The organism is Paenibacillus pectinilyticus (assembly GCF_001700435.1).
GTDB classification, from domain to species: Bacteria; Bacillota; Bacilli; order Paenibacillales; family NBRC-103111; genus Paenibacillus_E; species Paenibacillus_E pectinilyticus.
Genome location: NZ_LYPC01000020.1, coordinates 298,692 through 356,362 on the forward strand (window position 1 = coordinate 298,692; position 57,671 = coordinate 356,362).

Annotated in this window: 64 protein-coding genes and 5 pseudogenes (1 of these 69 only partly in view); 46 read left to right on the top strand and 23 right to left on the bottom strand. The window is 39.3% G+C overall.

Annotated elements, in window-relative coordinates:
- The 5 genes from A8709_RS15220 to A8709_RS15235 all read right to left on the bottom strand — a co-directional run.
- Nucleotides 1–182, bottom strand: the start of a protein-coding gene (locus A8709_RS15220; RefSeq protein WP_065853209.1) for a manganese catalase family protein. Its footprint begins 676 nt before the window's first position; 182 of the gene's 858 nt are visible here — the first part of the coding sequence; the start codon lies at nt 180–182; its stop codon lies off the left edge, out of view.
- A 616-nt stretch (nt 183–798) separates the two neighbouring features.
- Nucleotides 799–2,139, bottom strand: a complete 1,341-nt coding sequence (locus tag A8709_RS15225; RefSeq protein WP_065853210.1) for a sugar phosphate nucleotidyltransferase — start codon at nt 2,137–2,139, stop codon at nt 799–801.
- Between the two features lie 297 nt (nt 2,140–2,436).
- On the bottom strand, nt 2,437–2,748 hold the full coding sequence (locus tag A8709_RS35145) for a glycosyltransferase (RefSeq protein WP_244163197.1): 312 nt from the start codon (nt 2,746–2,748) through the stop codon (nt 2,437–2,439).
- 33 nt (nt 2,749–2,781) lie between these two features.
- Complete coding sequence (locus tag A8709_RS35150; RefSeq protein ID WP_244163198.1) at nt 2,782–3,105, bottom strand: glycosyltransferase family protein; 324 nt, start codon at nt 3,103–3,105, stop codon at nt 2,782–2,784.
- A 179-nt stretch (nt 3,106–3,284) separates the two neighbouring features.
- Nucleotides 3,285–4,079 (bottom strand): DUF6492 family protein, encoded by a 795-nt coding sequence (locus A8709_RS15235; RefSeq protein WP_065853211.1) that lies wholly within the window; start codon nt 4,077–4,079, stop codon nt 3,285–3,287.
- 1,016 nt (nt 4,080–5,095) lie between these two features.
- Here A8709_RS15235 and A8709_RS15240 point away from each other — a divergent pair.
- From A8709_RS15240 to A8709_RS35440, 3 genes are all read left to right on the top strand, one after another.
- The gene (locus tag A8709_RS15240) at nt 5,096–5,917 is read left to right on the top strand and encodes a hypothetical protein (protein ID WP_244163199.1); all 822 of its coding nucleotides are present in this window, start codon (nt 5,096–5,098) and stop codon (nt 5,915–5,917) included.
- 286 nt (nt 5,918–6,203) lie between these two features.
- A complete protein-coding gene (locus A8709_RS15245) occupies nt 6,204–6,464 on the top strand; it encodes a hypothetical protein (protein WP_065853212.1) in 261 nt (86 codons plus the stop codon).
- A 358-nt stretch (nt 6,465–6,822) separates the two neighbouring features.
- Nucleotides 6,823–6,945 carry a hypothetical protein gene (locus A8709_RS35440; protein WP_279615868.1) on the top strand — a complete coding sequence of 41 codons (123 nt, stop codon included), beginning with the start codon at nt 6,823–6,825 and terminating at the stop codon, nt 6,943–6,945.
- Nucleotides 6,946–7,831: 886 nt separating this feature from the next.
- Here A8709_RS35440 and A8709_RS15255 read toward each other — a convergent pair.
- Complete coding sequence (locus A8709_RS15255; RefSeq protein WP_065853214.1) at nt 7,832–9,403, bottom strand: COG4705 family protein; 1,572 nt, start codon at nt 9,401–9,403, stop codon at nt 7,832–7,834.
- Nucleotides 9,404–9,809: 406 nt separating this feature from the next.
- On the opposite strand from A8709_RS15255, the gene A8709_RS15260 reads away from it, so the two are divergent.
- The 5 genes from A8709_RS15260 to A8709_RS15275 all read left to right on the top strand — a co-directional run bounded on the left by A8709_RS15260 (nt 9,810) and on the right by A8709_RS15275 (nt 14,501).
- The gene (locus A8709_RS15260; protein ID WP_065853215.1) at nt 9,810–10,358 is read left to right on the top strand and encodes a DUF1003 domain-containing protein; all 549 of its coding nucleotides are present in this window, start codon (nt 9,810–9,812) and stop codon (nt 10,356–10,358) included.
- Between the two features lie 549 nt (nt 10,359–10,907).
- Nucleotides 10,908–11,084, top strand: a complete 177-nt coding sequence (locus A8709_RS34550) for a hypothetical protein (RefSeq protein WP_167357079.1) — start codon at nt 10,908–10,910, stop codon at nt 11,082–11,084.
- Complete coding sequence (locus A8709_RS15265) at nt 11,081–12,040, top strand: MGDG synthase family glycosyltransferase (protein ID WP_279615874.1); 960 nt, start codon at nt 11,081–11,083, stop codon at nt 12,038–12,040. Before A8709_RS34550 ends, A8709_RS15265 begins: the two co-directional genes overlap by 4 nt.
- A gap of 670 nt (nt 12,041–12,710) precedes the next feature.
- Nucleotides 12,711–13,370 (top strand): TVP38/TMEM64 family protein, encoded by a 660-nt coding sequence (locus A8709_RS15270; RefSeq protein WP_065853217.1) that lies wholly within the window; start codon nt 12,711–12,713, stop codon nt 13,368–13,370.
- Between the two features lie 699 nt (nt 13,371–14,069).
- Nucleotides 14,070–14,501, top strand: a complete 432-nt coding sequence (locus tag A8709_RS15275) for a hypothetical protein (protein ID WP_065853218.1) — start codon at nt 14,070–14,072, stop codon at nt 14,499–14,501.
- A gap of 203 nt (nt 14,502–14,704) precedes the next feature.
- Here the strand turns inward: A8709_RS15275 and A8709_RS15280 are convergent, their stop codons facing one another.
- Nucleotides 14,705–15,646, bottom strand: coding sequence for an FTR1 family iron permease (locus A8709_RS15280; protein WP_244163200.1), 942 nt, complete (start codon nt 15,644–15,646; stop codon nt 14,705–14,707).
- A 420-nt stretch (nt 15,647–16,066) separates the two neighbouring features.
- Here A8709_RS15280 and A8709_RS35670 point away from each other — a divergent pair.
- From A8709_RS35670 to A8709_RS15305, 5 genes and pseudogenes are all read left to right on the top strand, one after another.
- Nucleotides 16,067–16,411: pseudogene (locus A8709_RS35670) on the top strand (YheC/YheD family protein); the annotation flags it as partial.
- A 62-nt stretch (nt 16,412–16,473) separates the two neighbouring features.
- A complete protein-coding gene (locus A8709_RS35675) occupies nt 16,474–16,629 on the top strand; it encodes a YheC/YheD family protein (RefSeq protein WP_425262328.1) in 156 nt (51 codons plus the stop codon).
- A 381-nt stretch (nt 16,630–17,010) separates the two neighbouring features.
- On the top strand, nt 17,011–17,733 hold the full coding sequence (locus tag A8709_RS15295; protein ID WP_141692544.1) for a COG4280 domain-containing protein: 723 nt from the start codon (nt 17,011–17,013) through the stop codon (nt 17,731–17,733).
- Nucleotides 17,730–17,939, top strand: a complete 210-nt coding sequence (locus A8709_RS15300) for a hypothetical protein (protein WP_065853223.1) — start codon at nt 17,730–17,732, stop codon at nt 17,937–17,939. Before A8709_RS15295 ends, A8709_RS15300 begins: the two co-directional genes overlap by 4 nt.
- 334 nt (nt 17,940–18,273) lie before the next feature.
- Complete coding sequence (locus tag A8709_RS15305; protein WP_065853224.1) at nt 18,274–18,858, top strand: undecaprenyl-diphosphatase; 585 nt, start codon at nt 18,274–18,276, stop codon at nt 18,856–18,858.
- A 182-nt stretch (nt 18,859–19,040) separates the two neighbouring features.
- Here the strand turns inward: A8709_RS15305 and A8709_RS15310 are convergent, their stop codons facing one another.
- Nucleotides 19,041–19,283, bottom strand: coding sequence for a hypothetical protein (locus A8709_RS15310; RefSeq protein ID WP_065853225.1), 243 nt, complete (start codon nt 19,281–19,283; stop codon nt 19,041–19,043).
- A 40-nt stretch (nt 19,284–19,323) separates the two neighbouring features.
- Nucleotides 19,324–20,436, bottom strand: coding sequence for a glycosyltransferase (locus tag A8709_RS15315; RefSeq protein WP_065853226.1), 1,113 nt, complete (start codon nt 20,434–20,436; stop codon nt 19,324–19,326).
- Nucleotides 20,437–21,039: 603 nt separating this feature from the next.
- On the opposite strand from A8709_RS15315, the gene A8709_RS15320 reads away from it, so the two are divergent.
- The 9 genes from A8709_RS15320 (at nt 21,040) to A8709_RS15355 (ending at nt 26,713) form a co-directional block, all read left to right on the top strand.
- Complete coding sequence (locus A8709_RS15320) at nt 21,040–21,732, top strand: response regulator transcription factor (protein WP_065853227.1); 693 nt, start codon at nt 21,040–21,042, stop codon at nt 21,730–21,732.
- Nucleotides 21,710–23,017: a sensor histidine kinase gene (locus tag A8709_RS15325; protein WP_244163201.1), complete on the top strand. Its 1,308-nt coding sequence runs from the start codon at nt 21,710–21,712 to the stop codon at nt 23,015–23,017. The genes A8709_RS15320 and A8709_RS15325 overlap by 23 nt, the downstream gene beginning before the upstream one ends.
- A 136-nt stretch (nt 23,018–23,153) precedes the next feature.
- Nucleotides 23,154–23,576, top strand: a complete 423-nt coding sequence (locus tag A8709_RS15330) for an LPXTG cell wall anchor domain-containing protein (protein WP_065853228.1) — start codon at nt 23,154–23,156, stop codon at nt 23,574–23,576.
- 1 nt (nt 23,577) lies between these two features.
- A complete protein-coding gene (locus A8709_RS15335; protein WP_065853229.1) occupies nt 23,578–24,243 on the top strand; it encodes a PspA/IM30 family protein in 666 nt (221 codons plus the stop codon).
- Nucleotides 24,244–24,311: 68 nt separating this feature from the next.
- Nucleotides 24,312–24,449: an MGDG synthase family glycosyltransferase gene (locus A8709_RS35680; protein WP_141692545.1), complete on the top strand. Its 138-nt coding sequence runs from the start codon at nt 24,312–24,314 to the stop codon at nt 24,447–24,449.
- A 182-nt stretch (nt 24,450–24,631) separates the two neighbouring features.
- Nucleotides 24,632–24,895, top strand: a complete 264-nt coding sequence (locus A8709_RS15340; RefSeq protein ID WP_244163202.1) for a polysaccharide deacetylase family protein — start codon at nt 24,632–24,634, stop codon at nt 24,893–24,895.
- A gap of 40 nt (nt 24,896–24,935) precedes the next feature.
- A complete protein-coding gene (locus tag A8709_RS15345) occupies nt 24,936–25,268 on the top strand; it encodes a phosphatase PAP2 family protein (RefSeq protein ID WP_065853230.1) in 333 nt (110 codons plus the stop codon).
- A gap of 208 nt (nt 25,269–25,476) precedes the next feature.
- Nucleotides 25,477–26,463 carry an alkaline phosphatase family protein gene (locus A8709_RS15350; RefSeq protein ID WP_065853231.1) on the top strand — a complete coding sequence of 329 codons (987 nt, stop codon included), beginning with the start codon at nt 25,477–25,479 and terminating at the stop codon, nt 26,461–26,463.
- Nucleotides 26,464–26,533: 70 nt separating this feature from the next.
- A complete protein-coding gene (locus A8709_RS15355) occupies nt 26,534–26,713 on the top strand; it encodes a hypothetical protein (protein ID WP_065853232.1) in 180 nt (59 codons plus the stop codon).
- A 52-nt stretch (nt 26,714–26,765) separates the two neighbouring features.
- Here A8709_RS15355 and A8709_RS15360 read toward each other — a convergent pair whose 3' ends face one another.
- Nucleotides 26,766–27,275 carry a C40 family peptidase gene (locus A8709_RS15360; protein ID WP_065853380.1) on the bottom strand — a complete coding sequence of 170 codons (510 nt, stop codon included), beginning with the start codon at nt 27,273–27,275 and terminating at the stop codon, nt 26,766–26,768.
- A gap of 456 nt (nt 27,276–27,731) precedes the next feature.
- Here A8709_RS15360 and A8709_RS34920 point away from each other — a divergent pair, with 456 nt between their 5' ends.
- Nucleotides 27,732–27,923, top strand: coding sequence for a hypothetical protein (locus tag A8709_RS34920; RefSeq protein ID WP_208607689.1), 192 nt, complete (start codon nt 27,732–27,734; stop codon nt 27,921–27,923).
- The gene (locus A8709_RS15365; RefSeq protein WP_065853233.1) at nt 27,862–28,677 is read left to right on the top strand and encodes a YheC/YheD family protein; all 816 of its coding nucleotides are present in this window, start codon (nt 27,862–27,864) and stop codon (nt 28,675–28,677) included. The genes A8709_RS34920 and A8709_RS15365 overlap by 62 nt, the downstream gene beginning before the upstream one ends.
- On the opposite strand, the gene A8709_RS15370 is transcribed toward A8709_RS15365, so the two are convergent.
- Nucleotides 28,667–28,996 (bottom strand): ATP-binding protein, encoded by a 330-nt coding sequence (locus A8709_RS15370; protein WP_084224961.1) that lies wholly within the window; start codon nt 28,994–28,996, stop codon nt 28,667–28,669. The two genes, A8709_RS15365 and A8709_RS15370, sit on opposite strands and share 11 nt — an antisense overlap.
- A 283-nt stretch (nt 28,997–29,279) precedes the next feature.
- Here A8709_RS15370 and A8709_RS34555 point away from each other — a divergent pair, with 283 nt between their 5' ends.
- Nucleotides 29,280–29,423 (top strand): hypothetical protein, encoded by a 144-nt coding sequence (locus A8709_RS34555; RefSeq protein ID WP_167357081.1) that lies wholly within the window; start codon nt 29,280–29,282, stop codon nt 29,421–29,423.
- 30 nt (nt 29,424–29,453) lie between these two features.
- Nucleotides 29,454–29,885 carry a hypothetical protein gene (locus tag A8709_RS15375; RefSeq protein ID WP_065853235.1) on the top strand — a complete coding sequence of 144 codons (432 nt, stop codon included), beginning with the start codon at nt 29,454–29,456 and terminating at the stop codon, nt 29,883–29,885.
- A gap of 134 nt (nt 29,886–30,019) precedes the next feature.
- On the opposite strand, the gene A8709_RS15380 is transcribed toward A8709_RS15375, so the two are convergent.
- Entirely contained in the window at nt 30,020–30,682 is a 663-nt protein-coding gene (locus A8709_RS15380; RefSeq protein WP_065853236.1) for a phosphatase PAP2 family protein, read from the bottom strand.
- Between the two features lie 115 nt (nt 30,683–30,797).
- Between A8709_RS15380 and A8709_RS15385 the strand changes: the two genes are divergently transcribed.
- From A8709_RS15385 to A8709_RS35595, 3 genes are read left to right on the top strand one after another with little or no spacing between them, the layout of a single operon-like run.
- The gene (locus A8709_RS15385) at nt 30,798–31,397 is read left to right on the top strand and encodes a COG4705 family protein (RefSeq protein ID WP_244163203.1); all 600 of its coding nucleotides are present in this window, start codon (nt 30,798–30,800) and stop codon (nt 31,395–31,397) included.
- 12 nt (nt 31,398–31,409) lie between these two features.
- Nucleotides 31,410–31,595, top strand: a complete 186-nt coding sequence (locus tag A8709_RS35155) for a hypothetical protein (RefSeq protein ID WP_244163204.1) — start codon at nt 31,410–31,412, stop codon at nt 31,593–31,595.
- 53 nt (nt 31,596–31,648) lie between these two features.
- The gene (locus A8709_RS35595; RefSeq protein ID WP_341833427.1) at nt 31,649–31,717 is read left to right on the top strand and encodes a hypothetical protein; all 69 of its coding nucleotides are present in this window, start codon (nt 31,649–31,651) and stop codon (nt 31,715–31,717) included.
- Nucleotides 31,718–31,940: 223 nt separating this feature from the next.
- On the opposite strand, the pseudogene A8709_RS35685 reads toward A8709_RS35595, so the two are convergent.
- Nucleotides 31,941–31,994: pseudogene (locus A8709_RS35685) on the bottom strand (hypothetical protein); the annotation flags it as partial.
- 178 nt (nt 31,995–32,172) lie between these two features.
- A complete protein-coding gene (locus tag A8709_RS15395) occupies nt 32,173–32,403 on the bottom strand; it encodes a spore germination protein (protein ID WP_065853238.1) in 231 nt (76 codons plus the stop codon).
- A gap of 751 nt (nt 32,404–33,154) precedes the next feature.
- On the opposite strand from A8709_RS15395, the pseudogene A8709_RS33700 reads away from it, so the two are divergent.
- Nucleotides 33,155–33,579: pseudogene (locus tag A8709_RS33700) on the top strand (transposase); the annotation flags it as partial.
- A gap of 89 nt (nt 33,580–33,668) precedes the next feature.
- On the opposite strand, the gene A8709_RS15405 reads toward A8709_RS33700, so the two are convergent.
- Nucleotides 33,669–34,427: a M14 family metallopeptidase gene (locus A8709_RS15405; RefSeq protein ID WP_065853240.1), complete on the bottom strand. Its 759-nt coding sequence runs from the start codon at nt 34,425–34,427 to the stop codon at nt 33,669–33,671.
- A gap of 318 nt (nt 34,428–34,745) precedes the next feature.
- On the bottom strand, nt 34,746–35,471 hold the full coding sequence (locus A8709_RS15410; RefSeq protein WP_244163215.1) for a YheC/YheD family protein: 726 nt from the start codon (nt 35,469–35,471) through the stop codon (nt 34,746–34,748).
- A gap of 291 nt (nt 35,472–35,762) precedes the next feature.
- Between A8709_RS15410 and A8709_RS15415 the strand changes: the two genes are divergently transcribed.
- The 5 genes and pseudogenes from A8709_RS15415 to A8709_RS35160 all read left to right on the top strand — a co-directional run.
- Nucleotides 35,763–36,563, top strand: a complete 801-nt coding sequence (locus A8709_RS15415) for a C40 family peptidase (protein WP_244163205.1) — start codon at nt 35,763–35,765, stop codon at nt 36,561–36,563.
- A gap of 146 nt (nt 36,564–36,709) precedes the next feature.
- Entirely contained in the window at nt 36,710–37,477 is a 768-nt protein-coding gene (locus A8709_RS15420) for a YheC/YheD family protein (RefSeq protein WP_065853241.1), read from the top strand.
- A 764-nt stretch (nt 37,478–38,241) separates the two neighbouring features.
- A pseudogene (locus A8709_RS15425) lies at nt 38,242–39,078 on the top strand (reverse transcriptase domain-containing protein); the annotation flags it as partial.
- A 541-nt stretch (nt 39,079–39,619) separates the two neighbouring features.
- Nucleotides 39,620–40,867: a group II intron reverse transcriptase/maturase gene (ltrA, locus tag A8709_RS15430; protein ID WP_065853242.1), complete on the top strand. Its 1,248-nt coding sequence runs from the start codon at nt 39,620–39,622 to the stop codon at nt 40,865–40,867.
- A 64-nt stretch (nt 40,868–40,931) separates the two neighbouring features.
- A pseudogene (locus A8709_RS35160) lies at nt 40,932–41,183 on the top strand (group II intron reverse transcriptase/maturase); the annotation flags it as partial.
- A 231-nt stretch (nt 41,184–41,414) separates the two neighbouring features.
- Here A8709_RS35160 and A8709_RS35445 read toward each other — a convergent pair.
- Nucleotides 41,415–41,543, bottom strand: a complete 129-nt coding sequence (locus A8709_RS35445) for a hypothetical protein (protein ID WP_279615869.1) — start codon at nt 41,541–41,543, stop codon at nt 41,415–41,417.
- Between the two features lie 2 nt (nt 41,544–41,545).
- Complete coding sequence (locus A8709_RS15435; RefSeq protein ID WP_065853243.1) at nt 41,546–41,902, bottom strand: response regulator; 357 nt, start codon at nt 41,900–41,902, stop codon at nt 41,546–41,548.
- A gap of 171 nt (nt 41,903–42,073) precedes the next feature.
- On the opposite strand from A8709_RS15435, the gene A8709_RS15440 reads away from it, so the two are divergent.
- A complete protein-coding gene (locus tag A8709_RS15440) occupies nt 42,074–42,811 on the top strand; it encodes a hypothetical protein (protein ID WP_065853244.1) in 738 nt (245 codons plus the stop codon).
- A 280-nt stretch (nt 42,812–43,091) separates the two neighbouring features.
- Here the strand turns inward: A8709_RS15440 and A8709_RS15445 are convergent, their stop codons facing one another.
- Nucleotides 43,092–43,955, bottom strand: a complete 864-nt coding sequence (locus A8709_RS15445; protein WP_065853245.1) for an SDR family oxidoreductase — start codon at nt 43,953–43,955, stop codon at nt 43,092–43,094.
- A 1,271-nt stretch (nt 43,956–45,226) separates the two neighbouring features.
- On the opposite strand from A8709_RS15445, the gene A8709_RS15450 reads away from it, so the two are divergent.
- Nucleotides 45,227–45,553, top strand: coding sequence for a hypothetical protein (locus A8709_RS15450; RefSeq protein WP_244163207.1), 327 nt, complete (start codon nt 45,227–45,229; stop codon nt 45,551–45,553).
- A 772-nt stretch (nt 45,554–46,325) separates the two neighbouring features.
- Here A8709_RS15450 and A8709_RS15455 read toward each other — a convergent pair.
- Nucleotides 46,326–46,583, bottom strand: a complete 258-nt coding sequence (locus tag A8709_RS15455) for a helix-turn-helix domain-containing protein (protein ID WP_065853246.1) — start codon at nt 46,581–46,583, stop codon at nt 46,326–46,328.
- 164 nt (nt 46,584–46,747) lie between these two features.
- Here A8709_RS15455 and A8709_RS33710 point away from each other — a divergent pair, with 164 nt between their 5' ends.
- From A8709_RS33710 to A8709_RS15465, 3 genes are read left to right on the top strand one after another with little or no spacing between them, the layout of a single operon-like run.
- Nucleotides 46,748–47,290 (top strand): AAA family ATPase, encoded by a 543-nt coding sequence (locus tag A8709_RS33710; protein WP_084224963.1) that lies wholly within the window; start codon nt 46,748–46,750, stop codon nt 47,288–47,290.
- A gap of 32 nt (nt 47,291–47,322) precedes the next feature.
- Nucleotides 47,323–47,715, top strand: a complete 393-nt coding sequence (locus A8709_RS33715; protein ID WP_084224965.1) for a hypothetical protein — start codon at nt 47,323–47,325, stop codon at nt 47,713–47,715.
- Between the two features lie 20 nt (nt 47,716–47,735).
- Nucleotides 47,736–48,884 (top strand): hypothetical protein, encoded by a 1,149-nt coding sequence (locus A8709_RS15465; RefSeq protein ID WP_065853247.1) that lies wholly within the window; start codon nt 47,736–47,738, stop codon nt 48,882–48,884.
- A gap of 846 nt (nt 48,885–49,730) precedes the next feature.
- Here the strand turns inward: A8709_RS15465 and A8709_RS35690 are convergent.
- The 3 genes from A8709_RS35690 to A8709_RS15475 form a co-directional block, all read right to left on the bottom strand.
- The gene (locus A8709_RS35690; protein WP_141692548.1) at nt 49,731–49,913 is read right to left on the bottom strand and encodes a YheC/YheD family protein; all 183 of its coding nucleotides are present in this window, start codon (nt 49,911–49,913) and stop codon (nt 49,731–49,733) included.
- 52 nt (nt 49,914–49,965) lie between these two features.
- The gene (locus tag A8709_RS15470) at nt 49,966–50,307 is read right to left on the bottom strand and encodes a YheC/YheD family protein (protein ID WP_065853248.1); all 342 of its coding nucleotides are present in this window, start codon (nt 50,305–50,307) and stop codon (nt 49,966–49,968) included.
- A 315-nt stretch (nt 50,308–50,622) separates the two neighbouring features.
- The gene (locus tag A8709_RS15475; RefSeq protein WP_065853249.1) at nt 50,623–51,534 is read right to left on the bottom strand and encodes a CapA family protein; all 912 of its coding nucleotides are present in this window, start codon (nt 51,532–51,534) and stop codon (nt 50,623–50,625) included.
- Nucleotides 51,535–51,789: 255 nt separating this feature from the next.
- Here A8709_RS15475 and A8709_RS15480 point away from each other — a divergent pair, with 255 nt between their 5' ends.
- The 6 genes from A8709_RS15480 to A8709_RS15505 all read left to right on the top strand — a co-directional run bounded on the left by A8709_RS15480 (nt 51,790) and on the right by A8709_RS15505 (nt 56,533).
- Nucleotides 51,790–52,338, top strand: a complete 549-nt coding sequence (locus A8709_RS15480; protein ID WP_065853250.1) for a hypothetical protein — start codon at nt 51,790–51,792, stop codon at nt 52,336–52,338.
- Between the two features lie 31 nt (nt 52,339–52,369).
- Complete coding sequence (locus A8709_RS15485; RefSeq protein ID WP_065853251.1) at nt 52,370–53,056, top strand: response regulator transcription factor; 687 nt, start codon at nt 52,370–52,372, stop codon at nt 53,054–53,056.
- The gene (locus tag A8709_RS15490) at nt 53,056–54,354 is read left to right on the top strand and encodes a sensor histidine kinase (RefSeq protein ID WP_065853252.1); all 1,299 of its coding nucleotides are present in this window, start codon (nt 53,056–53,058) and stop codon (nt 54,352–54,354) included. The genes A8709_RS15485 and A8709_RS15490 overlap by 1 nt, the downstream gene beginning before the upstream one ends.
- Before the next feature lie 89 nt (nt 54,355–54,443).
- Nucleotides 54,444–54,869, top strand: a complete 426-nt coding sequence (locus tag A8709_RS15495; protein ID WP_065853253.1) for an FMN-binding protein — start codon at nt 54,444–54,446, stop codon at nt 54,867–54,869.
- 32 nt (nt 54,870–54,901) lie between these two features.
- Entirely contained in the window at nt 54,902–55,762 is an 861-nt protein-coding gene (locus A8709_RS15500) for an FAD:protein FMN transferase (RefSeq protein WP_244163208.1), read from the top strand.
- Nucleotides 55,763–56,533 carry an RnfABCDGE type electron transport complex subunit D gene (locus A8709_RS15505; protein ID WP_065853255.1) on the top strand — a complete coding sequence of 257 codons (771 nt, stop codon included), beginning with the start codon at nt 55,763–55,765 and terminating at the stop codon, nt 56,531–56,533.
- Nucleotides 56,534–57,671: the final 1,138 nt, after the last annotated feature.

Here is a 57,671-nt window from a genome sequence, read left to right on the forward strand (position 1 = left end):
CGGATTAAATCGCGATATTGTGTAGCATTACCTCGGAAATTAGAGCTTTGAAAAGAATATTGCATCATGGTTCTCATCTCACCAAATTGCCCGCCTAGGGCTTCTTGTAAGACTTTAGCTGCTGCTGGATCAGGTTTGTCCGGAACAATTTGATTAATTAGTTCTTCTTTATAGTAATACATACAATCACTCATTTCTTTTGATGTTTAAATGGGGTATGGGGTTTATTTAGTCATCTAATGTTTTCTCCTATATGTAAATCATTTATACGAATAATAGAGAACCCACTAAGCCCACTAAATGGATGGTGTAGAGTAATTCGAAAAACACATAATAGTGATGTTCCAAATTAATTAAGATGGGTGGGCTATAGTCATGACGAACCAGAAAAAGAGCATAAAATCAGCAAAGCAAAAAAACCAAAAGCCAAGTAACAATAACAAAAGCAGCAGCAATAACGGTATTGATGATGCAAATATTAATTCTGGTGGTTAATAATTAAACAAATTAGTAGCCTCAACAAAGACCCTTACTTCAAATTGAAGTGAGGGTCTTCTGTATAGTTGTTTCAAAGGTGGTAATATCGTTTGAAATAAAGTATATGTCATCATAGTTTATGTTGAGTGAGTAATGAATGTAGAGGGTAAAAACCTACCCTATTGGAAAATGAGATAGACTTAAACTTTTGCAATACATAATAGGACTGTAATGTATCTGAATAGTGGGCCGAGATAGCTTGTAATTCAATACTATTTAAAGCTTGGTTTTTCACCGTAGAAGTCTAATCAATTGAGCGAATTACCAGTGAATTGCATAACGAGTGATATCTTCTTGCGCAAGTTCTTTCCCCAATACGACTTCCATTAACTCAAGATGAGTAACTGCCTTAATTCCATGCTTGATGCCTGCTGGAATTTGTAAAGCATCACCCGCCTGAAGCATGTACAGTTTATCCTCCATAAGGATTTCTGCACAACCTGACAAAATCGTTACGATTTCTTGACAATTGTGATGCTGATGATAACTTGTATTGTTTCCTTGAGTGAGATTCACTTTCTTAATCATGGTTTCATTCCCATCATCTTTCTTCCAATAATCAATTATTCGATAGGAACCCCATCGTTTCTCTGCATACATCGGAATAGGGGAAATATCAGCGAGTATTTCCTTAATTTGATTAGCTTTATCCTTATTTGCGATTATAATCCCGTTAGAATTAGCCGCAACAATGATATCTGGAACGCCAATAATTTTAATTGGATAAGGCAGTTCATTGACAATGTGGGAATTGACTGCATCATCTGAGATTCTACCTAAACCGATAACTCGATCCTCGAAATGACTGCAGAGCGTTGTCCAGCTCCCCAGATCGCTCCAGAAACCTTCATATCCCAAGACGACAACAGACTGTGTGTGCTCGACTACTTCTCGATCAAAGCTTAGATTTGCAAGGTTCTCGTAATTTGCTAACCATGTATCAAATTGATCAGGAAATCCACTATTATGCAAATAAGTAAGCATGAATTTTAAGGGGAAAGCAAATACGCCACAGTTCCACATAGCGTGATGCTCTATTAAACTGATGGCTATTTTTTCATTTGGCTTCTCAATGAACTGACTGACGAAGGCATACTCGTCACACTCCTTAGGCAGTACGGGAACAATATAGCCTAATTGATCTGAGGGGTTAATTGGTTTCGTTCCCAAGAGTGCAAGATCTGCGTTTGAACGTGAAAGAACTTCAGGAAAGCAGTGAAGTAACTGAAAAAAAGCAGTATCTACATATGTGTCAACGGGAAGAATACAAATCGTTTCATTTGGATCCACTTGAATTTTCTCATGAAGATAACTTATGGCTAAAGCGGCAGCTGTAAAGGTTCCTCTTTTATAAGGTTCTGCTATGATCGGAATGTGTTCACCAACATAGGTGCGCGTAATCTCCATTTGACTTTGATGAGTAACAATATAGGTGGATTGAAGCAGTCCGACCTCATCTAATTGTCTGCATATTCGCCCAATCATTGATTCGCTGACACCATCTTGGCTTTTTAATAGTTTAAGAAACACTTTAGAGCGAATCTCGTTGGATAAAGGCCATAGTCTTTTTCCCGACCCCCCGCACAATAGTACAATACGCAAGTTATATACGCCTCCTTGGGGTATAGCATCCTTACTTGTATTTTTTGAATTTCATAACTTTTTCAAGCGAAAGCTTCATTAACTTCCCTGCACGATCATGATAATCGATACATATCCTTTCTACCTTGTCGTCCTTTTGCTTTGCAAAGCTCGGGATTCTCATAAGCTTTCCTCAAGGTCATCTTCAAGCTTTGCAGATCAGGTTCCGCCCATAGTTGTCCTTCTTGTGCAAATAGATTGCTGAACTTTCTCGATATGGTATGGGAACTATTCATACTTAATGTGCGGTTCTTCAACTTATAAGGAAGTAGGAAAGAGTTTTTTTTTCGTAAGGAAATCCATCTGCCCACCCCAACCAGTCGCGATGACTGGCACTCCGCTAGCCAATGATTCTAGAAAAGGGAGTCCGACACCTTCGCCACGTGTGGGAAGGTCGAAGGCATCTCCAAGCGTGTATAAACCTTTTAGCTGTTTTTCACTTATCCGGTTGCCAATAATGAGAATAGGAGCTTTTTTTTTCGGATACCGAGTCTTTTTTTTGTATAACCATATTTGATGTTTAATCCATTTCTCATTCTCAAAAGGTGCATATCCGTTCGTTTTTATCACAAGAATAACATTGTCACGAGAGGAAAATTCTTCTCAGTATGCCCGTAGCAGGCCTTCTGGATTTTTTCGATGCTGAAAGCCGAAGACAGAAACAAAGGTGAATTTCCCTGCTGCTTGAGGCAAAAATATCTTTTTATTGTTCGGATGAAATTCCTTGGTATTTACACCATGAGGAACAATATAAATCGGGACCTTGATACCGCTATTCTTTAGCGCCATCTTGTTATGCTGTGATGGAACACAAATCGCATCAAATTTGTTCATACTGGAAAGCCAACTTTTTTGGGTCCTGTTTGTTTCCCATACGGTGTTCAATATGATAGGATCATAAGATATTCGCACTTTCTTCCATTGCATGTGAATTGGAATATGATGATAAATAAGTGCTTTCTTGACTTTTGGGAGTATACGATTGCTTGTAGTACCTACTATAACAGTGACACCTTGCCTCTTTAGTGATCGTACATACGCTCTACTTGCTCGTCCAAGGCCGCTAACCTTGTGTACAGGTCCTTTTCAGACAACATAATAGGGCTTCATTTCACTAACTTCTTAATGCTTTTAACGTAACCTTTACGTTTGTGAAAAGATATCGACCTATAAAGTTTTGACAGGGAAGATATTTTAGAAGGAGACATATGTGGACCTCTCATATTCAAGCTCTTATTCATTGCAGGCTTTAAGATCATTTTGTCAGGCTTAATGGAATAAAGGAAATTACCGTAGGTCTCAAATTCAGAGAAAGCGAATTGCTTGGATGTATTCATGCTTTTCATAATGGCTGAATACCAACTTTTTTTATGTTTAGACTCAATCACTTGTTTCAATTGCTTTATTTTTGATTTTTCGAACAACATGTAATGAGTTACGAAAGACAATCGAGCAGAACGGCTTTTTCCCATCAATTTTTTATACGTATTGAAATATTCGCCTTGACTCCAGTTTCTACAGTAGTACACAGTCTTGTTGCCTATCTTAAAGACGTGCGGACGAATGAACATGGTGTCTGCATCTATGACCAAATAGTACTTTGATGTACATATCGTATCGCCGTTCATTTTGAGAAGCTGCTGATATAGCCATCCAGAACGATTCCAGGTTTTTCCTTGATAATGGATGTCTCTCTTCGTTATAGGTAGAACGGTATCTTCATGTACGAATCTACACCCCTTTTGTGAGCAAAGATTAAGCATTCGTTGAGTACGTGGAGCCACAATAATGATTTCTCGAATAGGGTGCTTCACAAACTTTCTCACAGCATCAATTACATGGGGAAGTGTCCCTAGATCCTTATCAATCGCTGGGATTAATACATCAATTGGTTTTGTCATTCACTCATCTCCATATTCAAAGTTATTTACTATGATATGTAGGGAGAAAGAAAAGGGGTGGGTAGATTGAGGTTGGACCTGTCTAAATAACAATTTTAATGATTTTCTCATATAACTGAAAGAAAAATGGCCATCCAAAGTGACGCATGCGAGGGCGCCCTCGTTACTAAGTGTCATTTGTCCCTTCCATTTACCCGAGCTTGCTTCGTTTAAATTAAGGCCTGCATGGCGGAGTTAGCGTTCACGTGCGCGTAATCTCTAAGATCTCCAGACTCTATTAAAACACCAGCTAAATCAATTGCACTCATACGTGTAATGCCTAGAATCTTGCCAGAATAAGGGATACATTCAACAACGTCTTTAGCTACTTTTTCGATCCTCTGCAGCTGTTTATTTTGCTAGTCATGCTCTTCAAGAAGCTGTTCAAGATGGAGCATGTAAGCGTGTGAAGCCTGTTTGGAACCAACGGTTTGCTTGGCAAGATCGATGAGTAGATGAGAGCTCTACGCACACCAGAATGACGTTTCATGGATTTCTGCCATCCTCTAATAACATCGTCAGGACTTAGTTTACATAGGTTAGCTGGGAGCGGAAAGAGCCGAAGGGTTAACAAAGTGTGAGGCCATAAAATTCGCGATTACCTGTCTACTGACCTACGTGTTGTACAAGGACATGTCCATAATTGGTTGGATCGTTACTTCCCAGAATTCCTCACAGTGTTTAAGGATTGGGAATGTAAATCAGCCATTCAAATGCTAAGTCTAAGCATGCTGCGGCAAGAGCTCGTATCGTTATCAGATGATTTCTTGCTTGGGCGTCTTAGACAAGTGTCGAGTGACAAGAAAATAGTCCGATAAGCATCCGCAGAAAATGCGGTTTTTTTATTTTATCGGAACAAATTCTTGTCATTGATCAAAGACAAGAATTTGTTCCGATTGCCGATTCTTTGAAAGAAATTGGTCGAATAACATGCAACGTGTTGTTTTATAAAAGACGGGAGTAAAGTTGTTCATTTCATGAAATTATCAATAAAAGGAAATTTTACGAAGTTCACGAATACATACATAGCACAATATTTTGTGAATTTCGCAAAAAAGACGTTAACTGAAATCCCGAAGAAAAGGAAGATAAGAATGCACGATAAAATAAAGGAATCATTAATTGGAATACTGAAAGCAAGTCTTTCAAATGTCCCTTATGCAGGAGGACTGTTAAACGAGCTGATATTTGATATTAGAGGGAGAATTGTTCAGAAGAGAATTAATAATTTTGTAGAAAGTTTTCTAAATTATATACTTGATCATGGAATTAATTTGGAAGAAAGTGCCTTTACATCAGAAACTTTCAATGATTTATACATATCAATATTGAAGCGAGTAATCGATATTACAAGTGAAGAGAAGCTTAGAATTTTTCGTCAAATATTGGTTTCAAACACAATTATGTCATATGAATCAACTTTCAGGGAAACCTTTTTGGACTTGGTTAGTAGACTTGATTACATACAGATAGAAATATTGAAGATGTATAAGGAAACAGGACGAAGAGGGAGTATGGATTTAGAAGATGGTTATATTGGCAGTGTTAGTCAGTTAACCAGTAGGTCATTCAAGATAGAAACTATTGAGACAATAAAAACTCACTTTCCAAATATTAATACGATCGAAACAGAAGGAAAATATGAATTTTATATGTGTGACTTAATTTCGAAGTCTCTTCTTGTTGATAAAAAAACGATGGGCAATACATGGAATGTTGTAGAAAAAGAAGGATTAACTTTGCTTTATATAACTGATTTTGGGAAGGAATTTATTAATTTTATTACTTCGACCCCATAAAGTAAACATGTTGATATGCCGAATCGAAGAAGTCGGGATTTCAGTTAACAACGTATTCACGCGACGGGCCTGACGGCCCTTGGTCTGCAGATGGATTTCGGGGAAGCAGAATCAGCAGACAACCTTGCACTGGCAAAGTCCGTCGGACCCGGCGCTAATGCGCCTTAAGCCAATGAGGGTTAGTGAAAACAACAACGTTATACGTAACCCTGTAACCAAATAGACGATATTGATGGAGTGAATCCACTCCAAAATGAAAATTATGTATAGTGGAGGAACGTGACCCGTGATTGATAAAACGCTTGAAATGGAGCTATATAAATATAATGTTTATGATGCATGGCAATTTGTATTAAACACCTCAAAAGCTATTGATACAGCAGAGTTTTGTATGAGTGTTTTATTTGATCTAATTAATAAAATCTCTAGTGAACATGATGAATGGAAGGATAATTTGTTTAATAATTTAATGAATCAAGAGAATGATTTTAAAAAGGTTTCAATTACTACAAAAAATCTTCCGAATTATAAAATACAAGTTTTCTGATATAGAAGTACCGGTTGTGTTTCTATTGAATAAGTAACAAAAGACTTTTTTCAATATATTAGAAATTCATTTGACTCAATGTCCCAAATTTCAAATGCAGCTTTATTAGCCAACAGGGCAAAAAAAATTGACAGTGTTGATTTCCCAAAGATGAAGGGTGTTTTTGATCAACAAACATATGCACAAGATTTTCCTGTCCAATGACACGAATATGCCTACATAATTTCAAATCCAAATGCCTTAGGAATCAGGCTTTTTTATTTTTATATAGGAAGATTTGTGTCATCTAAAAATGCACAAATGTCCCAACATTGTAGTCTGACGATACAAATTCACCTACATTACAGGAGATCGATTTATGGATCGGATCGAATCATTCAAGAGATTCTCCATTTGCCAACAAAATAACCCTAATTGGTCAGTTGATACGTTAGACTGGGATGGGAAAAGTGTTTTACAAATTCTGAGCAGCGTAAGATAAGAGGTTAGCCCTGGCGCAATAATCCTGCAACACTTTGCAGGCGGGAAGCAAGGGAGTCTCAACAACACGGTAGAGGCACTTCCTCAGATTATCGCCTACTTGAGGCAAAAAGGTTATACCTTAGTGACGGGGTTCCAGAGCTGCTCTCTGCCAAGTAACAAAAGTTGAATGCAAATACAACCCAGTTCCACATAGCGTGAAACTCGATTAAGTGACTGGATGCAAGTACATTAGGCTTTTCAATGAACTGGCGGTAGAAAGTATATTCATCATACTCCTGGGCAAAACTGAACAATTTATCCGAACTGATCACTTTCCCGTACGAACCCATGATAATTGAAAAATATATCTTCTGCCTTGGTGTCCTTTTACTTACTTTGCAAAGTCCTGGATTCTCATATACTTTCCTGGTTCCGCCCATAGTTGTCCCTTTTGCGCAAAAGATGGCTGAACTTTCTTGAGATGGCATGCTGACTGTTCATACGGACTGATGGGTTCCTCAATTTATAGGGAATTAGGAACGAGTTATTAGGCGTAAAGAACTCCATTTGCCCGCCCCAACCTGTTGCGATGACCGGCACTCTGCCCGACAACGCTTCTAAAAAAGGTAGTCGACACCCTCTCCACAAGTGGGGAGGACGAACGCATTACCGATCGTATACATGCCCTTCAGTTGGCTTTCACTGAGTCGCTTGCCGATAATGACGAATAGTACTTTGACGTGCATACCGTATCGCCAATCAGCTTAAGCAACTGTTGATAAAGCCATTCAGCCCAGTCCTATCTTATGCTTTTATTATTGAAGTGATTTGCCTCCATTAACAAGTCAGATATTGACATAAACGAGAAAAAGGGTCGTCTGAAAACAGACGACCCTTTTTCTCGTTTATTTATTTGCTTCGTTAAAGATGCTAAGCGAATTATTAAGTGCAGATTTGCACTTGACGGCATCAGGTTTAGACGAACGAACTGACGCTAATACCACATCAATCGTTCCATCAATTTTGGTCCATGTTGTGCCATCTATTTTCCTAAGCTTAGGCTCAGAAGTGTCCCATTGATGTTCCAAACTGTCTGCGCTTTTTTTCGCCGAAGCAAAGTCATTTGAGTTTACAGCGTTTAACATATCCGTTTCAATTTTAACAAAATCGGATAATTGCCCAGCTAATTTATTTTTTGGAGAATCCGGTTGCGATTTTCCAACTGTTGTAATTTGCTGTGAATCGGTTTGCGAAGAATCGGTTTGCGATGCTGATTGATTTGCTCCATTGATGATAGTAAGTGAATTGTTAATTGCAGTTTTGCTTTGGCTGACATCAGGTTTTCCTGAACGAACGGATGCCAATACCACGTCAATAGTTCCATCAATTTTGGTCCATGTTGTGCCATCTATTTTTCTAAGCTTAGGCTCCGATGTATCCCATTGATGTTCCAAATTGTCTGCGCCCTTTTTCGCCGAAGCAAAGTCATTGGAGTTTACATTGTTTAGCATATCCGTTTCAATTTTTACGAAATCGGATAATTGTCCAGCTAATGCAGCTTGTGCAGAATCGGTTTGCGATGATATACGATTGCTTAACCCAACATAACCGCCTATTCCAACTACTAAGGAAATACATAGAACCACAGCGGTTTGTGTCAAAACATGTTTCTTGCTTCTATCTACTTGGTTCGTTTCTGTTGGCTCACTTTTTACCGTAGTATCTAATTTTGTAATTGCAAGAAAAACGATGATGGCTAAAATAGCTATAAGAAAAATGACACTAGTAACTGTTGTCCCCAAAGCCAACGCACCATTCTCTTTCGGTTGAGATAGGTAATCACCTAATGATGCTCCGAGTGGGCGAGTAAGAATATACGCGATCCAGAACGCCAATACCCCATCAAGCTTAAAAAATTTCCATGCCAAGAATACGCAAGCTATGATGATAACGACTGCGGTTCCTGTGAGAAGATAACCAAGACCAAGTTGTTCAGAAAATAAATCGCCGACTGCGGTTCCAAGTGCAAATGTGAAAAGGATGGTAAGCCAATAGAAAACTTCTCTTTTTCTCGTATAAATCGAGTGTATCGAGAGTGTTTTCTCACTAAGATACCAAAAAAGAAATGTAAATCCTAGTAACACGGTAAAAACGAGTGTACTAGTTTCGAGAGGTATTCCGACATTGTCTGTCAAATTATCTGTTACCAACGTCCCAAATACGCTAATAAGCACAACAGTTAGCCAATAAAGGCCTGGAACATATTTCTTTGCTCTGAATTGAAGAATTAATGCGATGAAAAACGATACTCCCATAATTATGGTAGTGACAGTTAAACCAAATCCGAGATTGAAATTGATGAAATCTGCAAATGTTTCACCGACTGTTGTGCATAAAATCTTGATTATCCAGAAGAAAATAGTAATTTCTGGCACCTTGTTAAGTAACATTTTCATTTTATTTTGGTTTGCTTCCATACATAATTTCCTTCCTTTGCAGTTTTTATTTTTCCCTCAATCCACAAAAGATATCTGTTTAATTTAAAAACGAATCCTTTTACTCAACTTATAGTACATGCTTCAAATGAGATTCTAATGAGAAATAATTAATTCAGAGCAAAAAGTAGCTATAGGTAAATGTGTTTGCAATGTTCGAATGACGGGAGTATTATGAATAAGACTTTTGCAATCCAATTTGAAGGAGTTGAAATTTTTTATGGGTAGTCGAAGTTCTAGCGAACCTGAGCCAGATTTACGAAACTGGGGAGTCATGAATACTAATTATCATTTGGAGGTTTGGTTACTTCATAAGAAAGTCATCAATCCTAAAAGAATAGGTATGCTGGGTTCCTGACTTCCTCAGTTAACAAGAGGAGGGTTTCCAATGACAAAAAAGAATTACTTTAATAAAAAAAATGACATCCAAGACGCTTCTAAAATTCAGGGTTTCGATATTGAAATCAATCATACGGATGCCAAACGAATTGATAGATTGGTGGATAATTACGAAAAAAGCATTCTCACTCATTTAGACGAAGAATATGTGCGAAAAACGAGTTGGTCGGATCGAATTGCAGACCGTATTGCATCATTTGGCGGTAGCTGGAGATTTATTATTTTCTTTGCTGTATTTTTAATTTTGTGGATTATATGGAACACATTACCCTTTACGTATCACTTTGACTCACAGCCATTTATCCTATTAAATTTATGTTTGTCTTTTATCGCAGCCTTTCAAGCTCCAGTCATTATGATGAGTCAGAACCGTCAAGCCGCAAGGGATAAACACGAATCCATTATTGACTTTGCTATTAATTATAAATCAGAGCAAGAAATTGATGACATGCAGAGTCATCTCCACAGAATAGAAGGAGAGCTTATTGAAATAAAGCAGCTATTGTTAGCGAATCAATTGAAAAAGCAAGAAGTGTAATGTAATTAAGGAGCTGCATCTGCAGCTTCTTTTTTCATATGTGCGCGTTAGTAGAGAACTAATGAACCCAACCGTATTTTCTATAAATAGGTTACATAAATAAACAAATAGATCGTGTTCTAGAGTTATTGAAAAAAACAAAAAAGTTTTTATCCTTTTGAGGATAAAGGCAACTAAAACAGCTAGACTAAACCTGCTTGTAAGATGTGAAATAATTAAGTAAATTGCTATTTCGAGTAGGTATTTAAGATGATAGATGCTCTTAAACAAAATGCTCTTAAATATCAATTGCTTTTTTCTTTTTTGTATTATTTTTAAATTCCCATATATTCATTTTCGTTATTCCAGCCGGTCCGTCAAAGACAAGATAACTTATATAAGGCGGTTTTTTTTATTTTATTTTTGTAGCACTATATCAATATAAAGTGTTTGATCTCCAACATGTGTCAGCGCTATTATTTAGAAAAGAAACTAACATCAAAGATTAAGTGAAACACATATTTGGAGAAGCGCTAATTTGAAGAAGGAACATACTTGGAGGTATATCATGTGAAAAATCGTAATCCAAGGATCATAATTCTGACTGCTAGATTTGGGGACGGACACATCCAGGCTTCCCGGGCGCTGATGCAAAGCTTTAAAGATCAAGGGGTAGAAGACGTAAAAGTGATTGATTTGCTTCTCGAAGCTCATTCGTTCCTAAATATTCCAAAAAGATTTATATAACCAGCACACTAACTACCAAATATGGGCTTGACTACTACGGTTGGAGTTATTACATTACCCGCAATAATAGCTTGGATAGACCTTGGAGCAAGTATTTCAATTATTTAGGGGAAAAGAAATTAAGGGAAATAATTCATCAAGAACAGCCAGATGGGATTATAAATGTCTTCCCATTCGGCGCAACACCTGAAATTGCTCAGGGTTTTGACATTCCAACGTTTACGGTATTAACGGACTATGCCTTGCATGCCCGTTGGTTTCATCCCAAAACCGACAAATATTACGTTGCCACGAATGAGCTCAAGTCGGAATTATTGACCAAGGGCTTTGAAAACGAGCAAATCGAAGTGACTGAGATTCCAATCAGATCAGCATTTTACAACGTTTCAACAATTCATAACAGCTTTATTAAACAATTAGATCCATTCAAAAAAACAGTAATGATTGCTGCGGGAGCATATGGAGTACTAGGTGAAATCGAAGTCATGGTAAAGTCATTGCTATCCAATTCCGACTGCCAAATTGCTATCGTTTGCGGACGAAATCATAAAATGGAAAAAAGTTTAAGAGAAACTTTTGAAGGAATCAATCAGGTTCACATTTTCGGGTTTGTTGAAAACATTCAAGAACTAATGGCGATTTCTTCGTGCTTGGTAACAAAGGCTGGGGGACTCACACTTTCTGAGGCATTAACTTTGTCGCTTCCCGTATTTATTTATAAGCCATTTGGCGGACAGGAAAACGCATTGTATTTTGTCAATAAAAGAATAGCCATGATCGCATTTAACAAAAGTGAACTGGAAGAGCAACTTATTAGTTTCCTTTCAGATGAAAAGTACACAAAAGAAATAAAAAAGCGTATGATTGCTCTTCGCAAAAAGAGAGCAGCTGACAATATTTCAAAAAATATCCTACAAACAATTACGACAAAAATATTGGAACCAATCTTAGTTTAATCTCGACTACAAGACAAAATCGTCGGTTTGGATGCCGGAGTGGACGATCATTCTTGTGATCTTTTTTTATAGCAGCGGTATGGTTAAACTTGTCCATGTCCAATATACATTGAATAGGTGGTGCCTTTCTCTTTATATCAAAGAGGAGGGCATTTTATTGTACTTTTACTTTTCAAAATTATAGTTAAGTCCATTGAACGAACGCTTTCAAGACCCCTAAAAAAGTTCGAAAACATTTCGATGAATCCGTAGAGGCGATTGAAAAACATTGGGGTAAAACCGATCTATTATCGTCCCCCTTTGGGTATTATTAATGTTTTTGACCTGATTAGTGATTTCGATTGGTCATCTGGTCGTTAATGGTAAGTTATTGTAGAAGTAAAGGAGGCACTGAGAGAATAAAAAAAAAATTACTAACCATACTACTTACTGCATCCATTGATTACGGAATCTGACTCCATGAAACGCGCTATACAGAGCTTTCTTTCCACGGTTTTTAGAGGTTTGTTTTGCCAGCTTACACTTTGCTATGTTCTTATTATTCGTTCTTCAACCTAACGAGAGGGATCAATTAAAATTGAAGACTTAACTATTAACACCAAGAACAGCGCTATTTCAATGCAGGAACTTAATAAACAATTGCGATTTCACTTAGTAAGGATTGATTCACATGAAGCAAACTCAAACCAATACGAAGCTTCTAAGCAGTATAAGTATACTTGTCATTGTAGGCATCATAAGCTATTATCTCTATCTTGTTCAGACTGGAGAAGCGGAAAGACTAATTAATCGTATTCGGGATTTTGGGAAAATAGGAATTATTATTGGTATCCTTGTCCAGTCTATTGTGAATATTATCCCTGTGCCTGGAGAATTTATTTCAATTGCTCTTATGGAATTATATGGTCCAATTTGGGGAGGTGTTTATTCATGGATTGGAGGTATAATGGGTGCGGTTGGAGCGCTCTATTTAACAAAATGGATAGCAAAGCCTTTCTTCGGTAAATTAGCGCAGCCATTCCTTCAAAAAGTGGAAGAATTCACAAAAAAGCATGAAACATTTGGTCTGTTAGTCATCCGATTCGTCCCGCTGGTCCCGTACCATTTTGTGAACTATACAATGGGGTTTCTGAAAATAAACATTTGGTCTTTTATCTGGACCACTGGATTGGGCATACTTCCCTATACGATAGCAATGAGTGGTATTTATGCGGGAGTTCGAAATGGTTCACTTCTATGGGGAGCCATCGGTATCTTCGTTTTTATAGTATTGCTAGGTTTAAGCTGGATGATAAAAGCCAGGCGGAGACGTATCTCAAATCGCATATAATTAATTTGAATTTAGATCCTCAACAGAAATGAAAAGCACCGCACTTTGAATAGACATTTGAAAAAGCTCAGTTTAATCCGAAGGAGGCGCTTTTTCGTTTTCGCTGCGTAGTTGACCCAATTAAAGGAAACTAGACAGCAACTCTAAAAAATCCCCGATATTTATCAACATTTTCTCAATAAATCTTCATCTTCCTCCTGTATTCTTATGCATAAGAGGTGGTAATCTCTTGTCTAAACAATATTGGGTATTTCATACTTCAGCGGTTTTTTTAGGAATTAGTCTGTATTATTTTACAATCATCGGAAAAATGAGTACATCCATATAACTTTTATTAACGGAAATTGCTTCCCTTGCCATATGCAGTGGAGGTTTTGCTATTTTACATTTTACGTCCATAACTACTCCAAACCTCAGTCCCGAACTGTAGGTCTTTTTTTGTTGTTCAAGGTTTACATCTAAAAATTCTGAGCAAAATTATAAAATGAATTAACGTGTCCTTTCGTATCGATAGCCATATCAAAGCATCAAAGCCCCGTGTATTTACACTTCGATAAGAAGGCCGTAGTTTAGCCGCTCCTAGTAAGGCAACGTGATCTAGTTGCTATACTTCGCAACACTATTAGATTTTCGCGGGCGTAACCCGAATACCTTATCGCACATATTGCTTGGTAAACATACATTGGAGCTTTCATTTGGGTGACGGTTTTTATCTCTCTAGGGAAGTTAGGTCCACAATGGAAGCAATATCATCATACGATTAATCGTTATCTGATTTACGCAGGGATTATGGCGGCCTCCATATTGCTGTTGGTATACGCCTACCAGAGAAATAAGATTCGATATACCGCACTGCTTACAAGTAGCATCCAAAAGGATCGGATGCTCAAATTAATGTGTTTTGCGTTTGTAATTTTGGGGGGAGAAGCGCAGGATGAGGGATTACGAATGCTATTTAATCGCGTTGGACCTGCCGCTATCAATCATGGATTTCCCTATACATTTCCAAGTGAGCAATCTTTGATTTCATTGACAGTATGTGACTTTGCGGCTTATTTGCTAGTTAGAAATATAGGGAATTTGAAAGTTCGTATCTCAGTGACCTTTTATGTTATTTTACTATGTCTCTAGTTGGGATCTGTCGCGTCTTCATTTATGTAAAATTCCCAAGTGATGTGCTTGCTGGTTACATATAAGGGGGGAATTGGTTCAGTCTGAAAGTGATCCTATTAGAGATTTATCGAATGCTGCGAAGAAATGAAATTCATATTTTTTTGAAAAATAGAGAAAAAGCCGGTGCTTATGCACCGACTTTTAATGAACCTCATATGATCTTAATTCGTTAATTTTTCTGCCAATTTTGGCTTCCATACTCTTATGAATTGTAAGAAGACATAAGAACCAACGACAAAGACGAAAGCAAAGGCCTGTGCGCTTATGGTTTCAACTGTGGGGAAGAACGCAAACCATAATCCCATCCAGGAAGGAATAGTAAAGTCAAGATTAGTCGTTGAAATCCAACCGGCAAGCTGCATTTCTTGAGCGGTCTCGCCTGTCATAACTAAAAGTACTAGGATGAGTAATCCACCGGTTAAGATCAACATTTTCTTGTAAGGAAGTTTTTGATGTCCGACAAATGTCAGAATGGCAACAATTCCAGTAAAAAACAACCCGATCAATGCACCTAATAAAATAACTTGGCTGCCTACTTGCAATCGAATGTTCTGTAGGAATAGAACGACTTCAAATCCTTCCCGATACATCGAGGTTAAACCGATAATCACAAGACTCCAATAGGATGCCGCAACATTTGGAGTTGCTTCTTTGGATACATCTGTAATCTGACGACGTTTTTTATTATGTAAAGAAATCCACCCAGTCCAATAAATCTTATGGAAAAACCAGTTCATGATAACGAGAAGGACTATATTCGCTAAAAGCCCAGTCCCCGCTTGAACATTAAGTTCCGACGTTGTTGAACCAACTAAGGAAATAATACCTACTACAACAAACCAAGTGACAATGGTTGCTGCTAATGAGATGCCGGATCCGACAAAAATTGGCTTCCAAGAATCCTTTTTATTTCTGATAAGACCTGCCGTTATTGCGGATAGAACAAGAATGGCTTCTAAGCCTTCACGAAATACGAGAATTGCCGTATTTAGAATAGCTGTAGCTGGTGTTATATTACTTTCCGAAGGATCGGGTGCACCATTCGCCGTAATCCCTTGCCACACTAGGATGCCGATTACGATAAGGGCCATAATCCATAACATAATTTTTTTTGGGGTAAAATGCTTCATGTAAACCAATCCTCATTTCTCAACGTATTCAAATGATAATAAATATCATTATCACTTGATCAGTATAAGTAAAAACTGATATTTCTGCAACAAGAATTAATTAATCCCTATTAATCTATGGAACTAGCCCTCGCATCTATGAATCTTAAGAATAATATATATTATCTCTTTTGAAAGGAGTTGATATATATGACAATTTTGGTCAACCAGTTTTATGGAATTGTTTACAGAAATACCAATGGAACTACAACTGTTTTTAATGCACGCGTTGTGGCAAGAGGGTTAACTAGAATAAGAATCAAATTCATGAACGCAAGAGGAATCATCGTTTTTAGATTTCTTTTCATTCGCCAAATTCTTAGACTTGTCTTAATCTAATAAAACTTAGAAATGATGATACAGAATGAACCCGGAAGATGGACGTTAATAGCGACATCTTCTTTTTTGTGTTTTTCAGGGTTCAATATCCTTCCTTCATACACAGGCTTATATATCATTCAGAGAGCGATTGATATAGCAAAAATCAATGCGAGACCTTTTGATGATATCAGAATCATGATGATGCGAAACGATCAGAATCAGTGGCAGTACGCAGGAATGTTAGCCAAAGTTGCTAGACGATCTAGTGTGATTACGAACGTAACTAGGGGAGGGGGATATGCAACTCCCATTGAGCATGCGTTAGACACATCACTTCGTTTATCCCACAATCAGAACAGAAACAAAGAATTATTCATGAATCAATTCGTTAAAGTCATCGTATCTGTATACGATTTAATCGCAACAAATATTCTGCTCAAATTGGTATTGATTTTGGGATCGATCAACATCACAAATTATGGATCATTGAAATCAATTTTTACTATCCATCGCATGAACTGTTTATCAAACTCAAAGATAAAACGATGTATCGAAAAATTAAAAGCTTAAGAAATACGTATATGAAAGATCTCTGAGCTGGAAGGATTAGAAGAAAGTGAGTCTCCTCCACGGCGAAAAGCTCCGATCCCATGTTTAAGTTGGATTGGAGTATTTTAGTTTACTTACGTTTATACGTAAGAACCGACCGTTTGCTCTCGCGATACGATGAGCGTCTGCGTTTCTTTTGTATAGATGAAATTGAATCATTCACAGTAGATTCTAATGTAGATTCTAATGATACGCATGTACAATTCATTTATCATTCAATTTAAAAAGGATAATTAGGGTGATTTTGATCAAATCACATTATTCTTTACATCTATACATAACTTTATAAAAGGTATCTGTCAGTTTCAAAGGAGTGACTGAGCATAGAAGCATTGTATGCCATATTCATTGGTTTTATTGGAACTGCCGTGGAATTTGTTGAAGCTTTAACGGTCATTTTAGCAGTCGGGCTGGTCCGTGGATGGAAATATGCCATATTGGGAGCGGTCACTGCTTTCATTATTCTCATTTTGTTAGTATGCCTAATTGGTGCTCCTTTAGCTCTCATAATCCAAATTAACTGGGTTCAAACCATTGTTGGATTATGCTCACTTCTATTTGGGATTCGATGGCTGCGTAAAGCTATCCTACCATATGGCGGGTTAATAGCACTTCATGATGAGGAAGAAGCATTCAAAGAGGAATTTAATCGTATGCACAAGGTTGGCTTCGTCAAACAAGGTTTTGACCGATTTGCATTTATGACGACCTTCGGAATTACAATGCATGAGGGTCTAGAAACTATTATAATTGTTATCACTTTCGGTCTTAGCCTGCATAAGATGAATTATACTGTATTAGGCGCCGCACTTGCTCTGATTTTCGTTATTTCAGCTGGCTTTATTTTGCGTAAACCACTATCCAAGGTCCCTGAAAACACGATGAAATACGTGGTTGGTGTGATGTTAACCAGTTTTGGAGCCTTCTGGACAGGCGAGGGATTCGGGGTCATTTGGCCAAATGAGGATGCATCCATTTTATATATTGCTTTAACGATAGTGGTATTTTCATATGTTATGGTAAAACGTATTAAGAACAAATTACAGAGTGTAGGACTAAAGAAAACGAATAGAGGGGGAGTGGAGATATGAAAGAAGTATTGAATATTATTTTGGGCATATTTATAGATGATGCCCGGTTAGCCTTAACTTTAGTTATTTCTGTAGCACTCTCTGCCCTAGTTTCTACACTGGGATATCCTATCGTCGGTATGTTTTGTTTGTGGGTAGGTCTACTGTTAGCGCTTTTTATTTCCATTGAACATCAACTTCACGTAAAGATGCATTCAAAGAAATAATAATTAATGAAGCCCATCTATGAATACATTTTAATTCATTGTAGTAGTTAGTTACTGTGTTGGCACAGAGATTAGATAAAATACTGTAACCATCATTCATATCTGAATGGTGGTGTGCCTATGCTTCATACGGATTATTAAACTCCTTGACTTGGTTATTGTAGCTGCAACAAATGAGAAGAGAATGAGAAACGATTACTGAACGAACGCTATCCGATCTGATGTTTATGGTAAAATAAAGCACCAAAATTCATACACAATTTCTTCATCAGTTTTTAATCTTGGTTTAGTAAGCTTGAAACCAGGTTTAAAAAAACGACTGAAGGAGTAACTTATGAATTTAGCTCAATTAGATTACCAATGGTTTCAAACCATTAATAGCTTTGCGGACAGATTTTCCGCTTTGAATCCAATCGTTGCTTTCTTTGCAAATAACTTGGATTACGTTTTTTACTTAGGTGTTATTGTTTATTGGTTTATTCGAACGCCAGATAATCGCAAAATGGTCGTGAATACACTCCTTTCAGGAGGCGTAGCACTGGGAGTCAATAACATTATTGGTGTGATTTATCATCGGGATCGTCCGTTCGTAGCTCATCATGTCATCCAATTAGTTCAGCACGATGCATCAGCTTCTTTTCCCAGTAATCATGCAGCAGCAGCTTTTGCCGTAGCGACCTCAATTTGGCTTTGGCGCCGAAAAGAAGGAAGCGTTTGGTTCGTTCTTGCCATACTAATCGGATTTTCCCGGATTTGGTCTGGGATTCACTATCCATTAGATATTATTGGAGGCGCGATTTCTGGAACTGTTATCGGGATCGCCGTTAAAAAGATTATGAGTCAGCAAGTGCTGAAAAAGGTTTCCGATTCCGTAATCTGTTTTTATGAATCCATTGAACATAAGGTATGGAAACCATAGCTACTTACACAAGTCAGGACAGAGAATGCTCAGTCTTGGCTTTAAGGTAAAAATTAGATCCTAGGCCACGAATTGTGGCAAGTTCACATCGATGATTGGCGTGTTAAATTTTCCTGAAAAAACTCCAATCCACATCTAACAGGATTGGAGTTTCATAATTTGTAGCCTTTTGTCATAATCAGCTACCAGTTTATAGTGAAACGAGTGATCTCTTCTAGTACAAGTTCATCACCTAACAAGACTTCCTTCAACTCAAGATTTGTAACAGCCTTGATTCGATGTTTAATGCCTACTTGATAGGAACCCAACATTGGTGACTGAGACAATTGGCCAAGTATTTCTTTGATTTGATTAGTTTTATCTTTATGAGCGATCAAAATTCCGTCAGAACATGCAGCAACAATTATATTGGGAATGTTATTCAATTGTCTGCATATTTCAAAATTTGAACATCACCCTTCAAAATTATTTCTTAGATCGCATTACTTTTTCAACCGCATGCTTCATTAATTTTCCCGCGTGATCCCAAGATAATTTAAACATATCTCTCCTGCCTTGGAGTCCTTTTGCTTTGCAAAGAACGGGATTCTCATAAGCTTTCCTCATGATCTTCTTCAAGCTGTGCAGATCCGGTTCCGCCCATAGTTGTCCCTTTTCCGCAAAAAGATGGCTGAACCTTCTTGAGATGGCATGCCGACTGTTCATGCTAACAGATGGGCTCCTCAACTTAAAAGGAATTAAGAACGAGTTATTGGGCGTAAGGAAATCCATTTGTCCGCCCCAACCTGTTGCGATGACCGGCACACCGCTCGCCAACGCTTCTAGAAAAGGTAGTCCGACACCCTCGCCACGAGTGGGGAGAACGAAGGCATTACCGAGTGTATACAAACCCTTCAGCTGGCTTTCACTGAGTCGTCTGCCGATAATGACAACAGGGGCTGTATCTTTGCGGATACCCAGCCTTTTTTTATATATCGATATCTGATGCTTGATCCATTGCTCATTCTCATAGGCTGTATTTCCGTTCGTTTTGATTACTAGAATGACGTTATCTTTTGATGAAAACTCTTCCCAGTATGCTCTAAGCAAGCCTTCTGGATTTTTACGATGCTGGAAGCCAAAGACAGACACGAATGTAAATTTTCCCGCCGCACGGGGCAAAGTCATCTTCTTATTGTTCGGATGAAACTCCATGGTGTTAACACCATGAGGAACATTAAAAATCGGTATTTTTACACCGCTATTCTTTAGTGCCCTTTTATTATGTTGTGAAGGTACACAAACCGCATCAAATTTGTTCATATGGGGACGCCATCTCTGGGGGATCCTGCTTGTTTCCCAAACAGTATTCAAAATAATTCGATCAAAAAGATTTCGTTCTTTTTTCCATTGAATATGACTAGGAATATGATGATAAATAAGTGCTTTTCGTCTTTTTACCGATATGCCATGGCTTAAAGTACCAACTCCAACAGTAACGCCCTGGCGCTTTAGTGAACGTACATACGATCTGCTTGCACGACCAAGACCGCTACGTTTGTGTACGGGTCCTTTCCAGACAACATAATAGGGCTTCATATAGACATCACGTCATACATAACATGGGGAAGTATAACTAGGACCTTTTCAACTGCTGGGATTAACACATCAATTCGGGTTGTCATTCGCTCATCTCCATATAATCAAAATATATTTATTATGATATGTGGAGAGAAAGAAATGGATTGGAGTATTTAGTATTAATTTGTACTCATAATTTAAGTGGTTGGAGAAGGGGAATTGATAGAATACTGCGCTACTCAAGACTTTTGTATGGATGCTCAGTTCTACTGTTAATCTCCGAATGGCACGAATTATCTTTAGCATCGCAAGTGATTTTACATAGAACCTTATCAGAGTGGTCATAATACTATTCGACGGTGAAAACAGCGAGGTGTAGTGTCGCAGAGCATTTAATGATAAAACACCAGGGAAGTTGTTTTTGAATCCATATTAAAGCGAGGCGATGTGCCGTGAGCTCATTAATGTAGTCTTGTACTGCAATTAGTGTGATGAGGTAGATACCGAGCAATGTAAGGATCAAGGCAAAAGTACCATCAATCTATTCGCCGTCGAAAAGGACTCCGAAAGGAGTTCTTTTCTGTTTTTTATTATCATTATTCTAGTGGGACGGTGAGTTCAGTGAATATTCTACTTGCAGAAGATGATCTAAAGCTTGGAAAGCTGGTGAAATATGTCCTTGAAAAAAAAGGTGGGTACCAAGTAGATTGGGTAGAAAATGGTGAAGATGCTTTGGTTTATGCAGAAGGATCCATGTATGATGTTCTAATTGTTGATTGGATGATGCCTAGATTGGACGGCATTGCTGTTTGCAAGAAACTGAGGTCTGGAAACTATGGCAGAGCTATTCTGTTGTTAACTGCAAAGGATGCACTTCAAGACAAGATTGTCGGTTTGGATGCCGGAGCGGACGATTACATAACGAAACCTTTTGAGATGGATGAATTACTCGCGCGTCTTCGTTCCTTAAAACGGCGCAATTTTGCTCCTATTCAATCGGATGTTGTGGCATTCAGAACATTTTCATTAAACCGGAGTTCCCATCAATTATTTCAGAATAATGAAGAGATTATCCTTAGTCAGAGGGAGTATCAGCTGCTGGATCTATTTCTTCAAAATATTGGCTATGTTTTAACACGGGAACTTATTTTAGATCGTATATGGGGTGTTGGTAGTGACGTATCCTATAAAAATGTGGATATCACAGTAAAGATGCTGCGCGATAAACTGGAAACGGAGCATGAACAGCCGATGATCCACAGTATCAGGGGGGTGGGGTATCGATTTAAAAATGAAATTTCTGAAAAAGGCTGATGTATTTGTACAAACTGAGCGAAAGTTAACCTTTACCTATACCTGGCTAATTATTCTATTCTTGGTGTTGTTCTCGATCATAGTTTCTGTCTTCTTTGGTGGTATGGCATATCGAGAGAATCGTCAATTGATTCGAACTACGATGTATGCGACGGAAAATGGCAGCCCATTGATTCCCGATCTAGTCAGTTCAGATCATGAGGATTTATACTTTTACTATCTGGTGAATGGCAGCGGAAATGTAGTTGGAGGCAGTGAAGTTTTTCCGCTGAATAATAGCATTAATCTAGAGATGATTGAAGAGTGGCATCCCAATAAGGAGGAGTTTCGCTTAAAATGGCTTTCTGTTCCTCACAGTCATCATGAGGGTAAAACGTTAATAGATAGAGATAGGCTGCTATTTGTTGGGGCACGTCCAGCGATTCTGCAAGATGGCAAGAAAGGTACGATTTACGTTGCTAAAGATGTGACTTTTTATTTGGATGTATTTCAAAATCTTCTAATTGTGTTTCTGTGTATTCTTGTAATCTTTTTTATCGCAGCCGTATGGTTAAGTTTGACTATGTCCAAGAAAGCCATGATCCCCATTCAGCGGTCATATCGGCAGCAACAGCAATTTCTTGCGGATGCCTCACACGAACTTCGAACTCCGTTAAGTATTATGAACACCTCACTGGATGTCATAGAGCTTGAAAACGGGAAAGATTTCACTTCGTATACGAAAGAAGTCATCGTAGATATGAAAGAAGAAGTAGGACGGATGAGCCGCATGGTTCATCATTTGCTGTTATTAGCGCGTTCTGATTCTGGATCTGTCGAATTTGAGATTGTTGCTTTTGACTTAGTCCCGAGGATGCGCCAGTGGGTACAAGCCTTTGAAGCTATTGCTAACCAGAAGGAAATTGTTTTGAACGCACATTTGCCGAGAGAATTGTCCATTAAAGGTGATATTGAGCGCATGAAGCAACTGGTGTATATACTTTTGGATAATGCGATCAAATACACACCTAAGCATGGAAACGTTAATGTAATCGTCGATCAACAATCTAAACAATGGAGCTTAGCGATCCAAGATACGGGGGTTGGTATTCCTATAGAGGACAGGAGGCGGATATTTGACCGGTTCTATCGAGTAGAGAAGCATCGCTCTCGGGATGAAGGTAGCGCGGGTCTGGGATTATCAATAGCAAAGTGGATTGTGGAAGCTCATCACGGCTCAATTGAAGTTGAGAGTGTTGTCAATCAGGGAAGTACCTTTACGGTGAAGTTCACATACCTTGAATAAGCGGTGCCCTTACTCTTTATATCAAAGAGGAGGGTACTTTTTTTCATTTACCGTACTTTTACTTTTCAAAGTTATAGTTACTTATGTGAAGAACATGAACAAGATTAACTGCCCAACGAAAGGATGGATGTAGAGAATGAAACCACGTAAGACTTGGATAAAAAAAGTGTTTCTAATCGCTGTGATTGCCGGAGTAATCGGAACCGGTGTAGGTGTGGCAGCAAAGATGGACAGGCCCGACTTTAAAGAAGCCTTCAACCATGATATACAAATTGCCCAGCAATATAATCCGAAAGGTAACGATAAGGCGTTGGCAGGTAAAGGCGAACATCAAGTGAAAGGCAGCCGTGAAGGTGACCACGGGCATCATGATGGTATGGAAGCCGGCATGGCGATTGGAGGAACCGTTCTAGCAATTGGGCTGTTGTTCTGGATTATTAGAAGAAGAAAAAGAAATGGCGGCATGCTTAAAACCAATAGTACGCATGCCATGATCAATACATCAGATTTCTTGGATCAATGGGAAAACAAACAAATCAATTCAAAGGAGACAAACTAATATGGGTATCTTAAGAAGAGTAAAAGAGTTGTTTTTAGCGGAGACGAATGGACTTTTAGATAAATGTGAACAGCCTCTCAATATGGTGAATCAATATATGCGGGAATTCGATTTAGAACTTACGAAAGGACAGAAAGCACTGGCGAATCAGTTGTTCATTGAAAGAAGACAAGCCGCGCTAATCGCTGAGACCGAAACGCAGATTGAAAAAAGAGACCGCCAATCTAGGCTTGCTGTGAAACAAGGCGAAGAGCATATTGCAAAGCTAGCCATTCAGGAGAAACTGTTGCAAGAGAAAAAACTGGCCACGTACCAATCACAATATACAACTATCCAAGAGCAGACGAAGGTGCTCGAGGAAAGAATCGCTCAATTGCTTGTTCAATCGGAAGAATTCAACCATCGTCGTTTATTGTTAGCGTCACGAGCAAATGTGGCTAGCTCCTTGAAGGAGATGTCTCAAAGCGTCGTTTCCTTCCAAACGGAGAATATATCGAAAGGCTTCGCACGCGTAGAAGAGAAGGTCATGTTGATTGAAGCAGAATTGGAAGCCATGCAGCGGTTTCAATCACCTGTCAAACGATCCGCACCGCAATATTTGGATCCAGGCCTCAAAGACAATATTGAAAAAGCTTTGGAAGAAATAAAGCTGAAAAAAGAAGATTAATAAATAAGACAAGCCAGGACAGAGAATACTCAGACCTGGCTTGTCTTATTTATCATATCATTTACTGAATTAATTACTATGTTGCAAGTAATGATTTGAAGTCTAGAATGATCTTGGAAGGAATCAATGATGAGGTTATCGATGTAACGGGAATACCTATCCGAGATGTATTTGAGAAAAATAATTATCGGGAGGGGAATAAATAAATAAAATGATACTTATTATAGTTGGTGCATATAGTCAACTTAGTATTACAACTTATAGTAAAGAACTTCTTACATCATAGACAAGCAGCAGAACGAATCGTAAAAGACGTTCTTAGTACGATATATTCTCTAGAAAGAATGTGATAGGCTTGCATACATGGTTATGGAGCATCTTCATAGTATTGCTTCTATATACAATTTTACCCACTCTTACTGTTCGTCTATTTGGATTGTGGGTGTATAAAAAGAAAGTGACTAGGCAAGGCATAGCTTTAATCTTCGATGATGGTCCTGATCCAGAGTTTACACCGCAATTGTTGGACCTTCTATCCAAATATCAGATCAAGGCTACATTCTTTGTACTTGGGTCTAAAGCGGAGAAGTATCCAGATATCATTCTACGAATTCATCATGAAGGCCATTTGATTGGCATTCAGCTTGCTTGAATTGATGTGTTTTTCATTTGTTATTGTAGGGGGAGAAGTGTTGGATGAGGGGTTACGCATGTTATTTCATCATGGTGGACAAGCTGCCGGAAATCACGAATTTCCCTATACATTTCCAAGTAAGCAAACCCTGATTTCATTGACCGTATGCGGCTTTGCTGCTTATTTATTAGTTAGACATAAAGGGAATTTAAGTCTTCGCATTACAGCAACGTTGTTAGTTATTACGTTATTTCTGTTGGTCGGGATCAGCCGCGTCTATTTCTATGTACAATTTCCTAGTGATGTTCTTGCTGGGTACATATTTGGAAGGTGTTTGGCTCAGCTTAAACGTGACTCTGCTAGAGATTCTTCGTATGCTGAACAGAAATGAAATTCGAGAAGGAGTTAAGCCCTAATTTTGAAAAAAAGTAAAACCAATGCCATGACTAACATGGATTGGAGTTTTTTAGGTATTTTTGTGCCTAGTCTTTAGGATTCTCATTTTTTTTTCATTTCCATCACGTAATGTTAATAACAGATAATGAGGATGCGCTTATTCCTCAGAAGGTTTAGGAAGAAAGAGAGGAGTAGAACATCACATGAAAGCATCCTTGGGTATGTTATATTTTCTAGTGTTTGTGATGACAGCGTGCTCCAATACGGATCAAAGTCATCCATCGACAACAGAATTATCTCCGAGCCCTAGTACTATTCATTCACCAACGCTTCCACCAGTTCGTACATCTCCAACACTAAGTCCCAGCCCAAGTCCCAGCCCAGTGTCAACGAGTTCAGCTCAACCAAAGGTTTCTCAACCAATTTTTGAAGGGACAAGACCTGACCATGTCGTCATCGTTATTGAAGAAAATCATTCTTATGAGACATTAATCGGAAATCGTTCGGCTCCCTATATCAATGCATTGGCCAAGCAAGGAGCATTTTTTACGCATTCCTATGCTGTTGCACATCCGAGTCAGCCAAATTATTTTGTGCTCTTCTCTGGATCAAATCAAGGAGTTACTGATGACTCATGCGGACATGTGTTCAAAACAGCAAATTTGGCAAGCGAACTGGTACAAGCAGGCTATTCATTTGCCGGTTATTCGGAAGATTTACCTGGGATCGGTTCAACATCTTGTACCAATCACCAATATGGTCGAAAACACAGCCCTTGGGTGAGTTTCTCCAATGTAGCGAAGGAGAGTAACCTACCTTTTACTCAATTTCCACCAGATTTTAGCAAACTGCCTACGGTATCTTTTGTCATACCTAATTTAGATAATGATATGCATGATGGGACCATTCTTTCTGCTGATGAATGGCTGAAAACCCAAATCGGTCCCTATGTGAATTGGGCTCAAAGTCATAATAGCTTGCTCATACTCACATGGGACGAAGATGATACCTCGAAAGACAACCATATACCAACGATTTTTGTAGGATCGATGGTCAAGCCCGTTCGTTATGATCAGCATATTACCCATTTGAATGTTTTACGAACGATAGAAGATTTATATCATCTGCCTTATTTGGGGGCGACAAAGGATGCATCAGCTATTCAAGGTATCTGGAAAGCTCAGAGTTAAAAGAGATTTAAGAAATGTAACGCCTATGACAGTGCATATTCGCAAAATGAACAGGAAAGGATGTGTTAAAATGAGAGAACCATTGGATGAAATGGATGTTTTTCTGCGTACGATACACGAGCTAGAAGAGAAAGTAGTAAGGCTTATTCAGGGTTCGAATTTAACTGAAACGGAAAAGGCCTTCATCCTAGAGCATATTCTTATCATTCCCGGAAAGTGTAAAGATCATGAAGCGAAGAATGTACGATGATACAATACAAAGAGACCTCCCTCACGTATGAAGTGAAGGAGGTTTTTCTACTTTATTTAATGACGCGGCGAGCCGTCTTATAATGCGTGCTCCACCAACCGGAATTCATATCCGAGAAGGTTACACCAGGGCTGCCATACGTATGCATGACTTTGCCATTCCCAATATAAATACCAACATGATGAATAGGTGAATAGAAGAAGACTAGATCTCCTGGTTTTAGTTGATTCCTAGGTACGTAACTACCTACTTGTGATTGCTCTTTAGAAGAACGCGGCAGCGAAATGCCATACTGGCCATAGACATATTGCGTAAAGGAAGAACAGTCAAATGTGCGTGTATTTCCTTTCTGAGAACCGAACTTATAGGAAACACCGAGATATTTTTTACCCAAGCTGATGATGCCATCGGCTTTGGTAGATACGGAAGTTGATGTTGCTGACATCGTGTTCGTTGTAGCAGCGTGAGCCGCATGTGGAGCGGCCATCACACTAATAGAAGCAAATAAGGAAACACTAAGTGTAATTCCTAATAGCGACTTTTTCAGGCGATTCGTTTTCATAGGATTCATGATTGGATATCCTCCTTAAGGATCGTGTATTAGGCTTTCACTTGGCCTGGGATAACCTTAACACACTTAGAACCTCCTAAGGATTACTAACTAGCTCTGGAATAAAGAGCTCACAAGGACATAGCGCGATTTATTAGAAAACGATGAGAATTTAGTGAGCAAAAAAATATTGACATCATAAATAAGGGACGTAAAAGCTAGTTCATGCATCCCCTTTATGATAACATTCTAATCTAACCTCTTAGGATGCTACCGTGATGGCTCGGATACTATGGCAATATACTGTACCATAGTTCCTATCTGAATGGTGGTGTGCTTATGCTTGATACGGTCGGTATCTTGGTGGATCGGCAAACATTTAAAGGAATTCCAAGCAGATGAACAGGGAATGAACGGCTTGCTCTTTAAAACAAAGCGGCAAAGGAGCTTGGCTTAAGACTCTTTTACATGTCGCTAGATCATTTAGGGAGTAGATCAGCATCTGGGTTTATTTATCGTAAAAAGACATACAAGCTGGAACGCCGTCCTATTCCCGAAGTAAGACATAACCGCGTCATTACTTTTTCGTCCAAGGAGAATGGGAAACTCAAGCAAGTATCGCAAGCTAGCTATTTATATCAATCGACAGAATCGATATGATAAGTATAGGATCTATAAACTGATCTATCAGAATCCAACGCTACGAGCTTATTTTCCTGTATCAATGCCATTTACACCAGAGGAACTACAATCGGCAATGAAGAATTATTCTTCTTTATATATCAAGCCTACGAATAGCAGTGTGGGCGAAGGGATTATGAAACTTAAGAAGCATAAGAGCGGGAAATGGCTGTTTTACTGGAAGAAAGGGTCACCCAAATTGCTATCGAGAAAAAAAGCAGTAACTACGATCACGAGGTATGTGGGTAAATTGAGATATATGATTCAAGAAGCCATTCCTGTAGCAACATACAAGGGAAGACCTTATGATATACGCGTAACGCTACAACGCGGCAGCACGGGGAGTTGGCAAGTCATTGGAATGATTGGCAGGATAGCAGCGACAGGAAGACATGTAACGAATGTGGCCAAAGGTGGAAAAGTAAAAAAGGTCGAGGAGTTGTTCCTTGCGAGCGGATTTGAACACGAACAGATGGCTTCTGCTATCCGCGAAGCTTCCATGCAGATTATGTCTTATTTGAGCGGGAAATTGCCTCAATTGGCAGACGTCGGTCTAGATATCGGAGTAGATCGACAAGGCGCTATTCAATTAATAGAAATCAACGGACGAGATCAGCGCTATTCTTTTAAAAAGGCAAAGTTGAGATCAACATTTTATCGGACCTATGAAACACCAAAGAAATATGCGAAGTATATATTGAATCAAAAAGCATCAAAACCCTCTAACTTTTAATGGTTAGAGGGTTTTTCATGGGGAGGGAAATGATAACTTCCGTTCCGCAATTCCATTCACTATTCAATTGGATGGTTCCACCATGCAGGGTGACAATCGATTTGGCTATGGCTAGGCCTAAGCCAGATCCGCCTGTTTGCCGGCTCCTAGAGCGGTCAACGCGATAGAACCTGTCGAAAATGAAAGGCAAAAATTCGGAAGGATTACCGATGCCATCATCAACAATTCGGATACATACATGTGATTCCTGATGTTCGAGGTAAATGTCTATACGGTGGTTCGCATATTTTAAAGCATTATCCAAGATAATTAAAATCACCTATTTGACCTGTATGTAAACGATCCACTGCTAAGAATAGATTTGAAGCAGAAGGGGATAGCAGCATATTTTTATTTGAAAGTGGCTGTAGAAGGTGAATGGTCTCCTTAAAGAGTGAGATCAGATCAAAATTACTAATGGAGAGAGCCTCGACTCATGTTCTAATTCAGCTAATTCAAGCAGTTGGTATGTAACATGCTTCATTCGGTTACTACGTTGGAAGATAAATTCTTGAAAATGACAGGCGGTGAGTCCAATGGTTAATCTGCTCTTAAATGAAAATATGAAGATATACCAACGATTGCGAACGTGGTTATTGATTATTGGTCTGGTTGTCACGATGGTTTGCTTTTTGATTGCCCAACAATACAGTGTGAAGCCTACGCAGGTGGCAGATGCGAATTGGCAGATCAATATGCAGCAATAGATTCAAAATGATACTCTGCAATTAAATAATATGAACAGAGGACCTGAATGGAAAGCACATGTTACTTCGCGTATCAATGTGAATCAGTATCATATTGATCATAATATCCCGCCTACAGAGGAAACGCTTTTTGGGAAATATGCTGAATGCTATATATCGGCATTTACTTTTTCGATATTGTTATTCATTCTCTTGTTCGCTACGGCCTTCTTAGTATCAGAACTCCTGCATGGATTTAAGGACATAAGTGCTCCGTATGTTTACGCATCGAGTGATACGATTGCTCATGAAACAAGTATCGTGAAACATGCTATTAGTGCCTATTTATATCAAGGTATTCAAATGGTGTTGGTTGTCACTTTGGCCTTTAAGATATCTACGATTTCACGCAGCAGTTCGAACGCTATCGCGCTTTCGATTGGTATCATGTTTGCTTTGGGACAAGCATCGTTGGATTCTTGAGCCAAATATAACTGGGCCAAATATTACTTATTTGAAAATACGGATTTAACACAATATTTGAATGGTGCTCCCTATATTGTAGCAATGTCATTAGCTTTAAGCTGACATTCAAAGCCAGCAGATCATAATCATTTTCAGCGTTCAATTGAACGAACTCTTTTAGCGCGATTTTCCATATACCATTGAAAGATCCAAACACTGAAAGTGAACCAGAATCCGCTAGCAAAATAAGCGCCAACAACGTCACTCGGATAATGGACACCGAGATAGATCCGACTAATACCAATCATGAGTATCATTAGGATACTGATCAAAATGACCGTCGTTCGACCGCGTTTTGTAGGGACATGTCGCCATAGTAGAAAGGCAAGTGCGGCATACAGCGCAAAAGCCTCCATGGAATGGCCGCTGGGAAAGCTGTACCCTGTTTCTTGAATTATTCTGTGAAGCGAAGGGCGCTCCCTTTGAAAAATCATTTTCAAGATAAAATTCAAAATGGCGGTGCCCGCCACAAGGACCAGAAATAGAACTAATTCTAGTCGGTGGTGGAGGAATTTAAAGAAGAGGAATAAACAGCCTATTGCAATGACAATCACAACGGGCGTTGAACCGATGAAAGTAAAAGCTTTCATTAGCGAAGTCAGCCATGGTCTTTCCATTCCTTGAATCGAAGCGATCACGCTGCTGTCAAAATGTGCAATCGGCTGTCCTTTTAACAGGGAAGCAACCACTAAAAAGCAAAGAACAGAAATGACGCTTAGAACAAGGAAAATAGTTACTTTTAATTTTGAATGCATGGTGAAGTTAGCTCCAATTCTCTGTAAAAGCATGATAAGGATAGTATTGCAATTTAAGTCGTTACTATGTCGCCACGTAAAAATTCGCAACTTCAAGGGTAAGGAGAAATCAAGAATGAGTAATTCTAGATCACCTATATTTAATCACATTAAACAATTAGCTGCCAAGGTACCCGAAATTACGCTCTATTTTTGGATCACCAAACTGCTGACAACTGGCATGGGAGAAGTCGCTTCTGACTACTTATTTGAACACCTGAATCGGCTGATTTCAGCACTGCTAAGTGTTCTTATCTTCGTAGCAGCCATGATCTTGCAGTTCAAAGTGCGTAAATATGTTCCTGGTGTCTACTGGCTAGTCGTCATCATGGTTAGTATTTTTGGCACAATGGCCGCGGACGTTGTTCGTGTAGGTTTGGGAATTCCCTATATCGTATCGACCCTTTTCTTTGTAGCGGCACTAGCTGCTATTCTCATCACTTGGTTTTACAAGGAAAAAACGTTATCCGTGCACAGTATTTTTACACGTCGCCGCGAGATTTTCTATTGGCTTACGGTTCTAACGATATTTGCACTTGGTACTTCTGCAGGGGATATGACCGCGACAAGCATGCACTTAGGTTTCTTCACTTCCGGCTTGCTGTTTACCGGGATGCTTGTCATTCCAGCTGTAGGGTACTTTATGTTTGGTATGAAAGAAATTTTTGCCTTTTAGTTCGCTTATATCTTGACGCGACCAGTAGGTGCCTCGTTTGCTGATTGGTTATCTGCATCTCAAAGTAACGGTGAAATGGGGTTTGGCAGCGGTGCGGTTAGTCTTGTATTAACTATTTTTATTGTTATCCTTGTTGTATTCCGTGGAGGTTCTCCCGCACAGTCGCAAGATACAAATGGAGATATCAAAGTTGCCTAAAGTAAATCTAATGACCTGCCATTAGTGTCAAAGCGGAGAAATATCCAGAACTCATCAGAAGGATGCACGAAGAAGGACATTTGATTGGCATTCATAATTGGAGGCTTGCTGAACGTAGCTAGTTGAATCCCCCTGTGGTAGGGCATCTTGGAGATTTGTACTACGCCAATAATAGCCGGATCCTACCTCGAGCACCAGTATACCTACAACTACGACTACTTGCCAGATGACGGCAAATCCTTTCGTTTCATAGGCGGCTTTTGTTGATGAGGGTGCGACTAGATTTCGCTTCGTGATGGAAAGGAAAATGATGATCAGTAAGATGGCTAAAAGGAAAATGACACTAGTTATCGTTGCACTTAATCCTAACCCGCCGAACTCTTGCGTTTGTGAAAACAAATCCCCAACCGAAGCTCCTAAAGGACGTATTATGATATAGGCAAACTACTTTCGGTACATGCTCGAAGGTGGAAATGTGGATATGTCATAAAGTAGCCGTTGGGGTTGTTTTGGAACGCTCAAATCCCTAACACTATTATGTCAGGGTACAAATAACTTTTTCACATGAGAGTACACATTATATATTCATATTTGGTGTATCCACAATATCTGGGTCAATTGTATTCGTGCTGCCATTAAGAACATTCTGGACACTTCCAAAGCTGTCACCGGGACAAAATGAGATGGCTCCTGCGAAGGTTTTGGAATTGCTTGATAGATTAATATTGAAGGTATTTCCGATCTGTACATTAGAACCAGAACTAACACTAATGACCTTGATACCACCATTTACAACAATTGAAGGCATTTTCTAGACACTCCCTCCCAACCATCATATATTGTATGAGTACTCCTGCCCATTTGACACCATTTAAACGAATGCGGAGACCAGGGTTTTCCCTGACATACAAGAAGAGTAGAAACGTCTGAAATGATTAGTAAGGAGTTCCTACACCGTTGTCGGAACGGAGGTGACCAATATGACGATTTGCGATGCAAACAAAATAGTAAAAGAGGAGCTTTTGCGAAGCTTGACATTAAGATGGGTGAGTCGGCACATATGGACGGTGCCTATTCTTCGGAAATAATTACCAATATGATCATACCTCTCAGTAGACCTGTACTTTTTGTTGTCGGATTATTTGCATTTCGAAAAAACTGGAACTCCTTGCTATGGCCGCTAGTAGCGACAAACAGAATCAGTAGAAGAACAATTACTGCTGGGTTAACTGTGGCGCAAAGAACGTTTGAAAATGAATTTACACTAGTAAACACGATCACGGTGATGTCTGCTATAATACTTTTGATTATTTTTATTTTCGTTCAAAAGTATTTTACGGAAGGTTTATCCATATCCTCCGCGCTAAAGGAATAAAGCCGCGCGGTTTGTTCGAAATGAAGGACTGCTTCCCGGTATACTATTGGGGAGCTGTTTGCACTTTCTAAGCCCATGAAACTACTCAAAAAATAGGCAAAGGGGAATAGAACATAACAAGCTTTAATGACTTGGAGAGCAGCTGGCGAATTGAGAAAATCGAGAGTGTACATAGAAGGGGGAAAAGAAAGAGGATGAGTTTTAATTCAATAAAGACGCCGGCATGTTCGTGTGCAGAGTCGGCCTGATAGAAAAGCGCGGCAAGGGAAGAAAGACGTAGGGACAAACCAAACCGATATCTACTATTTTGATGTAAAGAAATGCAAGCGATGTCCGTTCCAAGAAGGATGCTACAAGGCTGGAGCAAAAGCAAAACTTATTCGGTAAGCATAAAATCCGAAGAGTATACTGAACAAATGGTATTTCAAGAATGTGGGCACTTCAAGGAGAAGTCTAAAGAGCGATACAAGATTGAGGCGAAGAACAGCAAGTGAAACACAGGCACGGGTATGATGTATCCACATCCTCGGTCTATTAGGGATGGAGATGGAAGGGGCGAAGGCAATATTCGCAGTTAATCTAAAACGGAAATTGAAACTAAGTGAATAAGAATACCTGAACAAACAGGACGTATAAATGCAAATAAGACGACAACTACCCAAAAAGATGGAGTAGAAGTCGTCTTTTCATATACAGCATCAACCAAAGAAAGAGCGGTAACCTTCCCTATAGAGTTGCCGCTCATCATTCTGTTGAGGGAACCTAGCAATATCTTCTTTTAGCACGCCTGCTTCATTTAGAATATTCCGAAGGATTTTCATTTGATAATTTACTCGATCAGAAAGGGGTAAATTCCAACTCGTTTCGACGGTGATAGCTCTTGAATTTAATAAACGATATGCGGCATTACGACCCGAACCAGAAGGTAAATTCCGCAAGCGAACCGTAAAATGTCTTGATTTTTGTTTTATCGTGAGATTCATGAGACGCACAATTCGTCTTACAAAAGGTATTACTTTGCTTTTAGGATTGGCAATTAATGTTTGTCCTAACACCTTTGGGGTGATTTTTGATAAACCGTTTGCTTCATGTAGATCAATATACCAGGTTGGCTGGAATTCCTTTGCCAATTTACATAAGGCAGCCGAAAGAGGATGACTTGCCACATGATTGTGTTTACGTGGGAAAGTCCGATTCAAATCGGGAATACCCCTAATCCGCTCTTTATAGGCGTTTTGATTAACAATTGGAATGATAATCAAACTCCCTTTGTTAATGTGGAGAAGATCCTTCTGTATCAAACCCAAAAATTTTTTAGCTGCGAGAATGCTTGCTCTTTCATCACCATGAATACCTGCTGTTACAATTACTTTATTCCCTGCTGAGGAACCTTTGATAATGTAGTAAGGTGTTTCGAACTTCGTGTCTTTCGCTAAAAGACTCTCAGTTATGTGCATTTTGCAAAAGTCACCTCCAAGATCATTTAAAGTACGCACCTACTTAAGTTATTGAAATAGACACAAGCACAAACAACATCAAAAACGCATACTTATGCTCAATGTTTAAATTTCGTTGAGGAGAAATGGATTTAATGGGAGGGTTTGCAACCAAGCAGAATGTAATTAAATCGTTAATAAAAGTTCTGGAACTTAGTCGAAACGTTCCTGAAACAAGGATATAAAGCGAGTGGATGATGAAGAGGATTCTGGATAGATAAGTGGAAAATCTTTATCATATATACCATCCGTATAGGTTCAGTTCATCGAATTGATCGTTCAAAATCTTGAATACCTTAAAATCTTTCTATACATTGTTTTGTCTTTAAGCGAATTAAAAATACTCATATCTGGCCCAGTATTAATCTCTAGAATCCATGGCTTCATATTTGAATCAATAGCAATATCAACTCCGAAAGCTTTTTTTCTTCTATAACTTTCTCCGAGAACAATACTCGCTTCTCTCCCTAAAGCTTTAATCTTCTTTATAAAGTTTGTCCTATCGGCTCCTCTGAGATGTGATTTGAGTAATGTGTCTATTTTTAATGGTGTGCCTCCACTGTGGAAATTAGTTACTATCTTGCTCGGTTTAGCCAACCGCCCAATTATACCTGTCGTTTGGAGTTGTCCATTTCTGTTCTTTTGCACCATAACCCGTATATCAAATGAGCGACCGTCATGTTTTAACAGATCAATACCTTGTTGAACAACATATTTGTTTTTATATAAGAACTTGTGAAGAGAACTGTATAAAGCATCAAAGGTTTTATAATTTCTTGAGGTAGTTCCACCTCTTAAAACAAACCCATTTTCGGTTTTAGTTATTTTATATATTCCACGACCTCCGGTGCCTTCATCTGGTTTTAAGTAAAGAGAGTCATACTTACTTATCATATTAAAGATGTTAGATTTTGTTGCTGCTTCTGTATCAGGTAATACCGTGTTTATATTGCTATATTTTTGCATGAAAATATGTTTGCCTAATTTCCCCATTTTGTATTTCACTTTCTTCAATATATCTACCTCCTACATATTCATTTAGAGGTATTATATGCGAACAGATTTACATGGGGCACGGTCTTTAGATGGCTTTAGATAAGTGCGATGCTCGAAACGGTGAGCGTTGTTTCTGCCGGAAACGGCACCCAATCATTTCAATTGTCTTAATCTAAGAAAACGTTGACATGACTATACGAACGAAATGAACCCGGGAAGATGGACGATACTAACGACCATCTTCTTTTTATTTGTTTTTCCAGGGTTCAAATCCCTTCCTCTAAGAATATAAAGAAGTAATTGAAAAAAGACTTTTTTGAAAATACGCGTAAAAGTTTTAAAAACAAAATAATTATCCTTCTAAACGGAATTCGCTACCTAGCCTTGGACGATGTATTGGAAATTCTAGAGTATGATTTAAAAGGAGGCAATGCCAGATTCCTGTTTGCTACAGATGGTTCTGAATTCATATTTATTCCACGACAGGGAGGGATTTCCAGAAGTGAGGGAGTTAACTTCCGGATGGATCCCCTCCTTACTGACCAGGGAAAACGATACGTGAGTTTTAGGTCAATCAATAGGCTCTTTAATGTAGATATCACTTCAAATTTGGCAACCCGGAAAGCTTTCATACGTCAACCCGGATTATTCTTTATTACCTTCAAAGGAGATACCTTAAAAAGTTTATCTGAGCTATTAAACACGACAATAGCGAGATTGCTTGCGATTAACAAAAATCTAAAAGAACCTATTGTAGCAGGAATTCATGTGAGAATCCCTACTATTCAACCAAACTCATCCAGTGCTAAAAGGGGGCTTCAGAAAGCCATTAGGATCAAAGAAACGGAAAAGGCACCTGACATAATAGCTCTCGGAATGAGATTGAGAGGGACGCCATACCGGTTTGGAGCAGGACCCTATCCAAGATCAAGAAGATTTGATTGTTCATCGTATCTCCAATACATTTTCGGGAGAAATGGCATCAGCTTGCCCAGAACGACTAGATCTCAAGCAACTTTGGGCAAAAGGATCGCTCAAAAGGATGTTGAAGCCGGTGATGTCATCTTTTTCCGTAGACCGCGTATTCGGATAATAGGATAGGTCATTGTGCGGTTGATATCGGAAATGGCAGGATGCTCAATACGTATAAATCACCTCCCGGCGTGACAATTACGAGATGGAGAAGCCCTTATTGGTTAAGTAGGTACATTACAGCTCGATAGATACTTTAACAGGGAGAGGATGGCATGCCTGGTAAGTTGGGTTTGCACTTATTTTATTCAAAGGATCCCCATATCCGAGCTTATTTGCCGTCGACAACGGTATTAAATCGGGATTCATTTTATAGCTTAATGAGACGGTACCAATCGGTTTACATTAAACCGAATATGTCTCACATGGGCAAAGGTATCATGAAAGCATGGTCTACGGAAAAGGAGTATCGATTTGTTAAAGTGAAGGGGGATGTCAAGTCCTTTCGGAATTTAAAGTCCACGTATAACGCGATACAAAAACAGACTTCCAAAGACCTATATATCGTTCAGAGAGCGATTCATTTAGCCAAAATCCAAACGAGGCCTTTTGATATCAGAGTCATGATGATCCGAAACTCACAGAATGAGTGGCAGTATACAGGAATGTTAGCCAAAGTTGCTGGATCGTCTAGTGTTATTACAAACGTAAATAGGGGAGGTGGATATGCAATTCCGATTGAGAATGCATTAGACACTTCACTACGTTTAACCCATGAGCAGCAACATAGAACGATTAAAGACCTAATCGATTTAAGTCATCGCATTTGTCATCGATTTAATCGCTACAAATATTCTTCTCAAATTGGCATTGATTTTGGTATCGATCAACATCATAAAATATGGATCATTGAAGTCAATTTTGACTATCCATCCCATGATCTGTTTAACAAACTCAAAGATAAAACGATGTATCGAAAAATTAAAAGCATAAGAAATACGTATTTGAAAGCACTCCAAGCTGGAAAGATTAGAAGGAAATGAGCCTCTTCCAAACTAAAAAACTCCAATTCCATGCTTACTTGGATTGGAGTTTTTAGTTTACTTACGTTTCAGCCGTAAGAACCGACCATTTTCTATCGCGTAACGTGAAGGAGAGTCCTTATGATTTACGCGTAACTGTTCAACGCGGCATCACGGGGAGCTGGCAGATCATAGGCATGATTGGAAGCCATGTATCCTGAAATTATCCCGCCAATACTCCTGCGCGCGTCATGTTTAACAGAGCATGAGGTGTGAAGTACAGGTAGATTCGACAGAACGAAGGCTGAAGCCATTTTGAAAGAAAAAAAAGGTATGCCGACGGATATGTCGCGCGGCTGAAAAACTGAATATGGTGAGAATGTTCTAATTGAAGCGAACTGACGAACTTCCGAATGTACAGGTCTAAAGTTAGAGCATGCGGAAACGAATGTACCATCAGACGATGGGGTGAGTGGTGTAAAGTAAAATTTTCTTCTATGAAATACGTTATGCCGAACAATGGCGGCATCAAACTCACAGGCTTAGAGGAAGCACCTAAGTTCAGAGCGGAAAGCTAGGTTGCAAGGGACTTGGAAAACAAGGGACGTTGCAGGAAGGGCTGTTACCCGAAACGGTTGCAATAAGGAACTTGCCGAAATGAATTTATCCTTGTGAGGGCAGGGGCACGACTGATGAAATCTCTGTAAACGATCATTTTCCACACGTGAATTGCACCGATCAGGTAAGAATGTGGGGACATCGCTTCGTTAAGGAGGGGGGCCACAGTGCAAGCTTTACAAAATTGGGAGTATTACGGCATGACGGAATCTTTTACGGACTTGTACGCAAGATCGGCAAACAAAGAAAGTTTTTCACACCTCTACGAGATCGTCACATCTAGAGATAATATTTTGCTAAGCTTTCCGCACAATGAAGTCCAATAAAGGATCGAAAACACCAGGAACAGGTGGACTAACCATTAAAGACATCGAACAACGATCCGAACAAGTACTAGTGAGTGAAATCCAAAGCAGACTGGAAAACTACCGCCCCAAGAAAGTCAGACGGAAGCTTATCCAAAAAGATAATGGTAAAATGAGATTGCTTGGCATCCCTTGCATCCTCGACCGCATTATTCAACAATTCTTCAAGCAAGTCCTTGAGCCCATAGCCGAAGCCCAATTTTACAACCACAGCTATGGTTTCAGCCCCTTCGATCGACACACCATGCCATGGCAAGAGTTCAATTTCTCATCAATCAGGCATCGATGCATTATGTTGTAGACATCGACATCTTGGGATTTTTCGACAATGTCAACCATACGCTACTTTTGAAGCAACTTTGGAACATGGGCATTCGAGATAGAAAGGTTTTAGACTGCATCTCTAAAATGCTAAAAGCTGAAATCGAGGGGGAAGGAATACCTTCAAAAGGTGTACCACAAGGCGGTTTACTGTCAACACTGCTCTCGAATATTGTATTAAATTACTTAGATCACTTGGTTGCAGGTCAATGGGAACTCTTTCAGCTGAAAAAACCTTTCAAATCAAGAACTGGCGAAAGGGCTGCGAAAATACGCTCAAGTCTGAAAAAAGGCTATCAGGTGCGTTACGCCGATGACTGTGCGCCACGAATGCATGGCGCGTAAGAAAGCCAAAGCAATGCTGAACAAAAGATGAAGGCGGGCCCTTCGGAGTCGCTGTGCAGGCGGAGGCTTCAAATTACCTTAAGCTGCTGCGGTCAAAAGCCGTTGGTGGTGAGCGTTAAGGAAAAGGCAGAGCAAGACTCTGTCAGGTGAGTGTTACGGAGACGAACATAAGTCAATTGCTATTAAAGTGTCGAAAGCGTAGGGATGTCATCAAAACCAGGAGGGAGTCGTTGGCCTGGGATGAGTCTGGAGGAAACCTGTTTACTGTCTAGATGGTGACTGGCATAAAGGCAACGTGAACGTAACATAGGCTTTTGTTCGGAACGTGGGAACCTACGACTCCGATGCGAATGGAAAAATCCAAGCGGAAATCCCGCAAGGATGAAAATACAGATGCGGGGTATAGGGACGGAACAGCCTGTAGTAGCGATGAACCCACTGAAAAGGTGGCGGAGCCAAGGGGCTATGTTATCCAGTTTTGAAAATACGTCAACCACGTAAGTGGGAGGAACAAATGGACAAAACAAAGTCGTATGAAATTTCAAAGCACACCGTATGGGAAGCTTATGAGCGAGTCAAAGCGAATAAGGGAGCAGCCGGAGTCGATGAAGAGTCTATTCAAAAGTTTGAGGTAAACCACAAAGCTAACCTCTTTAAAATCTGGAACAGAATGTCCTCGGGAAGTTACTTTCCCCCACCAGTTAAGGCGGTAGAGATACCGAAAAAGAACGGCGGGGTGAGGATATTGGGGATTCCAACCGTCTCAGATCGTATCGCGCAAATGACAGTTAAACTGATCTTTGAGCCGATGGTGGAATCTATATTTCACCACGACTCTTATGGATACAGACCGGGAAAATCCGCGATAGATGCGGTTCGAGTAACAAGAACCAGATGTTGGAGAAATGACTGGGTGTTGGAATTTGACATTAAAGGTCTTTTCGACAACATCGACCATGGGTTGCTTATGAAGGCAGTAAAGAAACATACGGACTGTGTGTGGATCATTCTCTACATCGAAAGATGGCTTAGAGCTCCGTTCCAAATGAAGAATGGAGACATCGTAGAACGAAACTCGGGCACGCCGCAAGGCGGGGTCATCAGTCCAGTACTTGCGAATCTGTTTATGCACTATACATTCGATAAATGGATGGGAATACAACATCCCCATAATTCGTGGGCAAGATACGCGGATGATGCAGTGATCCACTGTCGTACGAAAGAGGAAGCTGAACGACTCCTTGAGCAACTCAGAAATAGGTTCAACGCTTGTAAACTCGAACTGCATCCGGATAAAACACGAATTGTGTATTGCAAAGATGATGACCGAAAAGGGGAGCATTCCGAAATTAAGTTCGACTTTCTGGGGTACACCTTTCGGCCAAGGCGATCGAAGAATCGGTTCGGAAAATACTTCATCAACTTCACGCCAGCAGTGAGCAACAAGGCGTGCAAAGTGATGAGACAGACGATTAGAGGATGGCGGATGCATTTAAAGTCGGACGTGGCCATAGATGACCTGTCGCGGATGTTCAATGCCTCAATTAGAGGTTGGATCAATTACTACGGACACTTCTACAAGTCGCAACTATATCCCGTTTTATGTCATATGAACGATGCACTCATCCATTGGGCAAGAAGGAAGTACAAGAAATTGGAGAGGCACAAGACACGGGCAATAAATTGGATGGGACGACTTGCAAAGAATCTTCCTAAACTGTTTGCACACTGGCAGATGGGAATACTGCCTGCGATTGGATAATGGGAGCCGGATGAGCCGAGAGGTTCACGTCCGGTTCTGAGAGGGCCTGAGGGTGTGATTCCCTTGGGCTACTTACCTCAAAATCATTTGTAGAGATTGGAAATCGGCTCAGAGGTGGTATCATGCGGTTGTTCTGTATCTCAAAGACCGCTTGAAACTAGACATCTCACCAGAGAAATCGCAGATCATTAATCTGCGAAAACGAGAGTCGGAATTTCTTGGTTTTACAATCCGAGCGAATAAAAAGGGTCGAAAACGAGTAGCGCATACGGGCATTAAAGCGAGCAAAAGGCATAAAATAAAAGCGAAGTCAAGAAACACATCCTCAACATCAAGGGGTTCAGTCTAATGTAGTGTAGTGCTTATGAAAAGTAAACAAGCCCATAACCGTAGTTGGAAGTAAATTAATTTTCTAATTTATAAGGGTATGGGCTCTCTTTGATCCTAAATAAGGCAGTGTAGGTTCTTATCACTTATAAAACATCATCATCTGCTAATTTATCAGCTTGGATTTCGAAATCTTCTAAATTAGTCGGGATCTTTAATCTTACTTATCGCCTTCTAAAGTCACTCCCATTTTACTAGCATGTTTGAACGGATCGTAGTAGAACTCGAACAACCAAATATGAATAATGTCCTTACCAGAGAGGTCACTGCACAATATTCCAATCCGCATGCTTACGTCTGCCAAGCGCTTCTATCCCTTGCCACCAATTCTTCTATGGCAAATGGCTTAACTAAATAGTCGTCGGCCCCCTGTTCCAAGCCTTTCACCCTGTCTTCTACCGCATCCCTGGCGGTCAGAATAAGTACCGGAGTGTAATCGCCCCTTTTGCGCAAGCTTTGGCACAGTTCCAGACCAGATCCATTGGAAAGCATCCAGTCGAAAACATACACATCATAATTGCATATCTCAATATAGGCTTCCGCATCCTGGACTCCTACCGTCCAATCCATTTCGTGGAACGCCCTTTTAAATTTGTATTGAATTAACGGCCCTAACGTTTCATCATCTTCCACAAGCAAAATATTCATTAATTATGCTCCTTGTTTCCTCTCAGTATTCAAATTATATCAAGACATGATGAAATTAACATGAAATGCAGTCACATAGAATTTCATGATAACTTCATTGTATTTTAATTAATATATACATCAGAGCCCTATAAAATTTGGGTTACATCCAATTTACAGGAGGAAATCTGCATGAAAATGAACGCTAGAATGATCAAAATCGCTTCCGTAACAGCTGTACTCGTCGCATTGGTGCCGATCAGCGCATTTGCGGCAAGTCCAAAACCGGCTGAAAAATCCGTCACACAAGTTAAGAAAATACTGGATGCCTCCACCAAGAAGGAAGCAAGCGCCGGCTTCGATCTGAAACCGCTCTTCGATGTGCTCGGCCTGAGTAAGCAGACATACAGAGACGCCTTCGAAGCTGGGAAATCGTTTATGGACATCGCAAAGGAGAAAGGCATTCCCGTGCAGCAGCTCGTTGATGCCCTGACGCCTGAAGTGACCAAAGATTACGACGAAGCCGTGCAGCGCGGCAAATTCACCAAAGAACAAGAGGCGGATTTAGTAGCGCAGAAAGTGAAGCAATTCATTAACGAAATAAAAGGACACGAAAGCATCAAAGGTGCCGGGAAAATTAAAGAAGCCCAAGCCATTGACTTCGATCTGAAGCCGTTATTCGATTTGTTGGGCCTGGATAAGCAGTCTTACGTACAGAATTTGAATGCAGGCAAATCATTCGCTGATATTGCACAGGCGAAAGGCGTCTCCCGTCAACAGTTAATTGATGTGATTACACTTCAATTTGCCCAAGTTATGGACGAAGCAGTCCGGAACGGCAAGATTAGTCAGGAAGACGCCGGCAAAATTACGGCAGAAAAAATCAATAAAGTCATCGATGGCGTAGCCAACGGTGAAAAAATTCGATAAAACCCTTTATAAAATTAAAAATGGCTCTTTTCGCATTGTTTGCGAAAGAGCCATTTTTACGTTGTTTATTCTCTATTTCCATCCCCTTATTTTAACTTGGAAGTGCCACGCAATGCTGCCTAATAGCTTAATGAATGAAAACAAGGAGCAACTGCCGCAGGGCTTAACTGCTCCTTGTTTAATTGAACTAAAGTTATAATGCAGTTTAGGCTTTTGAAACTTTTCAAAATACTGTTTTCGATTTTTGGATGAATCATTTAGTTATAGCGTTTCGAATTTATTAAAATACTACCTTGTCCCAAACAGCTTTATAGTCGTGTACATACGCTTCAACAGTCCGTGGAATACGCCCCGTAATTTGCGTGAAATCTGGCTTTATGCCTTTTGCCATGCCCAGTTTTGTAAACGTATGAAGCCCCCCAACCAAGTTCACATACTTGGCTTCATAACCTTTCTGCATCATGTACGTCTTGAATTCCTTCAAACTAGGGTTAGAATAGAAAATTTTGCGTCCGAGAACTCGAGTCATGATATCTGCAACTTCATAGAAATCGAGTGCCTTATTACCCGTAAGAACATACTTTTTATTTTGATTTTTATTGGGATTGAGCAAAGTCATGGCAGCCACTTCAGCAATGTCACGTAAATCAATAAAACTGGTTTTACCTTTACCACAAGGAACATAAATACGGTCATGCTTTACTAATTCATCCAACAAAAACATGTTCAAGTTTTGCGTGAAGTAGCCTGCTCGTAAAAAAGTAAATGGGATGCCGGACTGAACTATCACCTTTTCATTCTTGTGATGTGGGACAAAAGGTAAGAACTGCACATCTTTTACCGATAAATAAGTCAGGTGCCGGACACCCTTTTCTTTTGATTTGTAGATAAAAGCATGAAAATCATTAAATGGCGTTTCTGGTGGATAATTAAGAAATACGCGATCAACACCTTCCAATGCTTGATCAAATGTTTCCCGATTTACAAAGTCAAGCGTAACAAACTCGTATTCACCTTGAAATTGCTTCTGTGCCTTTTCAACGTTGCGAACACCGCATACCATTTGAACATTGTCTTTCTTTAGTGATTCTGCAACTTCCCGTCCAACGTTTCCCGTAATCCCTGTAACTAAAATTTTACCCACATTTGGAGACCTCCCTTTCCTTAAATTATAATACAAAAAGGAAATTTTTTTATAAATCCCGCCGCGCGAATCGATAGCGCGTATGTATATCACTTTCTCGTCATGATTGTTTCAGAGAGGATTCGTAATGTACCGATCCTGAGTCAGTATAGGTCGAATGAAGAATTGATTGACCTCGTATTTTTTTGAATGACCGCATAACAGCGCATTAACGGTCATCAGGCATTCGGAAAACGGCTGGTTACGTCCGCTAATGCCATCCGGAACGAAGCCAATACGTGACCGCTAATGCTGTAGTAGGATTTTTCTTATTCCTTGTGTCTTCAATTCGTCTATTGCCTCATTAACAAGGTTGGATACTATACCTCGATTAACGATAGAAGAATTCGTTCAGCCGCTTCCTGATATACTCATTTTTCACCTGATGAAACCGCATCCATCCATACTACTGTCGTCCTCATGACATAGCAATATCTTACGAAATTTTATTAACTGCGGTATATCGGTTGTAATAGTTTTTCGAAACAGCACGATTGACTTCCTCCCCTTGAATGGAGACCGTGTTTAATTGAAATTGTTCGTAATGAGTAATTATAATGATTGCCCCCTTTATCAACTATTGCCCATTATATCATCCATTTTATTCCATTAAACAGCCCGTTAGCTCAATAAAAAGAACGCTCCCGCGCTTTCGCTTGGGCTACGTCCTCCGCATTATATTCCATTTCCAATCACCTATTAAAGAACGTACGCGGGTAGCAATTAGTGCTTAAACAGGGGACTTAACTTAACCTAAGCACTAAGAAAAAACTATATTTTCTCAAAACAATTTCTCGCGAACTAGATGCGAATATGGCCGTGGTTCTGATATTTTTGAATTACTTTAGGAAATTTAAATTGCAAAAGTCATTGTTATAATAACCAACAGAATAAAAAGAACCAAGACCATTGCGGATGAACGATGCCCATAACCTTCACCATAACCTACTGCTCCCATGTTTACTCATTCCCTTCAAGTGATTTTTAACTACTGTATACTTATACGTTCGGTTCATAGTGCTTGCTTGGACGTATGCCCTTGTGATGTGATCGCCGAGGAAACTTGCAACCCGTTTCGTAAATAAACTGCAGAACTTTAATTCTTCAATGAATGCAGGATAAGGAAGGAGGAAGTAAGATATTAATTTAGCGAGCGGTAAAACACAATGAAAACCAGCCCCTGACGTAAAGTCCGGGGTTACATCAAAAAAACTGAGAGCAGGTTTAATGTCATGCGAGCTTCAGTTCCCGATCCCAGAGAAGTAACACTAAGCCAACACTTCAAAGCTCAGTGGCATCGCCGCGGGGAGGAATTATTGCATTGGATAGCACGTGAGAAGATCTCTATTGGGAATAAAAGAATTGCTGTATTCGACAATACGGTTGTGGATGAACAGTTGCTTCAAGCTTTGATTCTACTAAAGCAAAAAGGAATTGTCACAGAATTCTCGTGTGCAGGTGTGAGTCTTCTGGATGAAGTCGAGGATCACTCTCTGTATGCTTACATAACCTTGATCGGAAACGAAAACTCCCATGCTTTTATTCAAGCTGCTATGTAACGAATGAAACATCGTATTCTAGTTTCTTACGAACCGGGTAGGAATCGATACAATATTTTTTCTTTCTTTCTTGGTCATAATCGTACATTCTGTCGGCTTATTCAAGCTTGCGCCGAGGAGTTCGAATGGAAAGTAATTACGGAATAAACTGAATTATCTATATCAAAAAGTGAAGCGAGATCCGCTTGACAGTAAAGAAAAATATTCGGTTGCCGAAGTCAAAGGGGATTGAAACAGGAGCACTCTGTAGCAGATTGATTAGGATCTTATTTGGAATTATGAAGAAGGGGCACATTTTCAGTGAATTAAAATGCATCAGAATATCCTTCGATTTTCTAACTTAGAATCAGCTGCATAACATATAGCTCAATTAGGATAACGAAGAAAAAAGTAAAGATTGGACAACGAAGCACGGAGAAGTCGGAATAACATTAAAATACGCACGTATCCTATCAGGCAGCATATCCGACCTCGACCTCATGGACAGGTTGAATGAAGGAATGCGAGAGCATAGACTCTGTGAGACATGGGAGGGTTAACATCCATGAGACATGTGGAGATCGGATTATAACATTTTAGTGAATGGAGGGCTTTTTAAAGGAAGGTAGTTTTTAATGAAATTTTGAATATGAAAAAGCGCAGTTACTAACAAAAGAAAACAAGACACCCTTGTTTCTAGGTGTCCTATTTGTTGCTCATAATTTCGGTTAAGAACAGTCTCACTTTTTTAGATCAGAAGTCTTCATTTCTATAAGTAGTTCATTTACCTCTGTCATAACGTTTTCACGCTCCGAAATTTTACGAGAAGATGATCTTTCATAAGAAAAAACTCTTGAACGGAATCCTCTAACGCGTCAGCAAGCTTTTGAACATTAATTAAAGATATATTCTTCTCGGCTCTTTCAACCCCACCAATATAAGAAAAATGGAACCCACATTTTTCCCCTAACTCTTCTTGTGTAAAACCTTTTAACTTACGAATCTGACGGATGCGTTTTCCAACCATTGGTAAAATCGAGTTGTCTTTCATGTTTACACCTCTAGTGTAAGTGTAAACAAAGAAAACATGTTAATACATCACAGTATCAATGTCAAATATTTTTTAATGATACAAATAAGTTTCAGGAAACATAGATGAGTTTCTTTCAAAATATAAGACAATTACATTCTAAGTTATATCATAAGGAGTAAAAAATGAGCAGACCCGTTGTTCCCGCTGGTACACATCCTATTGAACAAGGTGGATATATTCTCCCCACTATGGAAGTAAAACGTCTCATGGAAAGCCTCACTAAAATCGTGATTAATCGTTTACCAGGCATGATTGTCTATGGTAGACCACGAATTGGAAAGAGTAGATCCGTAGAATTTGCATTGAATTATTTACCAACGCAATTGGGAACGTTTTTTCCAATACTGAGAACACAATGTAAAAGTTATCGAGTACCAACAGAGGAAAAATTTTTCGGAGATCTATTAGCCGATTTTAAGTTCGCATTTCCATCTAAACGAAATCCTTCCCTTATGAGAAGACAAATTGTTAACCTGATGCTAGAGCAAGGGGAAAGGTCACAAATGCGCCGAATCATGTTGGTAATTGATGAGGCCCAACGACTAACGGAGTATCATTATAACTGGCTTATGGATATTTATAATGATCTTGATTATGAAAAAATCAGCATGACCGTTATTTCAGTAGGGCAATCTGAGTTACTCGCTAGGAGGGAATTTTTTTAGAGCAAAAAAAAGCTCAAATAATTGGAAGATTTATGACAAATGAACAAGGATTTTATAGAATCAGGTCATTAGAAGAAATTGAACATTGTTTAATGTGTTATGACGAAGTATCCGAGTATCCCGAAAACAGTGAGTGTAGCTATACTCGATATTTTTTCCCTGATGCTTTCGCTAAAGGTAAACGTTTGAAATCTTACGCAAATGATTTGTTCAATTTATTTAAAGATTTACGAAAGGAACATGGACTGTCTAAGAAAATGGAGATTCCAAAGGAGTATTTTACTTTAACCGTAGAAAATGCTTTAAAACTGAATGGAACAACTGGTAACGGAATCGAATGGTTAACAACTAATCATTGGAGAGAAGCTATTCAAATTCTGGCTATGTTGAATCAGAAATATTTATGGCGCTCGCTTAATACATGAGAACAGGGGGGAATGAATCAATGGAAAAATATAACTGGAGAACAGAGTGGATTCGTCCCTTTGAATCGACTTGGTCAATTCTAGAAAAATTATGCTACTCTAATGTTATTATTAGAAGAGGCCCGCTATTAAAACACTTAGGAAATGATAAAGTCAAAACGATGAAAGGACCTGTTAAGGCACAAAGACATAATAATTTACTAACAATGTTTGGGTTTGATGAAGTTTCACTTTCAAACTCTTTAGGAGTTAATATAATCAAACAAAACAAAGAGACCATCAATCAATTACTTAACAATGTAACAAGGATCTCAACGGATCTCAATGACTGGTTTAACGAAGACTTAATATGGTGTGAACAATGTATCGAAGATGGATATCACAGTGTTTTACATCAATTTAAATTATTGAAACACTGCCCATTTCACATGAAAAAATTAATATATACCTGTTCAAACTGTAATTCAATACCTTATCAATTTTCTGATACTGCATTAGCAGCTGCCTTTACATGCAAATGTAGGTTTCAATTTGCCGATTTAAAAAAACGATGGTTCAACTGGGGAAACAAATTTGAAATACAATGTGAAATTACTTTGAAATGGCTAAGTACAAACTTTAATTCACTAAATCAAAGTATATTGTTCTTACCTGAGTACGCAGCTGCGCAAATGAATCCGATTAAAAAAATTGTTGAGTTACTAGAGGACACTGATTCTCATATATCATACGGTGGTAATGGTCAGTCTTCAATAAACCACCAAAAGGTTCCATTAACAATATCTAAATTTAGCATTGATAACAAGGAATGCTTTCACGATTACTTTATTGATCTGGATTTTAATCTAGCTTCTAAAAGTGCAAATATGCCTCTATATAAATATATGTATAAACAAAGCGTTAACGTATTTAAATCGATTGAGCACCACTTATTATACGGTGAATTAACTAAACATAAAACTTGTATTCAAAGGTTTCGCGAATTAAGAAAAGTAGAAAAGGGGGATTATCCCGAAATCTGCCCATATGCATATAGTTATGTATTTTGCAAACACTCATTTATGGGGGATAAGTTTTTTTCAGTGATGATTTTATTATTAATCCTTCAAAAACACTTCGTGGGTTTGAATTGCTATCGGGTTTCTTTGACACCGACTTGGAAAATTTAATTAAATTATTATTAAGAAACAATAATCAACAAAAATATTTAATATAGCTTTATTAAAGTGGATTATGATGAAATTTATCGCTGTTGTTTATCTACACTATTTTAACTGCTGGAAAGCATTGGAAGTTGAGGGGGCAGCTAAATAGGTCGTACCAAATTACAATGAATTAACTAAAAATAGGCATAAAGAAATACCTCTAGTGATATTGAAGTTACTATATCCAACTAGTTCCACAGAATTAACAATTTTCATTGTAGATCATGACATAAGAAGTAGTAGTATTAGTAGTAGTAAATCAAAAAAATAATTTATTTTGCCCATACAATTCAAAAACGAAAAAAAAATTAAACCAATAGAAATATCACATCATCCATTGGCATTAGCAGTTAATAGTTCTTCATATACAAGTCTAACCGAAAGATATATTAAAAATTTAGATATTTTCAGGAAGCCCCTCGAGGCTTTTTTATTTTTTTTCAATCGGAACAACTTCTTGTCATTTATCGGAATACAATCTTGTCATCCGACAACAAGTAGCAAAACGTGGAGCTGGTATTGGCCGAATACAGACGCTAAAGTCCGCTGCTAGTCGTTCTGTAGGCATTAAGCAATGGTAGCGCGTCAAATTCCTCATATTCCGTATGTCCGCTGGTGGCATGAAGCTAAGAGTGATGAGCCCCGAACGAAAGAGGAAGATTGTTTATGGAGGGGAGAAGATACAACTCAAGAAAAAGGGCAGTTAGCGTCCCTTTAGTCAATAATACTGAAATGTCTTTAATGGTAAGTATCTGAGTTAAAGTCTTGAATTGGTTTTCTTACCCCTCTATTGTCCAGAGCTTAATTACATCATCTACTTAAATTAGTGAATCTTTCGTATCGTATGATTTTACGAAACATCCGCTTATCGGAAAGGGCATTAAAAATGTATTTATCTGGACGTGTATTGACCTCTATGATCCAAGGCTTCATCTCTTTATCAATGCCTATATCCACCCCATACGAACTAAAATTCGGAAAAATTCCACTCAATATGTTTACTGATCATTATACCTAGCGCCTTAAGCGATTCCACATAGGAAACCTACTCCTTTTTAGGCGTAAATGGGGAAAGCAGCTTTCCAACTGGCATCGGCCGCCCCCCGCTATGATTGTTGGTCACGACCTTATTAGGCATGGCTAATCGTCCCACGATTCCGGTTACCTCCCACTTACGCTGTCGGTTTCTCTGTATCATAATAACCAGATCAAACGGAAGCTCATGATAGCGGAGTAAGCGTATGCCCTTCTGCACCAAGTAGGTTTTCTTCCTTTTTGCTTTCTGAAAAGCGACGTATGTTCGCTTAAAGGTTGCGAATGAACGGTTGCCGCGTGTCATTCGCCAACCGATATCGGGTATCTGTGCGAGACAACTTAAAAATACCATAGCCTCCGGTGCCATTACTCGGCTTTAGATAAACGACTCGATATTATTCCAACATCCCCTCCACGTTTACTTCGGTTGCAAGGATTGTTGGTGGCAGATTAAGAGCTAGTTACTCATTTGTTTATAGGGCTTTGTATTTGCCTATCTTGTTATTTCAGTAAACCATGCCTTCACCCCAAGCATCAGTATTCATACTCTTTTAGTATTATGAATAACAGTTAATGGTTGTTTGGACTCCACAACTATATACTTACAACCAAGGTTCCTTTAGTGCACATTTATGTCCCCAAAATGTCTGTTCTACAATGTTTAACACTATCGATCCGGCACAACCCGATAAACGTTTTTCTTCTCTACATTTTGTAAAATACGGGTTGGCAAACATGATATTTTCAACACATCCGTGATCCCTTTTGCATTTTTCGTCAAGGTTAACATCAAGATTGTTCCTCGCAGTCTAGCTGTATGCCGAGGAAGTTCGGTGGATACGAAATTTCCAAGAGAAGACGCTGCTACCCGATTTCTAGTAAGTCCGTCGATATCCTTCACCTTATACATTCTGATAGGATGCAGCACATGGGGATGCGCTCCCAACACTACATTCACACCATTATTAAACAACAGCTGAATGAGATGGATCTGGTGGCGGTCGGGATGAGTTCGAAATTCTTTTCCGAAATGTAGGCAGGCGATGATAAAATCTGTTCTACTCTTCAAGCTGCGTACGTCTGCTATTATTTTTTTCTGGTTTAGCCGGTTGACTAACGACGGCGCCGGGACTGGGATTCCGTTCGTACCTTTCGTATAAGCCAATATTCCGATTTTGATACCCTTTACGTTAACAATCAGTTTCTTGCGGGCTTCCCGGGCAGTGCGATACGTGCCCGTATGTCGCAGACCGTGTCGATCGAGGACGTTTAATGTTCGCCTCAAACCAGATAGTTTCCCGTCCATACAATGGTTATTGGCTGTGCCTACTACATCGAAGCCCAAGTTCCGGAGCGTAGCAGCGAATTTGTCCGGAGAGTTGAATAACAGTTTTCCAGGTTCTTCGCGGAAATGTTTGCCGGAGAAGGTCGTCTCAAGATTACCTATCGTTAAATCAGATTTCCGCAGATAGGGCTTCACTTTTGAAAAAATAGGGGCGAATCCGCCTTCCCGTGCGGCCGAGGCGATCATCTGCTTTTTCATCAACAAATCCCCGACTGCTGCGATTGTGATTTTCATAAAATCAGCCACTCCTTTCATGATTACACCTTATGCTATAGAAAAGCGAAATGCTTGTAAGTTAGGCATCCCCGGTACGGCCAGAAGAAAAAGTCCCATGCCTGGATCCGCGTGAGCTTTCGCATTCTAACCCTCTCGAGGTTGACGCCTTTCATTACTAAACAAATACGGATTATTTCGGTTTTCCGCTTTCATTTCATTTTCAGAAAGATAGGGTATATTACAACTATTCATAATGAAGGTGGAGGAAGTAAGATGGGCGCTCAGCAAAATCAAGAAGTAAGACAGTCATGGATTCCTAAGAAAGAACGCTTGTGGGTATTTGGTGCGATGGGAGTAGCCACAATCTATGTGATATGGCAACTTTGGAGTCTTTTTCACATACCAGCAACAACGCTGCACAATCGTCGCTTTGAGCATACATTCAAAGATTATGGCTCTAATGCCCGGATAGCCTTATTCGTAGTGTTAGCGAATTACGTTTTAGCATTTATAATAAAACAGCGGATTTGGACGAAATTAGCTGCTCTGAAAAAAGGGTTGGTTATGCTACTTCGCATTGCCAAAAAATTTCATGCTGCAATAGCCATTCTTGCTATTGCGCTTATTACACTCCATGCAGTTGCAGTTTTTATGTATGGTTTTAAATGGGATTTCAACAACATTAGTGGGCTTCTTGCACTAATCGTCCTATTACCGGTACCGATATCGGGTTTATTCCGCTACAGAAGACTCGATAAGAAATGGCATCTAAGATGTGGACTAGCCTTTGCTGTGTTATTTTTGATTCATGCATTTTTATAGCGATTTAATTGAGGAAGTTGGTGGTAGGTCTATGCATATCTTACTGGTTGAAGATGATGTGAAGCTTGGCGAGCTGATTCAATATAAGCTTAAGAAGCAACTGTACCAAGTGGAATGGGCATTAGATGCGGAGTATGCATTGGATTTAATGGAAAGAGTCACCTTCGATATTTATATATTGGACTGGATGATTCCACACAAAACCGGTATTGAACTGTGCAAAGAAATCCGAATGAAGAAGAATCGGACGCCTATCCTTATGCTAACGGCACGAGATTCCGTTACTGACCGCGTTCAAGGATTAAATGCCGGTGCAGATGATTACTTGGTGAAGCCATTTGATTTTGAGGAATTGATTGCTCGCCTTCATGCCTTATATCGTAGAAAAGAAACGAACTGGGAAGCGGATACTAAAATATTTGGCGATACACTTGTCATTGACCATAGTACATTTGAAGTGAGTAGAAACGGGGTTTCGATTCCTCTTTCGCGCCGCGAATTTCAATTGTTGTCCTTTATGTCACAGCATCCTAAACAAATATTAAGTAGAGAGCAGTTAAGTGACCGCGTATGGGGCATAGATGCGGAAATTACACTGAATACAGTTGATGCCACCATTAAATTACTGCGTAAGAAGCTGGACGACCCATTTTCAGATAAAATTATACAAAATGTACGTGGACTTGGTTACCGCTTGGTTGTAGAAGGGGGGAAATGATGTTCGAACGAACAAGAAAGCAACTGACGATATTTTTCGGCAGTATCCTTGGCGTTGTTATCATTTTCATAACTGCTTTTTTTTATCTGATTCTACAGGAAACTCTTCAACACAATGAAATTCAGAAATTAGAAGATCTAAAGAATAAAATGTCCCAGCAATGGGAGCATCGCATTGAGGAGCAAACGAAAGGAATTCGATCTACCAAGAATGTTGAGTGGATATTCTTACTTTCTGACGAATTAATTGTGTGGGTGAGTCCGGATCAGAAAATCCAGATTTCACCTAGTCGTTACACAGCAATGTCCAATCAACTCTTAAATTGGTCACAACGAAATGAAATGAAACGTGAGAATGGTGAACGGTTTTATGTGGATGAAAGTGGGGAAAGGCAAACCTTTCTTGTCAGTTCTCAAATTTTAAATGACGCTGGCGGCGTATATTGGATGGCCATCGACATATCCTCAAATGAAGCGCTCCTACGTACAATCAGGCTAATCTTAATGCTTTCTACCGTTGTTTTATTATCCATTGCGATCTGGTTAGCTTATTTCTTTGCAGGCAAAGCAATGGTCCCTATAAAAAAATCCTATGCTCGCCAAGTTGAGTTCACAACAAATGCATCTCATGAGCTAAGGACACCACTGAGTGTTATTCATTCATCCGTAGAATTATTGGAGGAATGCAAGGATACATTGCCCGAGTTTGAACAGCATATCCTAGATAGTTTACAGGATGAGGTGAAAAGGATGATCCGGCTTGTAGAGTCATTACTAACGTTAGCCCGCAGTGATTCGAAATCTCTTCCAATAAAGATGGAAAAAGTTGATTTAGTTCAAGTTTCTCATCAAATGTATCAGGCGATACAGCCTCTGGCACTCGTGAAAGGAATTATTTTAAAGTTGGATGCCCCCGTAATTGAACATGAACTTACATACATTCACGGGAACTTAGATCAAATAAAGCAGTTAGTTTATATCTTACTTGATAATGCGATTAAGTATACACCACCTGGTGGACAAGTAATGATCTCATATCGCACTTCACAAGACGGTAAACCAACGTTACAAATAGCTGATACGGGTATTGGTATACCCAGGGAAGAACTCGCACGCATATTCGAGCGATTCTACAGAGTAGATAAAGCACGTTCACGAGAATTGGGTGGCGCAGGATTAGGTCTTTCTATTGCCGCGGACATCTTAAGCAGTCACGGTGCTTACATTCATGTTACGAGTGAAGAAGGGAAAGGAAGTATATTCGAAATTGAATTCCAGTCAGAGCCGATTTCAGTTTAATTTCATTTACTTGATGTATCATGAATGAAGTAGATGAAAGGTGAAGCAGGATATCACAAGTACTTCTTACGTAAGTTGGAGGAATGAATATGGCTAAAATGGATAAAAAATGGGTTGTGCTTTGTACGACAGCCATTGGCGTCATGTATAGTGCTGGATATATAACGACAGAAACGCAAGCTGCACTATCGCAACCACAGCAGCAAATTCAAACCAATACTCATACAGTTAATAGCCAGATCAAAAGCCAATATAAGAGTGGCACCTTCGAGGGAAGTGGAAGTAATCGGCGTGGTTCCATTGGAGTAAAAGTGACCATTTCAAATGATAAAATAACCGACGTCGAAATCAGTCACTTTGCCATGCATTATTCCGAAAAAGACGTTGTTGGATTACCTGAAGAGGTAATACAAAAGCAAAGCGCTCAAGTACAGAATGTTTCAGGCGCAACGTATAGTACACAAGCTTTTCAAGATGCTATTGAAAACGCACTTACACAAGCGCGGAATGCATAATGGTTCATATTGTAAAAAAAACCAAGTTATTTATGGATACCGTCGTTGAAATAAAGGTCGTTAGCTCCCTTCCAGTGGCTGAGGTGGAACCTGTGATCGAGCATGCATTTGAAGCGTTTCGGAAAGTAGAACAATCGTGCAGTCGTTTCACTCCTGATAGTGAATTAATGAAAGCCTGTCAACAGGTTCGGACCCATGTTCCGATCAGTTCGTGGTTATTTCAACCCTTGAAATTTGCCTTGGAAATGGCGGAATCGACGGAAGGGATCTTTGATCCATCAATCGGAAATACAATGGAGTATTATGGATTTAATCGGCATTATTTAACTGGAGAAATCAGCTCGAATCTAGCTTCAGAAAACGCTACCTATCGAGATATCGTCTTACGAGAGCAAGACAGCACGATGTATTTGCATAAACCAATGGTAATTGATTTAGGTGCAGTTGCGAAAGGATTTGCTATCGACATCGCCTCCCAGACGCTGGCTCGTTTTCAGGGCTTCGTTATTAATGCTGGTGGAGACCTTTATGCTGGTGGGGTAGATGAGGTGGGCCAAGCTTGGCGAATTGGAATTCAGCATCCAGTACACAAGGATCATATCATAGACACCATTGAAGTATCGAACGAAGCGGTATGTACATCTGGCGGCTACGAGCGTAAAAGCAAAGTCAGCGCAGATGTACATCATATTATTTACCCGAACAGCAAGCAATCGCCTCATGGTTTGCTTAGCTGCAGTATTGTGGCTCCTTACGCCATGTTGGCAGATGTCTTCTCAACGGTCATTTGTTTATATGGGTTGGATCAAGGCAAAAAATTGATGATTGAAATGGAATTGAAGGGAATTTTGATTACACCCAAGTTATATGTGGAAAGGGTTGGAGGGATATAAATGTCTACTCATCCATGGCATAAAAAACCAAAGAGCTATGTTATTATTTGCTTGGTAGCCTTTCTAGTTATAGCTGAGGTATTATCTTCAGATATAAGAGGAAGTTACAATGTCATGATTGCTCTGGTTACAGCTGTAGGGATGGATTGGATCTGTTTTCTGTTGGGGAAAAGAAAAAAATGGCTAGCAGATGGTGCTGTTATAACAGGGATCATTATAGGCTTAATTTTAAGCACAACAACCTCGTGGTATTTGGTAGTTATTACTGTAATCATGGCTATTTTATCTAAGCACCTTATTGTTTTTAAGAAAAAATCAGTATTTAACCCAGCTGCCTTCGGCCTACTCTTGTCTATTCTCTTTTTTCAAACGGGGCAGAGCTGGTGGGGAGCATTTGGGGATCTACCGGTGTGGACAATTGGATTACTTTTAGTAGGCGGTTACGTGGTTACCAATCGCGTGAACAAATTCCCACAAGTGTTTGCATTTCTTAGTGTTTATTTTTTGTTATTGCTTCTAATGGGTTTCATGCATGTCGGAGAAGCTGCCGATGCATTTCGACCGCCTTTTATAAACGCTTCGCTGTTCTTTGCTCTATTTATGCTGACAGACCCACCAACCTCCCCAGTCTCCAATAAGGATCAAGTGATTTTTGGTGTGCTAAGCGCAATAGTAGGTGTTGTTATTTATGGTTTTTTTGGTGGCCTAATGTACTTATTTATCGGACTGCTTATTAGTAATGCCTATCACGTGGTTAGATCGAGGAAATAATAATGCTATTTAAAACCGCCTTTTTAGAATGCGGTTTTCTTGTGGTCGAACCAAAAAGAGCACATCATCGGTACAAATCTCTGTATTGTTTAATATAAAAAAACCAATATCGTCGGCCTTTAGGCAAACAAATTGGCTTTTTATGCGTAAGATAATCATTTCCGATTCAATGTGAGCGAATAGTTGTATTTACTTGCATGTTTTTGCTCATATAATATAATGCCATACTAGGTATCACGATAAATACCAGTGGGTAGACCAAACCACATTTGCCGATATTTCTCAACTGCAGACCATTCACCTTGGATAGCTTGTTTTAATCCTTCAGTATAAGAATGTACTTTTGGGTATAGTTCATTGCTAACGCCATGTATCTCGTGTCCAGTAAGATCTTTGTAAAATACCGCGAAACATCTGATTATGCCCCTGTTCATAATCACGTATGGAGGCAATAAGGGCAGACTGTTCAGATGTTGGTGCAAGCTTAATATGTTCATCGTAGAACAACTCATCGTTTCGTTCACCCTGTACGGATTATTTCACTAATTCTAAAGCTTGCTGTAAGTTTACATTCCAAATTGGCTGAATTGTGGAACGATATTCATACGGATATATCCAATACATTTTGATCCTCCAATGATTCTATGATGAGATCATTTTATGTGCGAATATTTCTTATTGTTCTAAATAAATGCAAATAAAGTATTCGGAAATTACAGTCACTAGGCTGTTGCCGTGAATCTTTATAAAAAACAATTGATCAGGATCTGCTACCCGGCAGATCCTCTTTTTATTTAAAGGATTAGGTGAAAAAGTGAAGGTATCGCATATTGAAAACCAATTACACATCATTTGAAAAATGTACCATTTAATTAATTAGAACCATTCTGAACTTTAGTTGCATAAGCCCAGTCCTTTCATTTTGTAATAAGAGAAAACAAGAAAGAAGGCCACACAAATATACATGTCTCTACTAAGGAGTGTGCCATGCAAAATACTTTTCTAAATTTTTATATATTTTGTTTTGGGATCCTACTATATGTTTTGGCGATTACTGGTCATCAGTCGGTTTTGGAAAATTTGATTGTTTCTGAAATTGGTTCTGTTGCGTTATGTTTCAGCGGTATTTCAATGCTTT

Coding starts and splice junctions, on each gene's coding strand:
- A8709_RS35150 (WP_244163198.1), bottom strand. CDS start 3,105: ATGCAATGGAAGAAAGTGCGAATATCTTATGATCCTATCATATTGAAC.
- A8709_RS15235 (WP_065853211.1), bottom strand. CDS start 4,079: ATGACAAAACCAATTGATGTATTAATCCCAGCGATTGATAAGGATCTA.
- A8709_RS15240 (WP_244163199.1), top strand. CDS start 5,096: ATGAAATTATCAATAAAAGGAAATTTTACGAAGTTCACGAATACATAC.
- A8709_RS35440 (WP_279615868.1), top strand. CDS start 6,823: ATGGATCGGATCGAATCATTCAAGAGATTCTCCATTTGCCAACAAAAT.
- A8709_RS15255 (WP_065853214.1), bottom strand. CDS start 9,403: ATGGAAGCAAACCAAAATAAAATGAAAATGTTACTTAACAAGGTGCCA.
- A8709_RS15260 (WP_065853215.1), top strand. CDS start 9,810: ATGACAAAAAAGAATTACTTTAATAAAAAAAATGACATCCAAGACGCT.
- A8709_RS15270 (WP_065853217.1), top strand. CDS start 12,711: ATGAAGCAAACTCAAACCAATACGAAGCTTCTAAGCAGTATAAGTATA.
- A8709_RS15280 (WP_244163200.1), bottom strand. CDS start 15,646: ATGTTATGGATTATGGCCCTTATCGTAATCGGCATCCTAGTGTGGCAA.
- A8709_RS15300 (WP_065853223.1), top strand. CDS start 17,730: ATGAAAGAAGTATTGAATATTATTTTGGGCATATTTATAGATGATGCC.
- A8709_RS15305 (WP_065853224.1), top strand. CDS start 18,274: ATGAATTTAGCTCAATTAGATTACCAATGGTTTCAAACCATTAATAGC.
- A8709_RS15315 (WP_065853226.1), bottom strand. CDS start 20,436: ATGAAGCCCTATTATGTTGTCTGGAAAGGACCCGTACACAAACGTAGC.
- A8709_RS15325 (WP_244163201.1), top strand. CDS start 21,710: ATGAAATTTCTGAAAAAGGCTGATGTATTTGTACAAACTGAGCGAAAG.
- A8709_RS15330 (WP_065853228.1), top strand. CDS start 23,154: ATGAAACCACGTAAGACTTGGATAAAAAAAGTGTTTCTAATCGCTGTG.
- A8709_RS15335 (WP_065853229.1), top strand. CDS start 23,578: ATGGGTATCTTAAGAAGAGTAAAAGAGTTGTTTTTAGCGGAGACGAAT.
- A8709_RS15350 (WP_065853231.1), top strand. CDS start 25,477: ATGAAAGCATCCTTGGGTATGTTATATTTTCTAGTGTTTGTGATGACA.
- A8709_RS15355 (WP_065853232.1), top strand. CDS start 26,534: ATGAGAGAACCATTGGATGAAATGGATGTTTTTCTGCGTACGATACAC.
- A8709_RS15360 (WP_065853380.1), bottom strand. CDS start 27,275: ATGAAAACGAATCGCCTGAAAAAGTCGCTATTAGGAATTACACTTAGT.
- A8709_RS34920 (WP_208607689.1), top strand. CDS start 27,732: ATGTCGCTAGATCATTTAGGGAGTAGATCAGCATCTGGGTTTATTTAT.
- A8709_RS15365 (WP_065853233.1), top strand. CDS start 27,862: ATGGGAAACTCAAGCAAGTATCGCAAGCTAGCTATTTATATCAATCGA.
- A8709_RS34555 (WP_167357081.1), top strand. CDS start 29,280: ATGAAGATATACCAACGATTGCGAACGTGGTTATTGATTATTGGTCTG.
- A8709_RS15375 (WP_065853235.1), top strand. CDS start 29,454: ATGAACAGAGGACCTGAATGGAAAGCACATGTTACTTCGCGTATCAAT.
- A8709_RS15380 (WP_065853236.1), bottom strand. CDS start 30,682: ATGCATTCAAAATTAAAAGTAACTATTTTCCTTGTTCTAAGCGTCATT.
- A8709_RS15385 (WP_244163203.1), top strand. CDS start 30,798: ATGAGTAATTCTAGATCACCTATATTTAATCACATTAAACAATTAGCT.
- A8709_RS15395 (WP_065853238.1), bottom strand. CDS start 32,403: ATGCCTTCAATTGTTGTAAATGGTGGTATCAAGGTCATTAGTGTTAGT.
- A8709_RS15405 (WP_065853240.1), bottom strand. CDS start 34,427: ATGCACATAACTGAGAGTCTTTTAGCGAAAGACACGAAGTTCGAAACA.
- A8709_RS15420 (WP_065853241.1), top strand. CDS start 36,710: ATGCCTGGTAAGTTGGGTTTGCACTTATTTTATTCAAAGGATCCCCAT.
- ltrA (WP_065853242.1), top strand. CDS start 39,620: ATGGACAAAACAAAGTCGTATGAAATTTCAAAGCACACCGTATGGGAA.
- A8709_RS35445 (WP_279615869.1), bottom strand. CDS start 41,543: ATGCGGATTGGAATATTGTGCAGTGACCTCTCTGGTAAGGACATTATT.
- A8709_RS15435 (WP_065853243.1), bottom strand. CDS start 41,902: ATGAATATTTTGCTTGTGGAAGATGATGAAACGTTAGGGCCGTTAATT.
- A8709_RS15440 (WP_065853244.1), top strand. CDS start 42,074: ATGAAAATGAACGCTAGAATGATCAAAATCGCTTCCGTAACAGCTGTA.
- A8709_RS15450 (WP_244163207.1), top strand. CDS start 45,227: ATGCGAGCTTCAGTTCCCGATCCCAGAGAAGTAACACTAAGCCAACAC.
- A8709_RS15455 (WP_065853246.1), bottom strand. CDS start 46,583: ATGAAAGACAACTCGATTTTACCAATGGTTGGAAAACGCATCCGTCAG.
- A8709_RS33710 (WP_084224963.1), top strand. CDS start 46,748: ATGAGCAGACCCGTTGTTCCCGCTGGTACACATCCTATTGAACAAGGT.
- A8709_RS33715 (WP_084224965.1), top strand. CDS start 47,323: ATGACAAATGAACAAGGATTTTATAGAATCAGGTCATTAGAAGAAATT.
- A8709_RS15465 (WP_065853247.1), top strand. CDS start 47,736: ATGGAAAAATATAACTGGAGAACAGAGTGGATTCGTCCCTTTGAATCG.
- A8709_RS15470 (WP_065853248.1), bottom strand. CDS start 50,307: ATGGTATTTTTAAGTTGTCTCGCACAGATACCCGATATCGGTTGGCGA.
- A8709_RS15475 (WP_065853249.1), bottom strand. CDS start 51,534: ATGAAAATCACAATCGCAGCAGTCGGGGATTTGTTGATGAAAAAGCAG.
- A8709_RS15480 (WP_065853250.1), top strand. CDS start 51,790: ATGGGCGCTCAGCAAAATCAAGAAGTAAGACAGTCATGGATTCCTAAG.
- A8709_RS15485 (WP_065853251.1), top strand. CDS start 52,370: ATGCATATCTTACTGGTTGAAGATGATGTGAAGCTTGGCGAGCTGATT.
- A8709_RS15490 (WP_065853252.1), top strand. CDS start 53,056: ATGTTCGAACGAACAAGAAAGCAACTGACGATATTTTTCGGCAGTATC.
- A8709_RS15495 (WP_065853253.1), top strand. CDS start 54,444: ATGGCTAAAATGGATAAAAAATGGGTTGTGCTTTGTACGACAGCCATT.
- A8709_RS15500 (WP_244163208.1), top strand. CDS start 54,902: ATGGATACCGTCGTTGAAATAAAGGTCGTTAGCTCCCTTCCAGTGGCT.
- A8709_RS15505 (WP_065853255.1), top strand. CDS start 55,763: ATGTCTACTCATCCATGGCATAAAAAACCAAAGAGCTATGTTATTATT.